This is a genomic window from Afifella marina DSM 2698 (assembly GCF_900102695.1).
GTDB lineage: Bacteria > Pseudomonadota > Alphaproteobacteria > Rhizobiales > Afifellaceae > Afifella > Afifella marina.
Genome location: NZ_FMVW01000006.1, coordinates 1 through 57,671, shown reverse-complemented (window position 1 = coordinate 57,671; position 57,671 = coordinate 1). Strand labels below are relative to the sequence as shown.

Sequence of the window (57,671 nt, the reverse complement as noted above, 5' to 3'; positions counted from 1 at the left end):
TTCCTCGGCAATCTCGGTATCAGCTTGCCCACCTTGCCGCTCGTCTGTTCGGCGTTCCGTTCTCCGCCGATGCAGGGGCCGTGCAAGATCGGCGTTGCCGGACCGGACTTCTCCTTCTGTCAGCATCAAGACGGAAGCTTCATCATGACCCAGCGCGCCGCGCTGATGGCGCCTTTGACGCTCGATCATGTGCTGATCGGCATGCGGTATCTGTCGCAGCTGCGTGGGAACCGCGGCATCGTGCGGATGAAGGTCGAGCGCGAAACGATCGACGATCTGAAACTTCCGCGCCGTTGGGGGCCTGCAGACGAAAGCCCCTTCGAAAAACGTCGCGTGATGGACCCGCCGACGATCTCCACTTTTAATCGAGAGGCGGTTGCCAATCTCGGTGCGGCCTGGCCGCTTTTTAAAGGTGTCGAGATAAAATCTGCCTGGGCCGGCACGATGGACATCACCCCGGACACCCATCCGGTGATCGGGCCTGTCGCCAGCATTCCGGGGTTGACTTTGGCGACCGGGTTCTCAGGCCACGGCTTCGGTACATCGCCCGCTGCAGGTCAGCTCGCGGCCGAGCTGGTGACCGGAGAGACGCCGATCGTTGATCCGGCTCCCTATCGCTTCGAACGGTTCTGAGCCCGGCGGGGAGGCGGAGACGTTTTTTGGATAGGCCTCGGAAATGCGGCCTTGGAAAGCCTAATGTTCGGCGTCTTCCGACGTCTTGCAGATCGTCGAGCGGATCAAAAAGCGGCGTTCGCGACCATTGTCCAAAGAGAACATGCCGCCCCGTCCCGCGACCACATCAAGGATGAGATCGGTATGCTGCCAGCGCTCGTATTGCGGACCGCTGATATAGAAGGGCATGCCGTCGATCTCGCCGAGTTTCACGTCGTTGTCGCCGATCAGAAACCCGTTCGTCGGGTAGCACATCGGCGAGGAGCCATCGCAACAGCCGCCCGATTGATGAAACAGGACCGGCCCGTGATCGGCAATGATCTCCCGCAGGAGCTTGCGTGCGGCTGGCGTTGCCGAGACTGAGCCCATCGCTTTCACCTTGCGGATTTCAAAGGGCAGGGCGGGAAGGTGGGGCAGCATTGCCGCCCCACCGAGCTAATATGTCAGGCGGCGATCTCGATGACCGCGCGGCCGTCGATCTGACCCTTGTGCATCTTCTCGAAGACGCTGTTGACGTCTTCCAGCTTCACCGGATTGACGATCGACTTGACCTTGCCGTGGCCGGCAAAATCGAGCGCTTCTTGAAGGTCGAGACGGGTTCCGACAATCGAGCCGCGAACCGTGATTCCTGCCAGGACCATGTCGAAGACGGAGATCGGGAAAGAGCCCGGAGGCAGACCGTTCATCGCGATCGTGCCACCGCGGCGGACCATGTTCTCAGCCTGCTCGAAAGCTTTCAAATTGACGGCCGTGACGAGAACGCCGTGCGCGCCCCCGTCCGTCTCTTTCTTGATCTTTGCTGCGGCGTCCTCCTTGGCCGCATTGGTTGTCAGCGTGGCGCCGAGATTTCGTGCGAGATCGAGCTTGTGATCGTCGATATCGACGGCGGCGACGTTGAAGCCCATCGCCTTGGCGTATTGGACGGCAAGGTGGCCGAGGCCTCCGATACCGGAAATGACGACCCAATTGCCCGGCCGGGCATCGGTCATCTTCAGCCCTTTGTAGACGGTCACGCCGGCGCACAGGATCGGAGCGATTTCGGTGAACCCGATATCGTCCGGAAGGTGCCCGACATAATTGGGGTCGGCCACCACGTATTCGGCAAAACCGCCATTCACCGAATATCCGGTGTTCTGCTGCGATTCACACAAGGTCTCCCAGCCGCCCACGCAATGCTCGCAATGCCCGCAGGCCGTGTAGAGCCACGGGATGCCGACGCGGTCGCCTTCCTTGACGCGTGTGACGCCCGCCCCGACACCCGAGACATAACCGACGCCTTCATGGCCCGGAATGAAAGGCGGGTTCGGTTTGACCGGCCAGTCTCCTTCCGCGGCATGAAGGTCGGTGTGGCAGATGCCCGATGCCTGGATCGCCACCTGGATCTGTCCTGGCCCCGGTTCGGGAACCGGCACCTCATCCACACTCAGCGGTTTGCCGAATTCGCGCACGACTGCGGCCTTCATGGTCTTCGCCATTGTCTTCCTCCCTTGGAATTTGTCTTGGAAAAGAAGCCCGGCGGCCCCCAAGTCGCCGGGCGCTCGTCGGTGGCTCGTTCAGAAAAAGCCGAGCTTCTTGGGGTTGTAGCTGACGAGCAGATTCTTCGTCTGCTGGTAGTGGTCGAGCATCATCGAATGGGTCTCGCGGCCGATCCCCGATTGCTTGTAGCCGCCGAAAGCCGCATGGGCCGGATAGGCGTGGTAGCAATTGGTCCAGACGCGTCCGGCCTGGATGTTGCGGCCGAAATGGTAGCAGCGGTTCATGTCGCGGCTCCACACGCCAGAGCCGAGGCCATAGAGCGTGTCGTTGGCGATATGCAGCGCTTCTTCCTCGTCCTTGAAGGTCGTCACCGACACGACGGGGCCGAAGATCTCCTCCTGGAAGATGCGCATCTTGTTGTTGCCGTGAAACACGGTCGGCTGGACGAAGTAGCCGCCTTCAAGCTCGCCGCCGAGATGGTTGCGCTCGCCGCCAACCAGAATTTCGGCGCCTTCCTGTTTGCCGATGTCGATATAGGAGAGGATCTTTTCGAGCTGTTCGCTCGATGCCTGCGCTCCGATCATCGTCTCCGGGGCGAGCGGATTGCCCTGCTTGATGGCCTTCACGCGCTCCAGTGCCCGCTCCATGAAGCGGTCGTAGATGGAGTGCTGGATCAGCGCCCGCGACGGACAGGTGCAGACTTCGCCCTGGTTGAGGGCGAACATCACAAACCCTTCGATGGCCTTGTCGAAGAAATCGTCGTCTTCCGCGCACACGTCGTCGAAGAAGATGTTCGGCGATTTTCCGCCAAGCTCCAGCGTCACCGGAATGAGGTTCTGGCTGGCATATTGCATGATCAGCCGGCCGGTCGTCGTTTCGCCGGTGAAGGCGATCTTTGCAATGCGGTTGGAGGAGGCGAGGGGCTTGCCGGCTTCGAGCCCGAAGCCGTTGACCACGTTCAGCACGCCTTCAGGCAGAAGGTCGCCGATGACGTCCATCAACACCATGATCGAGGCGGGCGTCTGCTCGGCCGGCTTCAACACCACGCAATTGCCCGCGGCGAGCGCCGGAGCGAGCTTCCAGACCGCCATGAGAATCGGGAAATTCCACGGGATGATCTGGCCGACGACACCCAAGGGCTCGTGGAAATGGTAGGCGATCGTTTCGTGATCGATTTCGGAGAGCGTGCCTTCCTGCGCCCGCACACAGCCGGCGAAATAGCGAAAGTGATCGATCGCAAGCGGCAGATCCGCGGCTTTCGTTTCCCGGATCGGTTTGCCATTGTCCCAGGTCTCGGCGGTGGCGAGGAGATCGAGATTCTCCTCCATCCGATCGGCGATGCGATTGAGGATGAAGGCGCGCTGAGCGACGTTGGTCTTGCCCCAGGCGTCTTTCGCCGCATGGGCGGCATCCAGCGCCGCCTCGATATCGGCCGCATCCGAGCGCGCGACCTCGCATAGCGATTTGCCGGTGATCGGCGTGACGTTGTCGAAATACCGTCCCGACTTCGGCGCTACCCATTTGCCGCCGATGTAATTGTCGTAACGCGTGGCGAAAGGCAGCCGCGTTTCGCCGAACGGCCGTTCCAGTTGATCCATTGCTGTTCTCCCTAAGCGGGCGCTCTTGGCGAGAGAAAAGCGTTTCCTCTCGGGCGCCCTGGACAGCAGGATCGATGGCGCCTGGAGGCTTGTCAGCCCCCGTCATGCGGGAGAGAGGCTGTATCTGTCGCAGGAATGCGACAGGGAGCCGCGGGATCTTGTGTCGCCGCCTCCAGCCGTTTTGCGCCGAGTTTGCGATGGAAGGTCGCGCGCGAAATGCCGAGGATGCGCGCCGCCGCGGAGACATTGCCGCCGGTGCGGGCAAGAGCGCGGGCAAGAACAGCACGTTCCGCATCCTCCAAGCTCTCCAAGCCGGGGATGCTCAGGAGATCGGAAGCCGGCACCGGCGCCTTGGCGAGATTGCCTTTGATCCCCAATGCCATGCGCGCGCTGTAGGATGCACCAACGGCGAGGTCGTCGGCATTCACGGCGACGAGCGCCGCCGGATTGTGCTCCAGTCCCGAGACGGCAAGGATCCGCGTATGCGCAAAGGTGCGGCGGAAGGCTTCCGCTTCGATCCGCCGTGCCGCTTCGCGCACGCTGAGCGCAATCAGCCCGGCGAAGGTCTCGGTGAGATCTGTGCGGCAGGAGGAGACGTCGAGAACACCGGCGAGTTCGCCGTTATGGTCATGGATCGGTGCCGCCATGCAGCCGAGCGCTCCGTTGCGGGCAAAGAAGTGCTGGTCGCGGTGCACGGTGACTGGGCGGCGCTCGATGACGCAGGTGCCGATGCCGTTAGTGCCTTCCGTTGCCTCGCTCCACAGCGCACCCGGCCATAATCCCCAATCCTCGAAGGTCGCATCGTCGCCGGCCTCGCCACGACGCTCAACCGGCACGCCGTCGCTGTCGGCAAGGAGCACGCAACACCCTGCCGCGCCGACGGCGCTGAAGAGCTGATCAAGACTGGCTTCGGCAGCACGAATCCATGGCTCCATCCTCTCGCGCACCAGGGCGAATTCGCTCGGTGTCAGCCGATGAGGCGGATGCCTGTTGGCCGGGTCGAGCCCATAGAGACGCGCCGAGCGGCTCCAGGACGCGACCATCGGCGATTGCGCGGCAGCCCCGGCCGCGATCGCAGAGTGAACCACATCGACGTGGGCACAAGTCTCGGACATCCCAAGTTTCCTCCCATGGGGTTTCGATGCGCCTGGGCCAGTTTTTGTATTCGGCTTGTTTAGGCACATCGTCCGATTCTAGGTTCTTGCGTTCTCCTTGTGTATTTAGAGATACGACTAGGGCAATCGCCTGACTGCGCCTGTTATGATTGTTGTGGCGTATCGTATTTTGTAAGACGAGAGTATTCGATGAATGTGGCCGCAAACGCAAGAGAGGGCAAAATGCGTATGGGGAGCGTTCGCTGCCATCCAAGAACGACGTGCCGACTTGTCGCTTCGATCTGCCCCGTCTCGTCTGCGGCCCCGGCACGCTTCTGCCTAGCCTGACGCCGCATAGCAGCATGCCGCGTTTACGCGAGGGCGCGTGTTCCAAGATAGCGCTCCACGGCGGCGATGCCCGAGGCTGAGAGGGTTTCCTCGGTCGGCCCAACGGTGACGAAACGCCCCTTGTCGAGGAAGGCGACCTTGTCGGCGAAGCCCAGGGCATCCTCCGGATGATGTGTCACCATCAGCACCGTCATCGTCCCCGCCTGACGCCGCAGATCGCGCAACAAGGCCAGCATGTCGCGACGCAGCGCGGGACCGAGCGCGGCAAACGGCTCGTCCAGCAGCAGCAGAGGACGCTGGCGCACAAAGGCGCGCGCCAGCGCGACCCGCTGGCGTTCGCCGCCGGACATCTCCCCCGGCTTTCGGTCTTCGAAGCCCACGAGGCCGACAGCCTGCAGCGCCTCTGCCGCGCGCTGCCGCTCGGCCGGGCTCAGCCGCAATCTCGGGGATATCCCGAGCCCCACATTCTGCACGGCGCTCAAGTGGGCAAAGAGATTGTTCTCCTGAAACACGAAACTGAGCGGGCGTTGCGAGGGTGGCACGCCCCTCATGTCGGCGCCGGAGATCGTCACCCGGCCGCGCTCGGGTGTCAGAAAACCGGCGATGATGTCGAGAAGTGTCGATTTGCCGGCACCGCTCGGGCCGATGATCGCCAGCCATTCGCCAGGCGCCACGGTGAGGTCGAAGCGCATCGGCGCGCTGTCATAGGTGTATTCAAGGCCGTCCAAGACGAGAGCGGGCTTGGCGATCATCGGCCTTCCTCCGGGCGAAATCCCCGCTCGGCGAATGCCATCAGCGCGAGGCACAAAGCCCCGAGCAGCAGCGCCAGTCCGGCTGCGTCGGCTGTGCGATAGCTGCCCATGCGCTGCAGCAGCAGATAGGGCAGGGTGACGAAATCCTGACTGCCAAAAAGCGCCATCGCGCCGAGATCGCCGAGGGAGAGGGCGAGCGCAAAGGCAAAGGAGAGAGCCAGGGGCGCTTTCAGCGCGGGCCATTCGACATGGCGCAGCCGCGCCAGCCCGAAGAGGCCGAGGCTCTCGGCAAGGCGATCGTGTCGCTCGGCCGAGGTGGCAAGCGCCGGTGCGAGAATTCGCACGATGAACGGCATCGCCATCACGGCATTGGTGGCGATGACGACGAAGGGCGCCGCCGCGAAAACGTCGGTCACCCGTCTCAGCAGAAGAAACCAGCCGGCGCCGATGACGATCGGCGGCACCACGAGCACGAGGCTGCCCGACAGCTCGAAGAGCCCGCGCCAGGCTGCGTGCCGCCTCGAAGAAGCCGATCTCGCCAATGCCTGTCGTGCCAGGAGGAGAGGCGTGGCGAGCAAGAGAGCGAGTGTCGCTGCCGCCAGCGCCACGACGCCGCTGGTCATCGCGGCCCGCTGGACGTTTGGATCGGCCAGCAATGCGACCAGATCGGAGCGCAGGCCGGCAACGATCGTGGCGATGAACGGAGAGAGGACGAAGGCGATCCCCACGGCCAGAACCGCAAGATCGAGCACCCGAACGAACCCCTGGGCAGGATCGTAGCGCCGCGCCCGCCGCCCGAGTGTGAAGCCGCCGGGCGTTGTCTCGCCAAGCCGCAGCGTGACGGCGAGCGCCAGGGCGGTTAGCCCGATCTGTATCAGTGCCAGGAAAACCGCGAGACCCGGATCAAAATCGTAGCGCAGCGCCTGATAGATCGCGACTTCCAGGGTGGTGGCGCCCGGTCCACCGCCGAGCGTGAGGACCAGCGTGAAGCTGGTGACGCAGAGCATGAAGATGAGGCTCGTGGCGCCGGGCAGCGCGGTGCGGATTGCCGGCCATTCGAGGAGGCGGAAGGTGGTCAGCGGCGTGAGAGAAAGCTGCCCGGCGAGCTTCCAGCTTTCCGCCGGCACGCCGTCGAGTGCGGCGACCATCAGTCGGGCGGCGAGCGGGAGGTTGAAGAAGGTGTGGGCGATCAGGATTCCGGACAGCCCATAGACGTTGAGGCGACCAAAGCCGAGGGTGGCGACCAGATCCGAGACGACGCCGTTGCGGCCCCACACCGCGATGATTGCCAAGGCGCCGACCAGAACCGGCAGGGCTTGCGGCAGCAGAAACAGACGCAAGACGAGCCCGCGGCCAGGAAACCGCGCCCTGTGCAGGGCGACTGCAAGCGGCAGGGCGCCGATCACGGCAAGTAGGGTGGAAAGTGCAGCCTGTTCCAGCGTGAACAGCACCACGCCGCGCAAATAGCGGTCCGATGCCAAGGCAAAAAGGTTCGGCGTCCGATCGGCCTGGGCGAGCAAGGCGAAACCTGCGCCGCCCAAGAACACGGCGAGCGCGGCAACGGCCGCCAACCCCGCCGCGACACGCCAGCGTCGATCGGTCGAACCTGTCATTTGGCGCGCTGAGAGCCTCAGCGGCCGAGCGCCTGCAGCCATTCCTGCGTCCAGGCGCGTCGGCTGTCGGCCACGGTTTGGGGATCGAAGGAAAGGGTCTTGTCCGGGGTCACCAGCTCCTTAAAGGCGTCGGGCAGCGGCGAGGCGGTCGCTGCGGCCGGCAGCATCCAATTGGTGGTCGGCAGCACGTCCTGCGCCGCGGGCGAAATCAGATAAGCGAGGAAGTCGCGGGCGAGATCGGGGTGATCGGAGCTTGCGATACGGCCGGCGACCTCGATCTGGATGTAATGACCCTCATCGAAGGCTGCCGCGCGGTAGCGGTCGCTCTCCTCCTCGATCACATGATAGGCGGGCGAGGTGGTATAGCTCAGAACCATTGGGACCTCGCCGCTCGTCAAGAGCCCATAGGCTTCGCTCCAGCCGGGCGTCACCGTCAGGATACGCTTGGAGAGCTCCCGCCATTTTGCCTCGGCGCTGTCGCCATAGACTTTCTTCATCCACAGAAGCAGCCCGAGACCCGGTGTCGAGCTGCGAGGATCTTCGATGGCGATCTTCTCTTCCGGATTGCCGCTGACCAGCTCCTCCAGGCTTTGCGGAGGCGCACCGATCGCCTGGCTGTCGTAGACGACGGCGAACCAGCCATAATCGTAGGGTATGAACACCGGATCGGAAAAGCCGCCGGGGACGTCGACCGCAGATGTGTCGGCGCCATGCGGTGCGAAAAGCCCGGTCGCCTTGGCCTCAGCGATCAGGTTGGTGTCGAGCCCGACCACCACATCCGCCGATGTCGAAGCACCTTCGAGCTTCAAACGGTTGAGGATCGCAACGCCGTCCTCCAACCCGACCCATTTCACCGTGCAGCCGCAAATCTTCTCAAAACCTGCCTTGATCTGCGGCCCCGGTCCATAATCGGCTACGAAGCTCTCATAGGTGTAGACCGTCAGCGAGGGCTTATCCTCCTCAGCCGCGGCGGGTGCGGCTGCGCCAAAGACAATCGCGGCGACGGCCGAGACTACGAAAATGGAAGGGGATTGCAGCGAGCCCAAGGGCGCCTCCTTGTCGTTTGAAAGCGGGAAGGGGCGCATTCGCGGCAACGAAAGCTCTCCATCCCTCCGCCGGTACGAGCCGGATCAGGTTCAGCGGGTTGGCGGATAAGCCTCTCAGCCCTTTTGGGCACCCCGTGTGAGCATCTTCAGACGTAGTGGATATGCGCCGGCCCGACAAGCATCGCTGCGGCCCGTCCGCGGGCTATTTCACAATGAACTCGAGGGACAAAGCGGATCCGATCATCCAGCCGCTGGATGCGGCGACCGACTGCCTTGGCGTAGCAAGCGGGAGGTGTGCGCCGTCGGTCGATCTCTGCGGACGTGACCGGGAGATGGTTTCCAGTCGCCACGTTAAGAGAGACGCATAACCGCTTGATTTTCCGTTGAAAAAGGCTGGTAGCGGAGGAGGGACTTTGTTCAGTATTGTCAACATACTTTGCAATGCTGAATCAAAGTATTTATTTGTACGCGTCTCTCGTATCCGGTTGTATATGAGATATGTCTGTACGTGTCAACCATGAGTACTTAGTAGGGATGTCTGGTAGACTTACGAAGACCGTCGACGCGCCGGGCCCTGCCGGTGAAGGGGAGGTGTGTCAGACTGCGCCGTTCGTACCAAGCCGCGCCGCCGATGGTCGCCTAGAGCGTTTCACGTTTTGACGGAAACGTAGCCGGCGTTTTGGAGGTAGTTGGTGCACTCTTCTGGCTTGATGGATTGCACGAGGGCACCGATGTGGCGCCATGTGTCTTCGATTGAACGCTTCTGGGCTGCCCGCATCCAATGCTTGATTTTGGCGAAGGCCTGCTCGATCGAATTGAGGTCTGGCGAGTAGGGCGGCAGGAAGCGCAAACTGGCGCCAGCGGCTTTGATGATCGTCTGGCGCACGGCAACGGATTTGTGGCTGCCCAGATTGTCCATGACGACGATGTCGCCAGGCCGGAGGGTGGAAAGGAGCACCTGCTCGACATAGGCACCGAACGAGGTGCCGTTGATCGGCCCGGCGAAGACGCATGGTACGGTGAGCCCGTCGCAGCGCAAGGCGCCGATGAAGGTCAGCGTGCGCCAGTGCCCGTGCGGAGCAAAGCCGCGCACACGTTGGCCTCTCGGACCCCAGCCTTAGAGGGGTGCCATGTTCGTCTTGATCCCGTTCGCCGGGTGATCGATCCACTGGATCGATCACTTTTCCGTCTCACCGTCGATGAAAACCAGGCGCGCAGGATCGAGACGATGTTGCCCGGCCCGCCATCGTCGCCATCGGCGGGCGACGTGGGCCCGGCCCTGCTCAACGGCGAGCAGCGTTTTTTTGAAGCGCAGCCCCTCGCGCCGCAGGAACAGCCACACCGCATTGTGCGAGACACGAACGCCGCGACCGGCCAGCTCGTTCTTCAGGCCATGCAACGTCAGATGCGGGCTCTCCGCCAGCCGCTCCACGATGAAGCTCCGATACGGCTCCAAGACACGTTTGCGATGCCCGCCAAGCTCGTCGGGCTCCAGAGAGCCCGTAGCTTGGTAGCGCTGCGACCACTTCACGACCATGAGACGGAGACACCAAAGCGCTCAGCAACCGAGCGACACGTCTGGCCAGCCAAAACAGCGCCCACGACACGTTCACTAAGATCCTTGGAAAAAGGTCAGGTCATGCGATGCTGGCCTCCGCCTGACCTGCATCTTGAATCATAAACTGCCCCGAACGGGAATCCCTCAAGATTCCTTCAAACGCTGAAACGCTCTAAGCGACGGACGTCTGGCAGACGGCGAAATCCACAGCCACGTCCCCGTCTACGCTCAGCCGCATATCCACCGGATCTGAGCACTGCGGGAGCTCGTCCCGGGCCGCAATCGCCGGGGCTTGAGCTGTTTCTGTGCAGCCCCTCATCGTGCTTTTAAGGTTGGTCAGTCTCTTTGCTTTGTGAAAATGAAACGCAGCGCACGGGCGAGGCTCGCTGCCAGGACGCTTGCATGGTCCTCGTCGGGATAAGTCTCGAAGAGGGCTGGAAAGATCGCGGCCGAGTTCGTTAGGCGATCGCCGAGTTCGCGAAAATTGCTCACCATGCGGCGCTCGTGACGGATCGAGGTATAACGCGGCGATGCGAGAGCAGTGCGCTGCCACGGGGCGAGTTCCTCTTCCCATTCTCCAATCGCGGCGTAAAGGGAGCCGGCCGCCCCGATCGCGGGAAGTGCCGCCATCAGATGTGCGCGGTTCCACCAGATCGATGGGCTGATGGCGATGGAGCCGAAATAGCGCCTGGGTTCGTGGGTCAATCTGTCGAGCACGAAGAAGCCGGCAAGAGAATGCCCGAAAAGCACCGATTTCACCGGATCGATCGGAACGACGCTGGCGACATAGGACGCGACGGTCGTTTGAAGAAATTGTGCAAAGACAGACGCCCCACCAAATCTCGCTTCGTGCGGACGTAGGAACGGATCATGGGCTGGAGGGCCTTCGGTGAGATCGAAGTAGCGGTAGAGATCACGCTCCTGCTCGGGAAAGCCGATCCCAGCCACGACAAGAGGAGGAACGCCAGTGGCTGCGGGCCTGCGCGAAAGTCGCCGAATCGTCTCTGCAACGAGCAAGAAATCTGTATCGGCATCAAGGAGAAAGAGGGTCGGATAGCCCGTCACGGGTGATGGCGCGTCCGGGCGATAGAGGAAGATATTGTAGGCTTGGCCTTCGTTGGAGACGAGGCGGCAACGGCTGCAACCGTCTGCCCGAACCGGGGTGGCGGAAACCTGCGGCGGATCCCAGGCGTGTTGTTCTCGTTTCATGACGTCAGCGTCGCGCCGCCGTCGACATAGAGATTGGCAAGCGCGATATGACCTGCCTCTTCGGAAAGAAGGAACAGGACAGCGTGGGCGATGTCCTCAGGCGTTGCAAGCTTCTGCAAAGGGATGCCTGTCCGATAGGTATCGAGTGCGCCGGCGATGACTTTCTCCTCGCTGTTGCCTCCGACCCAAAGGCTTGTTTGCATGGGGGTTCGCGTAGAGCCCGGTGCGATGACGTTGCAGCGGATGCCGAAGGGAGCGAGTTCCAGCCCGAGGCACCGCGTGAACATGGTCGCCGCTGCTTTCGATGCGGCATACGCCGCCATGTTCTGGCGTGGTATGCCAGCGGCGTTGGAGCTTACGGTCACGATCGTGCCAGACCTTTGCGGTTTCATGATCCGTGCGAGTGCGCGGCCGAGGTGGAAGACGCCGGACGTGTTGACAGCAAAGATGCGCGCCCATTCCTGGTCATTCGTTTCGGCGACCGGCGCGAAGCCCAGAACACCCGCAACGCTCACGCCGAAATCGATCCCGTCATGGGTCTCGGCGACCTCGTTCACCAGAGCGTCGACGGCATCGCTCCGCGTGACATCGAGCTGCCGCGCACAAAGGCCTTCGGGCGCGTTTCCAACAAGTGGGGCGATGTCTATATCGGTGGCGATGACATGTGCGCCGCTCGCAATCAGAAGACGGGTGACCGCAAGGCCAATCCCTCCAGCAGCACCGGTGACAATGGCGGTCCGCCCGGCTATCCCGCTCAGGTTCATGGTCGGTTTTCCTTTGCCGGCACGAAGATATCGAGCCATTGGCTCATGACGGGCACGATCTCGGTGAGCGCCTCTGTTCCCGTCATGTGCGCATGGATAGCCGCTACGTCATGGACGGTGACGTTCAGGGCGTAGGGCCGCCATGTTTGGGGATCTAGCGAGCGCTGGCCCGGCGTTTGCGTGGCGCGGAAATGCAGGATCTGTCCGCGGAAGAGCTCGTGGCGGTGTTCACGCACCAAGCGGTTATTGAGACCGACCACCCGCACCATGCCGTCGAGGGCCTCGGCGGGAAGCTGCCCGAGCGGGCTACCGCTTTCCGTGAGAAAGGCCGTCACCGCCTCGCGCGTCAGCGGCAGATCGGGAAGCGCATCCGGGTCATGGCCCCCGATGGCGAGAAGCGCCTTCAGCTCCGCACCCGGCCCGGGGTCGGGTTCGTCGCGCCAGCAATCGGCGGGATAGGAATCGAGCATGACGACGAAATCGACAGACATGCCTATTGCCTGGAGGCGAACCGCCACCGTTTGCGCGAGGATGCCTCCGACCGACCAGCCGCCGAGTGCGACCGGACACCCGCCCGTCAGAAAAGCGATGTGTTCGGCGTAACGCTGCGCCATAGCCTCGAGCGAACGCGGTGCGGGCATGTCGGGGGAGAGGGCCTCCGCCTGGAGCCCCCAGACCTGATGGCACGGTGCAAGTGCGCGGGCGAGGCTGCCATAACACCATGAGATTCCGCCGGCCGGGTGGATGAGAAAGACGAACGGACAGTCTTCCGCTGCGTCGGACAGCTTCAAAAGCGGCTGGAGGCCGCCATGATCCTCGTCGCCTGCGTCGAGAGTGGCGGCAAGACGTGCCACTGTTGGATGCTCGAAGAGTGTTCCGAGACCGGGGTCGCGGCCAGCTATCTCACGTAGATGCAGCATGAGCTCGACCGCGAGGAGCGAATGGCCGCCGAGATCGAAGAAATTGTCATGTGCAGATACTTCACTCTCAAGGCTGAGAACACGCCTGAAAAGCATGGCAACAAGCCGTTCCGTTTCCGTCTCTGGCGGGCGCCCGCGCCCGCCTTTACGTGGCGGGGCCGGGAGCGCCTTGCGATCGAGCTTGCCGGCCGTGGAAAGAGGCAACTCCTTCACGATGAGGATCGCAGAAGGCAGCATATAATCGGGCACCTGCTCCCGAAGAAAATCGGACAGCTGCTCAGGCCCTACCGCGTCGCGAAGGGTGGCATAAGCGATGATGCGCGGATCGTTCGGCTCGTCCTCCCTCAGAACGGCGACAGAGTGCAGAACGGCCGGATGGGCAGTAAGAGCCGTCTCGATCTCACCGAGCTCGATGCGCAGGCCGCGCAGCTTCACCTGATGGTCGCTGCGACCGAGATAGACGATTGCTCCGTCTTCGCGAAGTCGCGCCAAGTCGCCCGTCACATACATGCGCTCACCCGGATGGAATGGATCAGGAATGAAGCGTTTGTTCGTCAAATCCGGTCGGCCGAGATATTCCCGGGCAAGCTGGCGTCCGGCAATGTGGAGATGCCCTTCAACGCCCGGCGGCACCGGGCGAAGATGGCGGTCGAGTACATAGAGGCGCGTGTTCCAGACGGGCCTGCCTATGGGGACCGGGGCGGAGCTGTCGTTTGCGACTGCCGGCCAATAACTGACGTCGACGGCGGCTTCTGTCGGTCCGTAAAGGTTGTGGAGTTCCGCAACGATGTGCTGGTGAAAGCAGTCGCGGAGATCGGCGGTGAGTTCCTCACCGCTGACGAAGACGCGGCGCAGTTTGAGGCCGGAAGATTTCGGTTCGGCAAGGAACGACATGAGCATCGACGGCACAAAGTGCATGGTGGTCACACCGTTGGATCGCACGAGGTCGATAAGTGCGACTGGATCCTTGTGGGTTTCCGGCGGAGCAACGGCCAACGTCCCTCCGTTGAGGATGGACAGGAAGAATTCCCAGACTGAGACATCGAAGGTCATGGGTGTCTTCTGGAGAACGACGTCGTCTGCTGCCATGCCGTAAGCGTTGGCCATCCATTCGAGACGGTTGATGATCGCGCCGTGCTCTACGGCGACGCCCTTCGGTTCTCCGGTCGAACCGGAGGTGTAAATGACATACGCCAGGTCCCCCGGCGCGACTTCGGGCAGAGAGCGACCGGTCCGCCGTCTGGGCCAGGAGGAGGGCGGCATGGTCGTCACAGACCCGAGATCGCTTCTTCCGTCTGTAAGGAGGGCGACAGGGCAGGCCGAAGCCATGATCCTCTCAAGCCGCGCGCGGGGCTGTGTGGCATCGAGCGGCAGATAGGCGGCGCCCGCGCGCAGGATCGCGAAAAGAGCGATGACGAGCTCGATTGACCGTGGCAAGGCGACCGCGACGAGGCGATCGCGTCCGGCCCCGGCGTCGATCAGCCGTTCTGCCAGGGCTCCGCTCCTCTCGTCCAGTTCCCGATAGGTGAGGGAGGTCGCGCCGAAGCGTAGCGCCTCCTTGTCGGCAAAGCGGGTAAAAGCCGTCTCGATCGCTCCCGTCAGTGTTCCGGTCGCGACCGGGTGAGCGGTATCGTTGAGAGTCGAGACGAGCCATTCGTGCTCCGACGGCAGGACAGTCGCCACCCCCTTCAATCTCTGGCCAAGGCGCGACGCGCGGAGGCCCTCGCGGATGAAGTTGGCAAGGCGTGCCGCGTGCGTCTCGCATTCGCCGGGTCCCCAAAGGTTAGGGTTCGTGTCGATCTGGAGTGCGAGACGGTTTCTCGGATCGCCGCGGAACGAAATGGTGATGTCGTCCACCGGTCCTGTTCCAAGTGGGGTGAGCGCAGTCTTTACTCCCTGGAGCCGCGGGTTGGCGTCGAAGGGCAGAATGTTGACGAGTGGACCGTAGAGCCGATGCTGTGCTCCTGAGAGGCCGAGATCGCGCCGGATCCATTCCTGGCGGTAGCGGCCGTGCCGGCGTGCCTGCACCATGCGAATGGTTGCGTCCTGCAGCCATTCGACGAGAGAGACGTCCTCTTGGACCGGCAGGCGGAGAGGCAGGATATTCATGAGCATTGTCGGTACTCGAGCGGCTCGTGAACCGAAGCGACCCATAAAGGCGAGACCGAGAAGGGCTTCGTCGCTGGTCGTATGACGCGCGTAATACGCGCCCGAAAATGCCGTCAGAACGTCCGGCCAGGGGAGGCGATGTGCCTGCTCGAGCGCTATGAGATCTGCGCAGACAGTCTCGTCCAGAAGGATTTCGGCGTGGTCGTAGCGTCTCGCCGTCCGGGCTGCGCCGGATTTCATCCCCGTGACGCTGTCCAGCTCCGCAAGCGTTTCTTTCCAGAAGCTGCTGTCGGTGTCCCGCTGGGTCGAGCCGCGATAAGCGCGCTCCGTATCGAGCGCGCGAGCCAGAGAGGAGAGCGGCCGCCCGTCGGGAATGCCAGAGATGGCGCTGTTGTAAAGCTCAGCGACGCGCGCTGTCGCAAGCTGGGTTGCAAAGCCATCAGTGACGATGTGGTGCAAGCGCTGGTACCAAAGAAAGCTCTCGGTGCCGAGCTTGTACAGACGTTGGCACACCGGCGCATCATGCGCGAGATCGAGCGGGCGATCCATGTCTGCGGCGATGCCGGTATGCGCGGCGCGGCGCGGCTCAGGATCGTTCGAACAATCGATGATCTCGAGATGGAGACCGTTCCCTTTCAGGGCTTGGTGCTCGTGGTCGAGAACGCGCACTCTGAGTGCATCTGCTTCTTCGCCGAGGCCGGTGATGGCTCGAGCGAAGGCGGCTACGTCCAATGGCCCGTCTATCTCCACGATCTGGCCGGTATTGAAGATCGGGTTTTCGGGATCGAGCGCTTGAGCGAACCAGAGCGCGCTGGCGGCCTCCGTCAAAGGCACGATCTGGGAGGAGCCGCCGATCTCCTCTGGGTCCGCGGAACGGGCGATCGACCGATTCATGCGGCGGCCTCCCTTTGCCGATGAAGATGGCGTTCGGAGACCGCCCACCATCCCGAAAGCGTCACCTCTTCGGCGAGCTCGGAAAAATCGAGCGTTACGCCACGTTCCTGCCAGAGGAGGACGAGGTTCAGAGCGCGCATCGAGTCGAGCCCGAGATCCATGAGGTTGTCGTCGTCGCCCACTTCCTCGGGCTGCGTGTGAATCGCGGCCGCGATGTCGGCGCGCATCATCTCTCGCGTGAAAAAGACGCTCATGCTGCGATCCTTTGCGTGAGTGTGCCTTCGAGGCCCTCCACGGTTGCGAGCATCCCGCAGGTGCTGGCGATATAGTCGAGTGCCTGCATGTGATGGGGGCGGGAGAAATCGGCGAGGCCGTCGGCCACGAAGAACGGCTGGATGTCGCGCTGGAAGGCCTCGGCGGCTGTCAGCATGCAACCGATATGGGCATAGACGCCGCAGATGATGAGTTGGTCACGGCCGCGGGCCCTCATCAAAGCTTCCAGCGTCGAGCGCTGGAAGGCGCTGTAGCGATGCTTGTGAAGCACAATTTCGCTCGGACCCGGGGCGATTGCATCGTGAATTGCTTCGTGTTCGGCGCTCCGATCCATCCCAGGCCCCCAGAGGTCCGCCTGCAGACCGCGGTCGCGGCGATCCTGGCCTCCCTGTTGGGCCGTATAGAATACGGGAAGGCCGGCATGACGGCAGATGCTACGAAGACGCGCGATATTGTCTATGAGCGGTTTGAACGGCGCCGCGCGATGGTCGAAGGGACGTAAAAAATACGCCTGCATGTCATGGATGAGAAGGGCGGCGCGCGCCGCTTCGACTTTCCAGCCAAGCCTGGAGCCAGGCAGCTCGTCTCGTCCAGGCAGCTCGTAGGATGCGATCGTCGGCAGTCCCATCGTCATCATTCCCCTTGCGATGTTTGCAGGTACTGATCGCGGAGCCGTCGTCTCAGCTCCGCGCGGCTCACCTTGCCGACCGCCGTGGTGCTGAAATCTTCCAACAGCACGATCTGATCCGGCACCTTGAAATCGGCGAGGCCTCGCTGGCGCACGAAGGCCTTGAGCTCGATCACGCGCGGCGGTTCTCCTTCGGGAATGATGAAGGCACAGCTGCGCTCGCCGAGATGCGGATCGGGCAGGGAGACGACGGCGGCGTCGAAGACGTGCGGATGGGCGAGGAGATGGTCCTCGATCTCCTCGGCGGAGACCTTTTCACCAGACCGGTTGATGTGGTCGACGGCGCGGCCTTCGACGACGAGGTAGCCATCGGCGGTTTGCCGGACGATGTCTCCGGTGCGATAGAAACCATCCGCTGTGAAGGAGATCGGATTCGCTTCCGGTTCATTGTGGTAACCGCGGATCGTATAAGGTCCTCGCGTCAGAAGGTGGCCCGAGCTGCCTTCCGGTACGGGCTCGCCCGACTCGTTCACGATGCGGATTTCGTCGTCGGGGGAGATTGGTCGCCCCTGCGTTGCCACCACCAGCTCTTCCGGATCGTCGAGGCGCGTGTAGTTGACGAGCCCCTCAGCCATGCCGAAAACCTGTTGCAGCTTGCAGCCGAGCGCCGGTCCGAGCCGACGTGCCGCCTCTGGTGTCAGCTTGGCACCGCCGACCTGAACGACTTCGAGGCTCGAGAGATCGCGCTCACTCGATCTGGCTGCACGCATCCAGGCGAGTGCGAGCGGCGGCACAAGGCCAGTGATGGTGACACGCTCTTCTTCAATGAGTTGAAATGCCGTTTCCGGTGCGGGCGAGGAGGCCATCACCACGAGGCTTCCGGCATAGAGTGCGCCGAACGTGCCTGGCGAGCTCATGGGGAAGTTGTGGGCCGCCGGAAGGGCGCAGAGATAGACGCTTTCCGGTGTGAGACCGCAGATCTCGGCGCTGGCGCGAAAACTATAGATATAATCGTCGTGAGTTCGTGGAATGAGTTTCGACAAGCCCGTGCTTCCTCCTGAGATTTGGAGGAAAGCAACGTCGGATGGGCTCGCGGTATGGGTCGGATGCTCCGGCCCCGGCGTCTCGTCGAGAGAGAAGAATTCCTGACTATCGCCCAGGATCATGATCCGGCGAAGCTGCGTGGCGGCGGCAACGTTGCGGGCAAGTTCCCGGTAGTCGAACTTCCCGAAACGGTCGATCGTAAGGTATCCCGCGGCCTCCGACCTCCGCACGAAATGTGCGATCTCTGCTTCGCGGTGCGCCGGCAGAGCGAAGACGGGGACGATGCCGGCGCGGAAGAGACCGAACACAATCGATAGGAAAGAGGGGACGTTGGGAAGCTGCACGACGATGCGCTCACCCGGCCGGAAGCCGAGCGCGTGTACGCTCGCTGCGATGGCTTGGGTGCGTGCAAAAAGCTCAGCGTAGGTCCAGCGTATTTTGACGCCGTCGCGGCTGCCGACGACAGCTGGGCAATCGGGGTGGAGGTTCGCTTTCTCGGTGAGAAGGTCTGACATTGTCTCGCCGCGCCAGTAGCCCTTGCGGCGATAGCGGTCTGCCAGTTCTTCTGGCCAGACCTGACGGAGAGGCAGCATCAACCGATCCTCCGCTCCACGTCTTCGCCCTCAAGGCCGAAGGCGTGGAGCATGGCGGAAAACTTCGCAGCAGTTTCGGCAATCTCCCCTTCGGCGGTTGAGCCCGGAACGATGCCTGCACCTGCGTAGAGGCGGGCCTCCTCTCCCCGGATCTCAGCGCAGCGGATGGAAACGAACCAGCGACCGTCCCCAGAGGAGTCGCACCAGCCGACCGCGCCAGCGTAGAAGTCACGGTCGTAGGGCTCGAGAGCGCCGATCGCGGCATGGGCCGCTTGTCGCGGCAGACCGCAGACGGCTGGCGTCGGATGAAGCAGTGCGGCAAGCTCGGCGCAGCTTGTCGCCGGGTCGCGCAGACGGCCAACGAGGCGCGTGCCGAGATGCCAGAGACTTGCCGTGGCGCGTAAGGTTGTGCCGCCCGGTGCCGATAGCTCGCTGCAATAGGGCGACAGCACGTCCATGATAGCTTGCACGACGAGGGAGTGCTCGTGTTGATCCTTGGCGGAGGAGAGAAGATGTTCACCGGCCGCGCGGTCTTCTGCAGGATCTTGTGACCTGGGCGCAGAGCCTGCGAGCGGATGCGAGACGATGCGGTGTCCACGTTTGTCGAGCAGAAGTTCCGGCGTTGCGCCGATTAGAATGCGCTTGCCGTCTTTGTCGGGAAGAGCCGTTATGAAGACGGAGGCACTCGCATCGCTTGCCAGCCGGCGCAGCAATTCGCCGGCCGAGAAGGAGCGGCCAGCGCGGACCTTGAGGCAACGGGACAGGACAAGCTTGTGAAGGCCCGACGATGTATCGTCCAGTGCCCGGATGGCGGCATTCACGGCCTCGCCAAAAGCATCTGCCGTCGGTTCCGGAGTGACGGAGATGACGGGAACGCGCATGAGGGGCGCGGAGGCCGTGGCTAGGCCTGGAATGCCTCCAACCTCATGATCTCCCTGGACACGCAGCATGCGAGCCGGCTGGACGAGATGGGCCGAATGAGCCGGATCGAAAGGAATTGCGCCGACGAGGATGCCCGGCCTGTCCCCGTGCTCGGCGAAATGGCGATCCACGCGCGCTGAAAAGCCATCGAGGGGGCCGGCGGCCAGCTGGTGTTTGGTGCCGTAGGCGAGCATGGTCTCATCCGCCATCTTGAGGATGAAGCTCGGCTGTTTTTCCGCCGCGGACTCGCTCGCCGGAACGATGTTCGCCAAAGCCGCAATCATGTCCATCAAGATCTCCTCTTCAATGACGCTCGCTCGTCCCGCCGCGGGCGCGACACGCGCAAAGCTTCGGTATTCTCAGTCTGTCCAGTAGTGGCCCTCGAGCTTGATCGCGCTCATCCGGTTGAGGGCGTCCCGGCTGGCTTCCACGTCGAGATCGGAAAAAATCTCCGGATGGATCCAGCGTGCCATCAGCTCGAGCGCGAGGATGTCGAGAACAGGGTCGAACAGCTGCTTGGCCATGCCGTGGACGCGACCGTTGCGCACGGCAGGAAGCTCGGAGAAGCCGGGTCGTGCGAGGAGGCGCCGCATCGCATCCTCCGTCCTGTCCTCGGAGATGCCGCTGCCGATGACGAGACCGCCGCGGCTCGCCATGTAGGCGCCCCCCGTGGCGATATAGACATCGGGCTCGGAGACGACGACATGCTCAAGCAATATCTGGCCGAAGGGCCGCTCGCCCAGCACGTCTCCGATGTTTTTTGCGTGGAGGAGCGTGATGAAGCGGCCAAGATTGCCTTCGCCGGGGGAATTGCAGCAAGGCTCCTGATATGAGGCGTGGGTCTCAATGTAGACCTTTGGCTTGCTGAGGCCGTCGCTTTCGGCAATTCGGTCGCGGATCATATCCAGGTGCCGGGTGCGGAAGGCGGTGACGGAATTGGCCGCCGGCTCGCGACCGATGGCCTGTCCGATGATCTTGAGGCTTCGATCCGTGTTGCCGAGGGGATCAGTCAGGAAATCGACGAAGGCCACCGGAATGCCTGCTGCATGAAGCTGATCGATCTGGCGCTGCGAGGCTCTTGAGAAAACCGAGAGGAGAACAAGGTCGGGTTCGGCTGCGATCATTGGCTCGACGGCCATGTCCTCGTTGTTGCCACTGACCTTGGGAAGCTTCGCGATGCTCGGAAAACGTGCCCTGAGCTGTGCGTATTGCGCCTGTCCGAGACGGTTCACGTCGTGCGGCCAGCCGGCGAGCAGTTCGACTGGATCAGATGTCAGAAAAGAGAGGGCGATAATCATGCGTGCATCGTCGACGACGACATGGCGCGCTGGCCTTTCCAGCGTGACCTCGCGTCCCTTGATGTCGGTGAAGACGATCTCGGCATGCGCGGGAGTCTGGAGGGCCGTAATGACAAGTAGAGCCAAGCCAAAGGCTCGAAAGAGTAATGGACGGCCTTTCATGTACGCCGCCTGACGAAAGTGGTGCCGTCGCCGAACGGGATGAGCGACATGTCGACCCGGGCGTCGTCACGGATCTTCAGGTTGAGGCAGCGGAGTGCCAGAGTGTCGGTGGCGTTGTCCTCCGGATCGGCGACGGAGCGCCCCCAGAACATGTTGTCGAAGACGATGAGTCCACCCGGCCGCACGAGACGCAGACAGAGCTCATAGTAGGTGTCGTAATTCGCCTTATCGGCATCGATAGTGGCGAAATCGAAGGAGGCCTCGCCGCCTTCCGCGAGAAGGAGCCTGAGGGTCTCCGTCGCATCCCCAAGCTTCAAGGTGATGCGTTGGGCGAGTCCGGCCTCTTCCCAATATCGACGGGCTATGGCAGTCCACGCTGGGCTGTTGTCGCAAGCGACGAGCTCGCCGTCTTCGGGCAGGACGGCCGCCACGCTGAGCGCGCTGTAGCCGGTAAAGGTTCCGACCTCCAGGACGCGCCTTGCGCTGATCGTCCTGGCAAGCAGTGCTAGAAGCTGGCCGGCCGCTGGGGTGGTTGCCATATGGCCGTTTGGCAGGGCGAGTGTTTCTGCGCGAAGCCGCTTCTGGATCTCGGTCTGACGCGTGCCGACCTCGACGACATAGGCGCGGATCTGATCCTGAGTGATATGCTGCATCGGGGTCTCTGTTGGCTGAAAAGAGGAAGGAGCGGATAAGCCCAACCCTCCATCCGAAAGTTCACCAGGTGTATTTGAGCCGCGCATAGGCCGTGCGCCGGGTCCCGTAGAAACAGGAGATGGAGCTGCTGCACGAGGAGACGTATTCCTCGTCGAGAAGGTTCGTGACGCTGAGGCTGAGCGACACGTCGTAAGGCGTGCGGGCGGACAAATCGTAGTCGGCCGCGACATCGACCAGCGTCACCGGGTCGACGGTGAAGCTGTTGTCGTCGGCACCGTAGGTCTCGCCCTGGTAGCGGACACCGGCCCCGAGACCGACTCCTTCCAGAGCGCCCTTCTGGAAGGTGTAATGTGCCCAGGCGGACGCAGCGTGTTCGGGGACGAGGGCAGGGGTGTTGCCGACGTCGGCCGCGACGGCACTCTCGGTGATCTCCGCGTCGATATATGTGTAGGCGCCGGTCAGATCCCAGCCGTTGTCGAGGCTGAGCTTGGCCTCCAATTCCACGCCTTTGGAATGCACTTCGCCGGTCTGCAGATAGTAGCCCGGATTGGCCCGATCGCTGGAGACGGCGTTCTCCTGGCGCAGATCGTAGACGGATGCCATGAGGAAGCTGTCAAAGCCTTCCGGCTGGTACTTGATGCCGACCTCGTACTGTTCGCCTTCGACAGGATCCAAGACCGTCACATTGCCACCGTTGATGCCAAGCCCTGACGGCGGTTCAAAGGATGTCGAGTAGCTTGCGAAGGGCGCAAGCCCGTTGTCGAAGAGGTAGGTCGCGCCGAGGCGTCCGGTGAAGGCCGTGTTCTGCTGATAGCTTGAGGAAACACTGCCGTTTGCGATGGTCACCGTGTCGGTGTCGATCGAATAATCGTCGTAACGACCGCCGAGGGCGATGTTCAGGCGTCCGATCTCGATCAGATCCTGCAGGTAATATCCGAGCTGCTCGGTTTCCTGGTCGGTGTCGGTGGTATAGGCCGGGATCGCGATGTCGATCCCGTATTCCGGGCTGAGGTAGTCGATCGTAGGTGCCGCGCCCGTACCCATCAGCCGACTCGCGCTGACATACTGGTAATCGACGCCGCCGAGCAGGCTGTTCTGGAAGGGGCCGACGGCAAATTCAGCTGCAAGCTGGTTGTCGATGGCGAAGGTGTCGACCTCTTCGTCCAGATGTGCGGCGAGCCGGGTGATCGTGGTGTCGGCGATGCTGCGCCCGGTCATGCCGAGATGCTCGCTGTCGATATGCGTATAGCGGAGGTTCTGGCGAAAGGTGAACACCTCGCCGAGCTCCTGGCTGAACTCGTACCCGGCGCGTGCGACCGTGCGCTCGTAGGTATCGAAATTCGGATCCCCGACGTTGAAATCGTCCGGAATGTCAGGGTAGCCGTTGTTGGGCACAGCCGTACCAAGGGACGGCAGGTAGCTCGGATAGGCGCTCTTCGGATCCTGCGTGTAATTGAAGAGGAGCGTCAGATCCGTGCCGGGCGTCGGGCGGAAGGTCAGAGACGGCGAGACGGAGATGCGCTCTGATTCCACGTCGTCCCAACGGGTCTCGTTGTAGCGGCCGGAAGCGACGAAGCGATAGAGCAGGGTGCCGTCGTCGGTGATCGGCCCGCCGAGATCGATCCCGGCCTTGCCGTACCAGTCTGAACCCGCCGTCAGCGTCACCTCGTGGATCGGCTCCTCCGTCGGCTTCTTCGAGACGAGATTGACGAAGCCGCCGGGAGACATCTGTCCGTACAGCACCGAAGCAGGCCCCTTGAGCACTTCGATCCGTTCAAGATCGTAGACATCAACGGTCGGCTGCGAGAACGAAATGCCGCGCAGGAGACGAAGCCCGTCGAGATACTGGACGAAGTTCTGGTAGGCGCCGAAGCCGCGCACCGGCACGATGTCGTAACGGTCGTTGGGGCGCAGATCCGCCTGCACGCCCGCCGTGTAGCGCAGCGCCTCGTTGATGGTTTGCGCACCCTTCTGCTCGAATTCCTCGCGATTGACGACGGAGATCGCCTGCGGCGTCTCGATCAGGAGCTTGTCCGTCTTCGTCGCCGTTTCGGCCCGCATCGGAACGAAGCCCTTATCCGTCTCGACCGTTCCGCCCTCGACGACAATCTCTTGCAGCGGGATCGCGTCCTGCGCCAGCGCAGCATCGGCCGCCATCAGGCCGAGCGTGCCCGCCGACGCCATCAGAAAATGTCGAAATCCTGCCCCAGGAACCATTCCATACTCCAACAATCTACCGCCTCCCCATGGCGGGATCCCCCTGATGATCGACTAAAATATGATTGTGACGATCATGATTTCTTATATAACCGGGGAGGTTTCCCGCAGCTACGCGCGAGCCTTTTGCGGGAGCACCAAAATCCTTTGCCTCAGCGCAAAGAGTGTGGCGGAAGATCCGGAGCGGAATGCGTGGATGGCCTGACAGCGCAGGAATTCGATCGTTTCGCGCGGGACGGAAGGCGGGCTTTTCGTCTCCACACGCCGAATGTGCGGGGCAGCGACGTGGTGGTGCGCGGCGAGTTCATGAACATGGAGCTGCGGCGGGGCCTGCATGTGCATCATTCCGATGTCGTCAATCTGCGCGACCTCGACACGGAAGTGGAGCTGCCGGCGCATTTCAGCATCAAGCTCCTCCTGCGAGGCTCCACCTTCGCGGCCGTGGGGCGCCACGTCCTGCCGATGCCGGAGGGAGATGGGGGTACGCAGCCGGTCGCGATCGCGCTCGCGCAGACGGAGCCTGCGACGTTCCGCCGACAGGGGCGACAGGGGCAGCGGCTGCACCGTCTCAATATCGCAATTACGCCGGAATGGTTTGAATCAAGCGATTTCTTTGCGCATTGCAACGCCCGCGAGGTTGCGCATTTCTGCAACCGCCATCTGGCGCTCGCCGCCTGGACCCCCGGCCGTTCGATCCTTTCGCGCGCGGAGGAGATCGCAGACTCCAAGGGGCTGCAGCCTTGGCTGCGCCGGCTGCATATCGAAAGTTCGGTGCTCGGCATCATCGCGGCGACCTTCGATTTTCTGACTGGGAGAAGCGGCGAGGACGAGGCGGCTTCCTTAAGCCGGACGGAACGCCTGCGTCTGGCGCGGGCGGAGGAGATCCTGCGCGGCAGTGTCGGCTCCCTGCCTAGCGTCGATGTCCTGGCGCGGGCGGCCGGCGTCAGCGAGAACACGCTTCAGCGCCTCTTCCACACGGCTTATGGGACGACCGTCTTCAACTATGTGCGCACGATGCGGCTCGACAAAGCGCGCCGCATTCTGGAAGAGGACGGCATCAGCATCGACGAGGCGGCCTATCTCGCCGGCTATACGAGTGCTGCGAACTTTTCCACGGCCTTTAAGAGGCAGTACGGGATGTCACCCGGCTGTTGCCGATGCCGCCTGGGACGCAGCGTTGTGGTGCGGCGCCGATGACGGCGACAAGCGAGGCTCGGGCGGCTGATGTGTCCTCGGCGTCGGAGGGAATGATGCAGCGCCACTATCGCGCACTCGTCGCCCGTCGCCTGATGGTGCTCTTCGGCCTGTCGGCGGTGCTCCTTGTCTGTCTTGTCTGCGACATCGCGCTTGGTCCGGCGAGCTATTCCTTCGGCGAGGTCGTCTCCGCACTCGTTCGCCCGGATGCCGTCTCCGCCCAGCTCAAGGTCATCGTCTGGGACATCCGCCTGCCGGTCGCCATGATGGCGGTGGTCGCGGGGGCGGCGCTCTCCGTTGCCGGGGCGCAGATGCAGACGATCCTCGCCAATCCGCTCGCGAGCCCCTTCACGCTCGGCATCTCCGCCGCGGCGGGCTTCGGCGCCTCGCTGGCGCTCGTCGTCGGCGTGGCGCTTGTTCCAGTGGCTGGCGATTGGATGGTCCCGGGCAATGCCTTCGTCATGGCGATCCTGGCAGCACTCTTCATCCACTTTGCCTCGACCATGCGGGGGGTGACGGTTGAGACGATGATCCTTCTCGGCATCGCTCTTGTCTTCACCTTCAACGCACTGATGGCGCTTCTGCAATATACCGCCAGCGAGCAAGCCCTTGCCGCCGTCGTTTTCTGGACGATGGGCAGCCTGACGAAATCCACCTGGTCGAGCGTCGGCATCACGGCCGCGGTCCTGGTCGTGACGCTACCTCTCTTTATGCGTCATTCCTGGGCACTCACCGCGTTGCGGCTGGGCGACGACAAGGCGGCGAGCTTCGGCGTCAATGTGCGCCGCCTGCGGCTGGAGACCATGCTGACGGTGAGCCTGCTTGCCGCCGTTCCCGTCGCCTTCGTCGGCACCATCGGCTTCGTCGGTCTCGTCGGCCCGCATATCGCACGCATGCTGATGGGAGAGGACCAGCGCTTCTTTCTCCCTGGTGCGATGCTGTGCGGCGCCGTCATTCTCTCGCTTGCTTCCATTATCTCCAAATTGGTCGTGCCGGGCGCCGTTCTGCCGATCGGGATCATCACGGCGCTTGTCGGCGTGCCGTTCTTCTTCTCTTTGATTTTCACGAGCCGAGGCCGCTCATGGTGAGCCTGTCGCTGGACGAGGTAGGTGCCGCCTACGGGCGACGGCGGGTTCTGTCTGGCGTTTCCGTCGGTCCCTTGCGCGGAGGCGAGGTCACAGCCGTGATCGGCCCGAATGCGGCCGGAAAATCAACGCTCTTCAAGCGCATCCTCGGCCATGTCGCGGGGGATGGTCATGTGCGTCTCGAAGCTGTGCGGCCGCCCCGCGACGCGATTGTCTACATGCCGCAGGACTTCAGCGCGAAGGCGGCTCTCAGCGTCTACGAGAGCATCATCCTGGCGGCGAAACAGAACGATTCCGGTTGGCATGTCTCCGATGCGAAGCTCATGCGCGTGGAGAATATCATGGCTTCCCTGCGCATTTCCGAGCTTGCCTTCCGCGGTCTTGGCGAGCTTTCCGGAGGCCAGCGTCAGCTTGTCTCCATCGCCCAGGCGCTGGTGCGTGACCCGGAGGTGCTGTTGATGGACGAGCCGACCTCGGCGCTCGATTTGTCGCGCCAGGTGGAGGTGCTCGCCCACATGCACCACCTTGCCAAGAGCAAGGAACTTTTGGTGTTGATCGCGCTCCATGATCTCAACCATGTCCTGCGTTATTGCGACCAGGTGATCGTCATCGCCGACGGCACGATGGTGGCGGCTGGTCCGGTAGAGAAGGTCGTCACGGAAGAACTTTTGAGCAGAGTTTACGGCGTGCGTGCGCGTCTTGAAATATGCAGCGAGAAACGGCCATTCTTGATTATTGACGGCCTTTCCGGTCCGTCTCCTTCGGCCTGATCATGCGAACACGTAATCCTGGCGCTCGTGTTGCATGACGGGCGAGGACGGGAGCGGTCAGAGATCTCCGTGAGACAGGACCGTGTGAATCGGTCTCTTGGTTCAGAATCACGCTGTAAGATCAATCACTTAGGGGTGATTGGATGGGGAGCCTGTAAGCCATTGAAATCAAACGAAGTCCCGTCCGATGCGCATACAGTCTTGTACGACAGGATCCAAGTCGGTCAGATCGGGCCGAACGAGAAGACCTGCATCCCGCCCGACCGCGACACCTTCCTCAAGGCGACACAGGGGAGAACGGCGCGAAAAGTGAGTTCAACCAGGCTAGCGCGCTCATGGATTGCCCGGTAGCAGACCGCTTATCTCGTCTTTGGCCGAGCCGGTGCCCGGTTGCCAGACGAGTGGAAGCTAAAGGCAACGCGCGCATAGATCTGCTTCCACCAACCCGCAGCCCGGCAGTGGAAGTTATGCTTGTATCCTCACTTTAGGCACCGAGGGGGCTATTGGCTGCGGTTGGCCTCGACCGAACACGCCCGAAATCAGTCAAGGAGCTTGTGAGCATCAACGGCAGAGTAGAGATTCGGGCGTGGACGCGTCGCCGTTACCGGCTCTTGAGCAAAATTGGAGCCAAGACAGAAGAATGGCCGATTTGATACAAGGAAAACAAAAAAGCGCCCGCCGGAGAGAGCGCCTTATCTGGTGCATATCTCAGCTTGTTAACGGCTGGACTGCGATTTCTGAACACCATGATATTTGCAGTTTTCGTGAGAGTGATCAATCATTGTGCTCTCGTAATGGGGCAACGGCATGGCGGATCTTATCACTACACTCGGCCTCGATATCGGCACGAACTCGCTCGGCTGGGCGATCATCGAAACGCTTGGGGAGCCGGGCCAATATCCAGAAGGCCGGATTGTCGGTTGTGGCGTGCGCATCTTCTCGCAGTCCGACATGGCCGGTCGCGACCCGCAGTCGAAGGCATCGCTTGCGGTGGCGCGGCGGGAGGCCCGCGGAGCGCGGCGCAGACGCGACCGCTATCTCAAGCGACGGCGGCGCTTGCTCGACGTCCTGACCGAACATGGCCTGATGCCGGGCGACCCCGAGAGCCAGGAGGCGCTTATTTGCGACACGCAAGATGGCGAAGACGGCGATCTGTCTTCGTCGGTCTACGCGCTGCGGGTGGGTCGGGAAGAGGCAGAGTGATACCGAGGGAATCCGCAGACGGCTTGCGGAAGGCTGGGCTTGCTGCGCAGCTTCCCTTCGACCTCAACTGGGACCCGGCGTGTGCGGCGGACCTGCAAACCGTTCTAGGTGGCGAGATTAAAGCGTCTCAGCGGAGACGTTTTCACCATACGGCTTGTCTATCAACTGGCGTCGGGAACACGATATTTAGGCGCTTGCGAGCTTGCGATTATCGCGTTCGGCACCAAACTGCTGCATCGCAGGAAAACCTGGAAGATCAACGAAGAAAATAGTTCCTCCGCCTTCCGTGCTGCGGAAGTCGATCTCGCCGTTGAGGTGTTCGATGATCGCCTTGGTGATTGAAAGGCCGAGACCGGTACCGCCAACCTTTTGATTATCGGAGAAGTTGGCTCGTTCGAATTTTGTGAAGATGCGGGTGTGGAATTCCTGCGGGATGCCCGGCCCTTCGTCGCTCACATAGATACGGGCGCGTCCGGCGCGTTGTGCAATGCGTATGCGAACGGTGCCTGCTGGCGGGGAGAATTTCACTGCATTGGAAATCAGATTGAGAAAGGCCTGGCTGAGACGGTCCGGGTCAGCCAGGCAGACGAGACCGGGGGCTGTCTCTTCGATCTTGATGGAGATTTCATGCTCCGCCGCGTAAGCGCTCAGCGAGTCTACAGCGGCTTCTAAGAGGGGGCGAATCGAGAGCGGTCGGATGTCGAAATGCATCCTTCCAGATTCGATCCGCTCAATATCAAGGATGTCGTTGATGAGACGCACCAGTCTTGCGCTGTTGGCATAGGCGATCGAAACGAGGCTGTTGCCTTTTGCGCTGAGTTGACCGGCCCCTCCTGCAGCGACGAGCCCAAGCGCGCCGTGGATTGCGGTCAAAGGGGTGCGCAATTCGTGGCTTACCGTCGAGATGAAGTCATTTTTCATCCGCTCGGAGCGTTTCTGGTCGCTGATATCGTAGGCAAAGCCGTCCCAGACGATCTCGTCATGCCTGCAGCCCCGCGGTTCCGCTACGGCGCGCAGCCAGAGGATTCGGCCTTTGGGATGCATGCATTGCGCCTCGAAAGCCCATGGTTCCAGGGTTTCCGCGGAATCCTCTAATACAAGGCGCAATTTTTCTCCGTCTTTCCGGGAAATCAGTCGCGCGAGTTTCGCTGGGTCCTCGACGAAATCCTCCGGGTCCATATCAAGGATGCGTCTCGCGCCGTCGGAGATATAGGGCAGATCCAGCTGTCCATCTTCGCTCCGTGCGATCTGAAATAAGACCCCCGGTGCATTGTTGGCCGTCGCCTGTAAGCGGGCTTGCGCTTCGTTGTTCGCAGCCATTGCCCAGCGCCGCTGGTGTTCCCGAATGACGAGCTGGCCCATCAGGAGGACCGCTGCAAAGTTTACCGGGACGAAGAGGGAAGCCGACTTGAGAAAGATCTCCCAGGGCACGGCGGTCATCACGCCGATGACCAGGGCGGGCACGACGGCTGCGCTGAGCGAATGATAGAGGATATAGCGCTGCGACGCCTCGCGCCCGAGGTAATTCGTCCAGACGTACCAGAGAAGGCTGGAGCAGATCGCGGCCGAAGCGATGCCGGCGGCTCCGGGAACGGCCCCCACGCCGCCGAAATGAAGGCGGAGCGCGATCATCGGAATGGCGGTAATGAGAGCGCATACCGGCCCGCCCAATGCTGCGGAGAGCGCCACCACCGCATTTCTCGGATCGGTGCGCACGCCATTCATCAGCTCGACCGGGTTGAGCATGACGAGGATGCCGGTCGCCGCAAAGACGAGGCCGAACGCGATGCTCCGACGCCAGAACGTTCCTTCCAGGCGTTCTCCAAGGAGAGCGAGAAAGATGATGGCGAGGATGATGGCGGAGGCTGCCTCGACCATCGTGACTACCGCATTCATGTGTTCCTCTGCGCCTGGGCACCGGCCTCATCATGACCGAGTCCGAGTTGGACCATGTTCGACCTTGATGCCTGTATCCGCCGAGCGCTCTGCGGTCGGGGGTCAGGGGGAGCCGAATGTGCGCAAAAGTTGCATGCAGGGCTTTCTTCAAGCTTTCCTGGATGCTGTTTCCAGCCGGTCGCGCTCCAATTCGCGAGCGTGAATGCCAAGGAGAAGCAAAGCCGGCCAAAGGAGATAGGCCTCGATCTCGATGTTTTCCCCGAAGCTCAGGATGATAAAAACGAGTACGATGCCGAGAGGAAGCCGTCCTCGGCGGCCTTTGACGGAATCGACGGCGACAATCCAGAACTGCCAGACCAGCGGGACGAGGAGAGCCCACACTCCGACAAGACCTTTCACGAACAGCAGTCCATACCAGGTGTGATGACTTCCGATCGGCATGTACTCGACGATATGGGGACCCGGTTGAACCGTGCCGTGGCCGAACCACACCGCCTCGTTTTGCCAGCGCTCATAGGCGATACGTTGCAGGGTCTCGCGGACGCGGGTGCTGTCGGCTCTGGCGCCCTTGAAGGCCGAAACCGCATCCTGCATGGCCTGTAGAAGATATGTGCCGAGCGCCGCCATCGATGCGGCGACGCCGGCAGCGAGTTGCCAGGCGACGCTTTTGGCCAGAAGTGGCATCATGCGCGGGCCGACAGCGCATACGAAGAGGGCGACAAGGCTCATGCGCGACTTGGAAAAGAAGACCATCGCCAGCCCGGCGAGAATGCCCATCGCCATCCAGAAGCGGCTGCGGTCTTCGAGCGCGAAGAGAACCATCACGACGCCGAGAAGGCCGGCAAAGGGCGACCACGGGGCGTAGAACTGCCAGCGCGGCGTCCAGCTCGACGGATCAAGCGTGTAGAAATATACGGAGAAATATTCTGGACCCGGGCCGCCAACGGCCTTCAGAGGCGAAACGAAGATCTTTTCGGGCAAGCCGATCGAGGGTGCGACGAGGAGGATCGGTAGGAGTGCCACCGTGCATGCGCCGACGATGCACTGGCTGCGGATGACAACGTCTCGGCGGATCTTCAAAATGGCCCCGGCGAAGGGAACGAGTGCGACCATCGCCCAGCCTTTTGCCCATCCGATCGAGGACTTGATCGTCTGGCCCATGCCGAGGCCCCAGTCGAAATGGCCGACCCACAAGGCGACCAGCATGACCAGCATGCCGCCGATCCAGCCCCAGATAATCGGCGGCACCGAGCCGGTGGGCCTGAGGTCCGGCCTGAGGCCGGGACCGAGGTAAAGCGACAGGAAGCCGAGACCGGCCAGGGACCAGGAGATCACTGGTCCCACCACGTAGAGCGCGCCGAAGGCGTAGAAGAACCAGGTCAGAGAGATCGTCCAGAAGACGAGATTCTCCGGCAGGTTACGCTGTGGCATCGGCGTTTTCATCGCCAGCTTCCTCGTTTTCCAGGAGACGGTCGATCAGAGGACGACGCATCCAGGCGAGGGCGAGACCCATCAGGAGGAAAAGGGAGCCTGCGCCCGCCGCGCCCAATGCGATTTTCTTGTTGGGCGAAGACGGCTCCCATTCGATCGAAGGCTGCTCGATCACCTGCACCATCGGATACGAGGCAAAGACGTCGTTGCGTGTGGTGTTCATGCGCGCCAGGGCGGATGCGAAGACAGCCTCGGCAACCTTGTAGTCGCGGTTGAGACTGTCGAGGCGCGACGCCGTCTCGACGAGATCCCGCACACGCTCTTTCCCGGCTTCGTGTTCTTGCTTGAGAGCGGCAACTCGCGCGGCCAGGCCATCCCGCTTGGCGACGAGGTCGACAAGCTGGGAAAGGAGCGCCGACCGCTCGCCTTGCGAAGAGGGATCGATCTGCTCCCAGATGGCGACGACGGGCAGCCCGGTGACGACCTGTGCGCGATCATCCATGCGCGCCTTGGCGCCTTTGTAATTGTTGCGCGCCTCGACGACCTGGGGATGGCTCTGTCCGAAACGGCCGCTGAGGCTGGAGAGTTTTGCCGAAGCTTCTGCGGCGTTTTCCGAAAGGGCGGCGAACTCGATGTCCCCGTGCAGACGCAGCATGGACGAGGCGTTGTCGGCATCGACGTTGAGCATCGTCGAAAGGGCCACGACGGCCTCCTCCGATTCCCGCAGCTCCGACGTCGTGGAGACGACCTGCTGGCCCATCTGCTCGATCATCGTCACGAGTTCGAGATGCTGGTCCGCGCTCGCCAGCCCGGTCTTTGCCTGCAGCGCGCTGATTTTAAGACGAATGGCCTCAACGGCCTTCTGGTGCTCGCGGACAGTGTCGATCGTGGAGATCTCACGGCTCTCCATTTCGTCACTGCGCAACTGGTCCAGTTCGCCGAGAAAGGCCGCGAGAATGGCCTCGGTCTTGTCTGCGGCTTCCTCCGGCGAGGAACCTGTCATCGACAGGCGGATCAGGCTCGTCTGATCGAGGAGCTTGATGCGCGGACGTCCGAGTTCCTGCACTTCGAGCTGCAGCGAACCCGCTGCGCGTTCAAGCACGCGTCGGGATTCGATCAGGCTCTTGTAGGTCACGGTCGGGCTGATGGAGGAGCTGGAATAAGGCGAACTCGCCGAGGTCGAGGCCTGGCCGATGTCGGAAAGGTTGACCGAGCTGGAAGAGCCGGCTCCCGGCATGATCATCGCTGCCTCGGACTGAAAGCGCAGAGGTGCGGTGGAGATGTAGAGGATGACCGGAGCCCAGATCGCGGCGAGGCCGGCGAAGATGACCAGCGCGTAGCGGGGCAGGCGCTGGAAGTCGCCGACGCGACCGCCGCGCAGCAGGCGCACGGGCGACAGTGCGGTGATGCGCGTGCGGGTCAGGCGCGGCATGAAGCGGGAAATGCCGCCCGCCGCAGCGCCAAGGCGCGCGAACAGGTGCCGGCCACCGGTGCGTGCGTCGTCGCCCGCTGCCTCCTCTGCATGAGGGCTGTATAGGCCTTCCAGTCGATTGGTATGAACATTCATCACTGCACTCCTCGTCGTGACAAATGCTTAGCGGAAGGCGTTGCTCTTCGCGTGCGTGCAATGGTGCACTTAGGGTCTATTTCGCCGCGCGACCTATCCTTTGGAATAGCCCAATCTATCCGAAGGTCTTAAATCCCGGAAATTCCTTGTCCTGCGGTATCAGAACATCCCTGCATCCTTGGCGATCATGGCAGCATGCGTGCGGTTGCGTGCCTGAAGCTTGCGGCAGAGCGTTTTGACGTGAAGTTTCACCGTGACCTCCTGCAAATCGAGCTCGCGCGCGATTTCCTTATTGGAGGCTCCACGGACGAGGCCGCCCAGGACCTCCGTCTCCCGCTTGCTCAATTTGGCGGCCAGAGGATTTTCATTTTCTCCGCTCGGGGCTCGCATGAAATCGAGCGGGGCATATTGCTCGCCCGCCACCATGAAGCGAACCGCGTGGATCAGCGACTTGGCGGCGATCGTCTTCGGCAGGAAGCCGGCGGCACCGGCTGCCAGCGCTTCTTCCGCCACGCTGCGGTTGGCCGTGCCGGAAATGATGCCGACGGGGTTGCCCTTATTATGTTCCTTGGCGCGGGCGAGGCCTTCCAGACCGTCCATGCCGGGCATGTTGTAATCAAGGATGACGAGATCGAAGGGCCCCTGCGCATCGATCCGCTCGATCGCTTCGGCAAAGTCGCTGGCTGTGACGACGCGCACATCCGGCTCGCGTTCCAGGAATGCGCAGATCGTGTCTCGGACGAGTTCATGATCGTCAGCGATCAGAATATCCATCAACATCACCTTTCAGGCGAAACCGCACATTCCCTAGCGGGCACTTCCGTCTTTTCTCCGGCTTTGCGATCTCCGCCGCTTTGCAGAAGGTCCGGGCGGTCTCACCAGTTTCAACCACTGGTGGACGTAGCGCATAGCATCCAATGAACGGTTAATCGAGGGCGTCGCCCGCGGGCACCCGCCCGATCACGGCGTGATCGGAGAGGAACCGCCTATCCTAAAGGGTAGGACTTGTCTCGATCGAGACTATACATGCGCTTCTGTGTAGTTTTGATATTCTACGGATGCTGTAACTGTTCCCTTGCTCGAGTTATTTTCTCGTTGAGATGAGTATTGTTTGGCCAACGGATTTCTGGAGGCCAAAATGACTTCTCTCAACAAGATCTCTCTCTTCTCGCTCGATATCGTCAACGCAAAGACGGAAGACGCGCTTGCAGCGCTTCTGAAGGGCGGCGCCCGTCGCACTGCCGCGTTCCTCAACGCCCATTGCATGAATGTCGCCGCCAAGACGCCGATCTACCAGTGGGCGCTGAAGAAGGCGGATTACCTGCTGCCCGACGGCTCGGGTTTGCAGCTTGCTGCGAAACTGCAGGGCAAGCGCTTCGTCGAGAACCTGAATGGCACCGACCTGTTCGTCCCGCTGTGCCGCAAGGCTGCCGCTCTCGGCCTGTCCATCTATTTTCTCGGAAGTGCGGAAGGCGTTGCGCGGAAAGCTTCAGAGGCGGCCCGTAAGATCGCGCCGGCCCTGAAGGTTGCCGGCACTCGTCATGGTTACTTCTACTCGGAAGAAGAGGATCGCATCATCGACGAGATCAATGCTTCGGGTGCCGATATCGTGCTCGTCGCTCTGGGTGTGCCGCGTCAGGATGTGTGGATCGCCCGTAACCGCCATCGCATCAACGCACGGCTGGTGATGGGTGTCGGCGCGCAGTTCGATTTCTGGGCGGGCCGTGTGTCGCGGGCCCCTCGCATGCTGCGCAGCGCCGGGCTGGAATGGATCTGGCGGTTGGCAATCGAGCCGCGCCGCATGTTCCGCCGCTACATCGTCGGTAACCCGGAGTTTATGATGCGGGCGTGGCAGGACGCCCGGGCCAAGAAAGTGGTGCCGACGGCCGACGAGCGGGCCAAGCGTGCCCTCGACCTTTTCGGATCCGGCATGGGTCTGCTCTTCTTCGCGCCGCTGATGCTGATGATCGCAACGGCCATCAAGCTTGAGTCCCGCGGCCCGGTCTTCTTCCGGCAGACGCGCATCGGGCAGGGCGGTCAGGCTTTCACCGTGTTGAAGTTCCGCTCCATGTACCGCGACGCCGAAGCCCGTCGGGCGGCGCTTCTCGAGCAAAGCGATCGCGCAGGCATCTGCTTCAAGTCGAAGAACGATCCGCGCGTCACCAAGATCGGTCGTCTCCTGCGGCGCTTCTCGCTCGACGAGCTGCCCCAGCTCTTCAACATCTGGAACGGCGATATGAGCATCGTCGGCCCGCGTCCGGCTCTGCCGCAGGAAGTGGAAGCCTATCCGCCTCAGGCTCTCGAGCGGCTGATGGGCAAGCCCGGCCTGACGGGGCTCTGGCAGGTGTCGGGTCGTGCGGAGATCGGCTTCAATAAGATGATCCACATGGACAGTGCCTATGTCCGCTCCCGCTCGGTTTTCCTCGACATCGCCCTCATCGCACTGACTTTCCGCGCCGTCTTCACCGGACGGGGCGCCTACTGAGACCACAACGAAGGGAGGATTATAACAAAGCGAAGACTTCTAAGACTGCGATTCCCCATCACAGTTCCGACCGGCCGCGGTTGCTCAGGCACCGCGGCCATTTTTTTGCGTTTCAGGTCGCCCGCCCCATCTGCACGAGCTGCCGATCACGTGCCCTCGAATGGCCAGCCCCTTTGGGGTGAACCCGACCATCCTCCGGATGGATCAGCGCGCGCATCCGCCGAGACCGCCTGCCTTTGCTTCCGTTTACGTAAAGCTGGCGAGATCCGTGAAGCGTTGGTTTGCCACTTATCCGATCGTCCCTTCGCGATGTTTGCCTGGTTTGGTGCTGGGTCGATCTGGCCCGCGACGTCGTCGTTCGGCCTTTTCAGACAGGCCGGATCGAAAGCCGGAGCCGCAGATTTCTCGCTCCGATCGCAACCTCGTGCGAGCCGATACTACCCCCGGTTTCAAGGATGCAAGCGTCCCGCAAGCTTTGTGAGGCTTCCTTATGCCGAATTGACTTGCGCGGAAGATCGATCGTGAGGCGACTGCGAAAGTCGAGAAGAGTTTAACAGGAGATTGGGCGCGTTTCGGAACTCCGAAAAGGACAATGAAGTCCACCCGCGCATGTTCTCCTGAGTTTTCTCGGTTCACCGAGATAGAGGCAACCCGAAAGGCCGAGGCGTAATGGAAACGCGGGCTCAGAACATGCAGGATCTCATGAGATTGCCAGTCTTCCTTCTGATTCTCGGCGCGGATGCGTGGGCCTTGATGCTGGCCGTCATTCCGGGCGTGAATCTTGGCCATCATGGCGATGTTGCGCTGCATGCCTTCGGGACCTTCGTCAACGCAGCGGGCTTCGCCTTCGTCTTCGGCAATCCGTTCGGAGCGGCCATCGCGACGCTCGCTTTTTCCGGCTGGATCGAGCTTTTGCAGATGTGCATTCCATGGCGGACCGCCTCGATGACGGATTTCTATGCGAACGTCATCGGCGCGCTCGGCGGAGCGACCGTCGCCGCGCTCTTCCAGTTCGGCAAGATGCGGGTGCGCTCGCTGTAGGCTTCACTCCCGAAGAACAGTTTCCGGCAGAAAAGTTCGCTCAGAAAGGCGCTCGCCGATCGAGGCCGAGGATTGTGTTGTGAGCGATCGTCTTCGGCTGGTCGCCGGCCGCCTCTGACAAGAGGCCCGATAGGAACGAAAAAACCCGCGGAAGCCGGAGCTTCCGCGGGTCTTTTTGTCGGGTGCGGCGGGTGCAGGCCTGGTCAGGCCGCGCCGGCTTCCTTGTCCTCTTTGCTCAAAACCCGTCCGACGAGACTGCCCCAGGCCTTCGCGAAACGCTCACCTGCCTCGGCCGCGTGGGTGCGGGTCTTTGCGTTCGGCTCGCGCAACTCCTCGACGTGGAGCCGTTCGATCGCGGCCGCCCATCCGGTCACGGAATTCTCGCCAATATCGCGAGCTCCGGCCGCAATGTGGCCGACGAGGCCGTCATGACGCGGGCAGAGCACGGGCCGGTCGGCCGCCATCGCCTCGATAGCGACGAGACCATAAGGCTCCCAGCGCGAGGGGAGGGCGATGGCATCGCACGCCGCCATGGCTTCGGGGACGTCGGACGTGTAGCCCTTGAAGACGATCTTCGGGTTGTTCTTGGCGCGCGCCTTCAAGTCGTTGAGGTCCGGCCCGTCGCCGTAGAGATGCAGCTCCACGTCGGTGCGCTCGAGCACCTGGAAGGCGTCGATGAGAATGTCGAAGCCTTTTTGCAGGTCGAAGCGGCCGATCGCGCCGATGACGATATCCGGTCCTTCGCGATGTCCTTCGACCGCGAGGAAGGGCGCAAGCTCGACGCAGGGCTCAATGACCTTGAGGCCGCCTTCCGGACAGAAGCCGCGGCGCAGCATCCAGGCGCCTTGCGTCTCGCTGACGGCGACAACTTCGTCGAAAAGCGCATAGGCGGTGCGCAGGAGCGCCGTGAAGCGGTCGCGCTTTTCGACATGCAGCGCAACGAAACGCTCCGAGTAGCTGTGTTCGACATGGATGATCGGCGTCGTCGGATAGGCGGCCCGTAGCGCCGTCAGCATGGGCAGGTTCGCCCAGTTGACCGACAGATGGGAGACGATCAGGTCGGCTCCGAGCGGCGGTGCGGTAAGCTGGCCGCGCCGGACCCGCACGATCCGATGATCTGCGATTTTCGCAAGATCCGGCGACGCCTCCATGTATTCGAGCATCCGGTTGATGCCGCCGAAAGATGCGTCGTCGATGAGATGGGCGATGGCGTGGATCATGGAGTTGCTCCCCCGGTTGTGAATTCAGCCTGCCTTGGACGAAAGAAGGCGCGCCTCGACGCGGTTGTAGATGCCGCGCCCGAAAAGGCTCAGAAGCTCTGCGGCGCTCCACGTCACCATGGTCTTGATCGGCTCTTCCCGCAGAGGGCGGCGAGATGCCCAGATCGAGCGGCGCATGAACCTGGCGGCACGCTTTCCGTCTCGGGAGGAGACAGCGCGACGGGCGAGGTAGCGCAGCTGGTAGGCGGTCGCCGCAGCGCCATGGCGGCGCACGAGCATCGGCGAGATGGCGGCGATTTTGTCCTTCATCCGGCACCAGGTGTCGTACTGCGCTTCGACATTGGCGGAGAGGGCGCCGGTGTGGATGCGGTAGAGTGTGAGATCGCCCGGAATGCCTTCGATCAGCCAGTCGGAGGAGAGGATGAAGCGCAGCCACCCTTCGATGTCGTCCGACTGACGGAAATTCTCATCGAACCACCAGTCGCGCTCTTCTTCACCGGCGGGACGGAAGGCGATGGCATCGAGAGCCGCGCGGCGCATGACCGGTGTGCTGCCATTGCCAATGGGGTTGCGCTTGAAGACGTCGGCGGCGGTGATGCCGCGGAGCTTCGGCTTTTGGCTGATGCCGAGGCGGCGGCCATGCTGGTCGATCATGGCGGAAGCGGAGAAGCTGATGCCGACATCTGGGTTCGTTTCCAGATGGGCGACGTGCAGCTCGAGTTTCTCCGGCAGCCACAGATCGTCGGCATCGCAGAAGCCGATGTAGCGGCCGCGCGCATGGTAGATGCCGGTGTTGTGGGCGCCGGCAAGGCCCCGGTTCTTCTGGCTGATGAGCCGGATGCGTTCGTCGGTAAAGCCGTTGACGATCTCGGTGGTCGCGTCGGTCGAACCGTCGTCCACGACGATCAGCTCAAGATCGGAAAAGGTCTGATTGAGGATCGAGCGCAGGGTCTCGGCAATCGTCGCCTCGCAATTGTAAGCGGGGACGACGACGCTGGCGATGGGTGTCGGGGTCATGTTCATGGTCGTTGCTCCTCGGAAGGCGGTGTCGTGATCTACTGAAAGCAGGCCGGCCGTCCGGCCGATTGCGGGAAGAAGGGAAGCGCGCAGGCGGCGGCGAGCGTGAGGAAGCCGCGCCGGGGATTGTCGAAGAAGGAGACGGGGCTCGTCCAAATGCCGCGCAGCGCGAAGCGCATGGGGGTGAAGCGCGATCCTTCGGAACGCAGGGCTCGGCGGGCGAGGTAGCGCAGATGCTGCGCTTCGGCAGCGCGGAGGTCCTTTTCCGCAAGCCCGATGTGCATCCTGCGAAGCGTTGCAAGACGCGACTGCCAGGCGGAGGCCATGGCCTCGATGTTGGAAGACAGGCTGCCCGGCGTGTTGCGGTAATAGACGAGCGTCTGGTCGACGCCTTCGATGACGCCGGACATGGCGACGAAGCGCACCAGCCATTCCAGGTCCTCGCCATAAACGATGGTTTCGTCGAAGCCGCCGGTCGCCGCAAAGGCCTTGCGCTCCACCACCAGGTTGGAGGTCGTGCAGAAGGGGTTTTCGGCGAGCACATCCCTCAGGAAGAGCTGATCCCGCCGCACCTTTGTGCGGGACTGAGCGTCTTCCGGCACGTTTGTGAAGAAGGCGACGTCGGCATAGAGCGCCTGAACGGCCACATCGTCGGCGAACCGCGCCGCCATGATTTCGAGCTTGTCGGCAGCCCACAGATCGTCGGCGTCGAGGAAGGCAAGGTAACGGCCCTTGGCGAGCTCGAGGGCACCGAGATTGCGGGCGCGGCTCGGGCCGCCGTTCTCAACCGTGCGGTAGGCGATGCGCCGATCGCGGGCGGCAAAGTCGGCCAGGATCTCGGCCGAGCCGTCGGTGGAGCCGTCGTCGATGACGATCACTTCCCAATCGGCAAGCGTCTGATCAAGGACCGAGCGGAGCGTCGCGGCGATGGTCTTTTCAGCGTTCCAGCAGGGGATGATCACGGAAAACAACGGAGTGGTCATGTCAGCACCTCTGAGCAGAAAGGGTTGGGACGAAGCCGATGCTGGCGCGCAGGGCCGCCAGGATTGCCGGGACAGATGCGACGACCTGTGAGGCCGTCATCGCCGCGAGCACGGTCCAGGCGACCGCGGTGAGGCCGAAAGAAGCGGCGACGGCGGTGGAGACGAGGACGGTTGCGCCGATCGCCAGCGAGTAGGTGAACTCGGTGCCGGCACGGCCGCCGGTCCGCAGCCATTGGGCCGAGGCCGACCACAGAACGGTCGGGATCGCCGCCAGGCAGAGGATTGCAACGAGTGGCGCCATATCCGCCCATTCGGCGCCGAAGAGAACCGGCACGTAATAGGGGGCGAGGAGTGACTGGGCGATCGCGACCGGAACGATGATGGCCATGGACAGTGCGAAGGCGTGGCCGAGGGCGCGGTCGCGGTTCTCGCTGCGGCAGATATAGGGGAAGAGGACGGTCGACAGCGCCGTGCTGAACGAGGTGGTGATGCCGAGGCCGGCATTGACGGCGAAGAAGTAGATGCCAAGCGCATCGGCGCCGAGAAGGCCGCCGACGATCAGCTTGTCGCCCTGCATGCGCACGGCCTTCAGGAACTCAATGCCGATGACGGCGCTGCCGAAGCGAACGAACGGCCGCAGCGGAGCCGCCGCCACATCGGCAGGACGCCAGGGGCGCAGGCGGCGCATGGCGATCAGCCAGATCGGTGCGGTCAACAGGCGCGGCAGCACGATCGCCAGCGGATGCGGCCAGACGAGTACGAGAAGAACGGTGAGGATATTGCCGGCGACGACTTGGCCTCCAGCGATGGCGGCGGTCTGCTTTAGCTTGCCCTCGCGCATGGCGAGCGCGCACTGGGTCAGGCCGCCCGGCATGAAAAGATACTCGCCGGCAATGACGGCGATGAGCGCGAAGCCAAGCCAGTCGCCAGAGACGCCGCTGACGGCGCCCGCGAGAGCGAGTTGCAGGCCGAAGAGGCCGAGGCACCAGACCCAGAAGATCCGGTGGGCGGTGCGGCAGGTCGATTCCAGCTCGTTTTGGTCGGCCGCGATGATGCGTTGGCCGACGCCATTCTCCGTCAGGCTTTTAAGAATGTCGGAGGTGGCGATCGCTCCGGCCGCCAGTCCAATGCTGAGTGGGTCCATGTAGCGGGCGAGAACAACGACGACACCGAGGCGCGAAAGCTTCGACACCACTTCGGACGCACCATATGCTGCCAGGCCACCCGTTAGTGACGAGCCTTTGATCCGTCCCATCAATGCTTTGATCGCGAGTGCCATGATGCTTGAGTGCCTTTGTTCCGCTCGTCAAGAACGGCTGTTGTCCTGGCGCTGCTTGTACGCGAGGCGCAGCGTTTCGTATCGCGTGCGCTAGCGTAGGAGCGCGCTCAGACGATGAGGCGACCTATCCTTTTGAGTAGCTCGCGGAGCCACTGAATGGGTTCAAAAGATTCACCAAAAATGGAAGATTGACCACCATTATGCAGCCAGTCGTTGAAATATGGGATAACCGTTGATGAACTGTCCGGCAAAGAGAAGGCGCCTGCATCCCTTGGTTCGGGCGCTTGCCGCCTTGGGCTGGGCGTTCGTCATTGCCGGCTGCGATCAGATGCATTCCATCAGCAACCGCGAGGCTGTGGCAGAGGGGTTGAGCTATCAGGCGCAGTATCGCGCCACTCCTAACTCCCGGCAGTTGCCACGCTCGGCGTCCGCTTATCTCAATCAGAAGAAATGTGCGCTCGGGAGCGTGTCTCCTGTCAGCCATTCGGTTTCGACAATTCTGCGCGATGACGAGAGGCTGTCTCCTGGTGACCTCGTCGATGTGCATGTCGCCGAAGACGAGACCTTCACCGGTTCATATGAAGTGTCGCAGGACGGCACGCTAAAGCTACCTTATCTGAAGCCGATCCCCGCGATTGGCCGGAGCGTGGAGAGCGTCGAGGCGAACCTTGCGCGCGCCTTGGTGACGGAAGATTTCTACGAGGAAGCGCCCCGGGTTTCGGTTCGGCTAGCGGACGTCGCATCGGCGCGGGTCTATGTCGCCGGCGCCGTCTTTGACCCGATGGCCGTCACCATCGGTGGCGTAAGCGGCGATGCGGTGGACAGTGCCCGCCAGACGGCGCTCGGAGCGGTGGCCCGGGGCCGACGCCTCTCCAGCGCGCTGCAGGCGGCCGGAGGAGTGCGGCCGGATGCCGATCTTTCCAACGTTAGGGTTCTCCGGGCCGGAAAGACCATTTCTGTCGATGTGCGCGGCGCAGTAGCGGGCTTTGCGTATAACGACCTGCTGCTGCTTGAAGGCGATCAGGTCTATGTGCCGAGCCGAGGCTGTTTTCAGGAAGAGCTCATGGTGCCGTCCTCCATCACAGCGCCTGGCGTGACAGTATTCATGTCGAACCTCTCGCAGCCGGCAAACGCCAATGCTCCGTCGGCGATCAGCAAGGATGCGCGGGAATTGCGCTACGGCACACGCTTCATCCAGGCAGTTGCGGGCATGAACTGCATTGGCGGCGCGAGATGGACGAACGCCCACCGCACGGCGATTCTGTTCAGCCGCAATCCGATGACTGGCGAATCGATTGTCATCGAGCGCAGCCTGGAGGATATGCTGCAGCGTGCCGATCGCGACGAATACGACCCCTACATCATGCCGGGCGACGCGCTCGCATGCTATGACAGCACCCTGACCAACGCGATCGAGCTCGCGAAAGGTTTCGGCACTGTCTCGACCTCTGCAGCACTTTTGCTCAATTGATTCCGATACGAGGGACGGTGGTGATTGGCGGTGTGCCCGCTGAAGCGCCCTTGCCAGATCAGGCAGCGGTGCGGTGAGGTTTGAGCGCCGCTGCTGTCTGCCGACCAAGGGCTTCAGCTTCGTCAATGAGGTCTGATAGAGGCTCCGCGTTCTTCTGAAAGCCCACTTCTTCGATTTCGAGCAGCACCTCGCGCAGCTTGAGGGCACCAAAGAGCGCCGCTGAGCCCGCTAGCTGGTGAGCGACCTGGCGAATTTGCATGAAGGTTTCGTCCTGGCGCGCGCCCTCCAGGCTCGATCTGATAACGGCAAGCTCGTGGCAGAACTTGTCCATGTGATGTGCCAGCTTCTGCTGAGGCAGGACATCTTTCAGATCCTGCACGACGGTTTCGTCGAGCAGTTCCGGTTCCTCCGACATCCCGTCCGAATCCGTATTTAGGATCGCCTTCGCCCGTTCTCGGCTCGACAGCTCCCTCGCGACCGGCCGTTCCTTCAGGAGGGGGGCGAGGGCGGCGTTGAGCTGTTGCAGGCGGAGCGGTTTGATGAGCGTGTCCTGCATCCCGGCCTTGCGGAGTTTCCCCTGTTCTTCGGGAAAGACATGCGCGGTCAGGCCGATGATCGGCGTGTCGCTGGATGGCCCGTCCCCCGAGCGAATGCGGCGCGTCGCACCAAGGCCATCGAGCACTGGCATGCTGATATCCATCAATATGACGTCGAAGGCCTCTTCGTTGGCCACGGCGACACCGACTTCGCCGTTCTCCGCTTCCCGGACCCGGCAGCCGGCCTTGACGAGCATCTCGCGCGCCACGAAGCGGTTGGTGGGATTGTCTTCCACCACGAGGACATTGAGACCAGCTTTGCCGTCGAAGTCATACTCCCTCACATCTTCCACCGGGCTCGCCTCGAGCTCTTCGCTGCTTGCCGGCAACATCGGAAGGTGAACCCAGAAACGGCTGCCCTGGCCCAGTGTGCTTTCAACGCCGATCTCGCCACCCATTGCTCCGGCCATGCGTCGGCAGATCGCCAGGCCGAGACCCGTTCCGCCAGTCGTTCGCTTGAACGAGGGGTCGAGAGTTACGAAGTCTTCGAAGATCCGATCGATGTTGGCGGGGGCTATGCCGCTGCCGGTGTCGGACACTGTCAATTCGACAAGAACCTGTCCGTCGGCCTGGGAGATTTCGCGGGCTTCGAGCGTGATGATGCCGTTCTTGGTGAATTTGACGGCATTTGATACGAGGTTGATGAGGATCTGGCGGATGCGGCGGCGATCGGCCTTCACGCCGAGCGTTTCGAAGGCGAGGCTCACCACGAGATGATTGCCGCGCGTTTCCGCGGCCAGTGCATGCAGATCGACGATCTCGTGCAAGAGGTGGCCAAGCTCGAAGGCAACCGGTCTCAGCTCGAAGCTGCCGGCTTCCAGGCTGGAAAGGTCGAGGACGTCGTCGATCTGGTCGCGTAAAAGCTCACCCGATGCGATCGCAGTTTCCACGAACTGGCTCTGCTTGTCGGTAAGGTCGGTGCCGTGGATGAGATCGAGTACACCGAGGATGCCGTTGAGCGGCGTGCGCATTTCATGGCTCATCACGGCAAGGAATTGCGATTTTGCTTCAGCCGCTGCCAGAGCGCGGTCGCGGGCGTACAAAAGCTCCTGGCGGGTGCGGTGCCGATCGGAGATGTCGCGCATATAGGCGATAAAGGTCGGGTTTTTGCTCTCGCTCGCGATGCCCAGAGACAGCTCGGCCGGAAACTTGTCGCCATTGGCGCGGATCGCCTGGAGCTCGATGCGGTCCTGTCCGAGTGGTTTCTTGGCGGACGAGCGCAAATGGCGTTTGATGAAGGTGTCACCGGTGCCATAAGGCTCGCCCGGTGCGATCAGGCTCGAAATGTTGCGGCCAAGTGCGGCGTGTCGTGAATAGCCGAACGCACGCTCCGCCGCAGGATTGAAGTCGAGAATGGTCCCCGAGGCGTCGGCGACGATGATGGCGTCGAGAGAGGCGTTGATGGTGTTGGCGTAACGCTGGCTGCTGCGCGAGAGCTCGCCTGCGCGCGACATCGAGATGCCGTATTGGCGCCAGAGCACCAGGAGCGTTCCCGCAAGGGCAATGATGAGAAGCCCTGCGACGACAGCTGTCTGAAGGAGGAGGAGCGTAAAGGCGTGGCGGCGCTCGTCAGACAGGCGGGCGAACAGATCGACACTCTTAAGGGAGAGTGTGCGTACGGTGGAACGCAGTTGCGCCAGGGGGGCGACCAGTTCGGCGCGACGTTCGCGGAGAATTTCATCCGGCCCGTCTATGACGGGAACGAGGTCGTCCAGCGTCGCTTGTATACGGAGAAGAGCGGCATCGGCGTTTTCCGCCGTGCGCAGCTCGGAGAACATGTTGCTGGTCTCGATCGTCGAGACGCGGCTGTAGAAAACGTCGAAACGCTTTCGGAGTTCATCGATGTCGCCGGCCCCGCTGCCACCCTCGATGGACCGCAGGAGCCTTAGCAGTTCGACTTCAAGCTGCGCGACCGTCCATTGCACGTTGTCGCGTGGAGCGTTGCGTAACTCTTTTAGTTCCTGCGATACCTGCAAACCCAGAAAGACGAGAAGCGCAGCGGCCGCAATCAGGACGGTCGCTGCGAGTCCGTTTCGAAGTGCTCCGCCATGCCTGGCGGGTTTTCCATTGCTTTTATTCATGGGTCACATTGGGCAACTCAGTTGATCACCTCAATGCGGTCAAGCTGCCATATGCTGCGTGAATATATTGTTTCGGATTGAAAGCGCGAATTCTGATCAAATGGGTAGATGATCCACAAGGGGCCCTTGCCACGGCGCGACATCGGCCTGCCGTTCATTTCATAGGCGACCATGGGGCCGGACGACGTGGCATCCGACACCGGCAGCTGAACCGCGTAATCGTTGATAGCCGTTGCGCGAAGTGTTCCACCCTGCGCCTCGACCGCGTCTAGAAGGTCTTCAAGGCTCACGCCGGTGAAGCTGTTCACGCCTTCTGTCCAGATCGTGCTGGTTTTGAATGTCGTCGCAGGCATCTCTTTCAGCATGTCGAGGTCGAAGTGCGCCTCATCGCCGACATTGGTCGCGTTGATTTTGCCAGAGATCCGTAGAATGACGTCTCCTGTGGGCGTAGCCCCCAGCCGGGCAGCCCTGGCGGGGTCCGGCTCCAGGCCAACCGACCATACGGTCGCAAATCCGGCGAGGATCGCAAGGCCGGCCATGAACAGTTTCAGCTTCGTCATAATGGTGCCGATCGACATGTCCTGTTCCTCGTCGAATTTGCTTGGTTGTCTTTTTTTATCGAAGCCTCGCTTATTTCACCACAAAGCAAGAGATCAGGTCCGCCTATGCGTAAGGATAGGTGACCGGATGTGACGCTTCTGATCAAACAGGAATACGCCAACTGAATATGTTCCATTGAAGCACTGCGATAGCTTGCAGAGGCGTCGCTCAGGAAGTGTGCAGACTTCGGCCAATTTCAAAGGGGACCTTCGTGCAAGACGATCCGTTGCTGCCTCTCAAGAAGCGTTTCGCCGAGCGTTGTGGGAGTGATCTCGCGCGCCTCAGGCAGCTCAGTCCGCATGCCATCGAGGATATTCCGCAGATTATTTCGCTCGTTCATGGTTTAGCAGGGGCCGGCGGTACCTTTGGTTTTCCTGCCGTCAGCGATCGGGCATCAGCGCTCGAAGATCTGCTGGGCCTGGAAGTCGCCGAGCGACAGGACGTCTCCGGCGCCTATGACGACCTGTGTGAAGAACTTGCAAAGACGAGGCATCCTGCCGATTGATGCAGACCCAGTCCGTCGGACGGCTTCAACTCGGCTTCCAGTGAGCGTCTCAAGGGGAGCGTGACTGAAAGCCGATGCGGGTCATTTCACCCCAGCTGTTGTCGGATCGTAGATACTGCCACAATCCCTTCAGCCGCCAGTAATTATTGATCTGACGATAGCCGAAATTCTCAATTATCGCTGCCATCGCCAGGATGAAGAGGCTCCGGGGTGTCGGAAAGCGTTTCAGCTCGATTTCTTCCAACACCAGCGATCCGACGCTGATGAAAATCCCAAAGACGAAAACGAGGGCCGTATAGGCGAGGAGGTATTCGAGCGACAAACCCCCGAGGAAATAGAATGTCGGCATGAGAATATAGCCGAGCACTTCGACCACAGGGCCCAAGACGTCGACGATAAACATCTGGCCGAAACCCAGAAATCCGATCCGACCATAGCGCGGATTGAAGGCCATGTGGCGATAGCGGAAGAAGCACTCCAGCGCACCGCGCTGCCAGCGCGCACGTTGCCGCCCGAGCACCGACAAGGTTTCGGGAGCTTCTGTCCAGCATACGGGCTCGGGAACGAAAGTGATGCGGTACTTCCGTTTCTTCTCGATCATGCTGCGGTGCAGCTTGATGACGAGATCGAGATCTTCCCCCATCGAGCCCGGCGTATAGCCGCCGACGTCGATCACCTCGCGGCGTCGAAAGACTCCAAAGGCGCCGGAGACCAGCATCAGCGTGTTGATACGGCTCCAGGCAACGCGTGCCATCAGGAAGGCGCGGATATACTCTACGACCTGGAAGAGCGGCAGAAGACGTTTAGGCAGACGCACGTCAGTGATCCGCCCGGCATCGACCAGGGAGTTGTTGGCGATGCGGATCGTCCCGCCGACGCCGATCGTGCGGTTCGGGTCGTCGATGAAGGGCTGTGCCACCCGCATCAGCGCATCAGGTTCGACGATGGAATCGCCATCAACGACACAAAACAGAGGTGCGCGACAGAGATTGATGCCGGCATTCTGGGCATCTGCCTTCCCGCCATTCTCCTTGTCGATGACGAAAAGCCTGTCGCTGTTGCGTGAGCTGTAAATGTTGCGGATGGGTGCGTGGGGGAGGGCGTCGTCGTGGGGGCGCTCGAACTCCCTCATGTCGAAGGTCTCAAGCAGACGTGACAGGGTTTCGTCCTTGGAGCCATCGTTGACGACGATGACCTCGTAGCTTGGATATTCGATCGAGAGCAGTGAATAGACGGTCGAGACGATGTTTAGCTGCTCATTGTAGGCGGGCACGATGAGGGCGATCGGCGGGGCCACATCGCTGTATCGATGCCAGAGGAGCGAAGAGCGCGCGACGGGTGGCCGCTGGTAAAAGGTCGCGCCGGCGACGACGAGCTGGAACAGATAGACGGCGGACTGGGCGAGCCCCGATGCGATGACGAACCAGGCGATGACGCGCGTCGCCTGGAGGAGGACATCGGCGAGGACGAAGTCGCTCATGCCTGGCTTCCCTCTTGGAGCACCATGGAGGCGGTGCGCTGGCCACGGGAGGCCGTTCCCGTGGCGAAGGCGAGAAGCCTGTCGCGCCCAGCCGCGCCGAGATTCTTCAGCCCCTTCGCTGCGGCATAGCGAACGGACCATTCCGCATCGCTGAGGAGCGCAGCCAGAGGCTCGATCATCTCCTGCGACGGGAAGGCAGCCGCCACTTCGGCCGCTTCGTAGCGCACCTGCCAGTCACCATTCTTTGTCGCTGCGAGCACTGTGGGCAGGACCGAAGGGTGGCCGAAGCGGCCAAGTCCGCGGACCGCCGCGGCGGCGACTTCCGGTTTCGCGTCGGCGGCGAGGCGCGAGAAGAAGGGCATGAATTGCGGATCGCCGATATGGGAGAGCGCCTCGATCGCCGCGGCGCGGGAGAAGGAGGAGGCGTCCTCGCGTGCCGCGAATTCGACGAGCTCCGGGGCTTTTTCCAGGGGGAAGGTGCGCAGCAATTCAACGAGACGGCGGGAGCGCTGGCCGCGTTCGCCGATTTTCGCCATCAGCTCGGCAAGCGACGGCGTTCTGTCCAGACGATTGAGGGAGATCGCTGCGGCGAGACGCACCTCTCGTGTGCGGTCGTCGAGCGCCCGGTTGAGCGCTGCGATCGTCGCCTCGCCGGGAAAGGCCGCCAGGGTTTCGGCGGCAAAGATACGCTCTGCCTCGTTCGCGCGGCGCAGGCGGCGGCAGATGTAATCGGGCACGCCCGTCTCGGCGAACACCTTTTCGATGCGGGCGCGCTCGTCGCCGCGCAGCATTGCCAGGAACTCAAAGCCCGCATCGAGGATGATGCGCTTCGGAGTTTCCGCTATGACCTGCCTTAGCGAGGCTTCGTCTTCGTCCTCGGAAAAGCGGATCAAGGCGCCGACGAAGCGCTTGCGTTGTGCGGCACGACGCGCGGCAAGACGCATATCGGCGATACGCAGAACGATCAGGCCCAGCAAGATTAAAATCGATGCGAGTGCAAGCGCGATGGAGAGGTTCCAGATTCCGTAAAGCATCGCCTAGAACCGGGTTGAGAAGTTAAGGGCGAAGCTGTTGCGCTCGAAGGCATCACGCCGCTCGTGCGCGATGGCGGCGTTGATCGTTACCCAATCCACCGGATCGAAGGAGACGCCGCCGAAGAACGTGCGGGTCTCAAACAGACTGCCTTCCGAAATTTCAGGGGCGTCGGCATAGCCGGCGAAGAGCCGAAACCTGTCTGTGGCAGCAAGATCGGTGCGCAGGATGTAGCCGTTCGAGACGGTGCTGTCGTCGTCGCGGGCATGCACCCACGTGACCTTGAAGGTGAGACGTTCGTCGACGATAGCTGCCTTGATCGCGGGGAAGAGGGAGGTGACTTCGCTGTCTGCGGAGAATTCGTGCCGCGTCTGCATTTCCAGAAAGAGTGGACCGCCAGTCGGACCGTCTTCGGCGATGCGCCAGGCCATGCCGGCGCCGAGCGCGACACGGGCCAGAAAATCGGCGCGCGGCGTTGCTGCGATCGAGGCGTTGGCGGCGAAGGCGTCGGAAAAGGCGTAATCGATGCGCGCGCCGATCTGTAGGTCGGTCGAATTGTTGCGGGTGGCGAGCCGGGTCTCTCCTGTCACCGTCGCGGCGGGGGAGAGGCGGTAGGAGAGCACCGCGACGCTGTCGGTCCAGTGCGGCCGGTTCTCGGTGAGGGCGCTGTATTCACTTCCCGCCGTGAAGCGCCAGCGCTTCGGTGGCTCGCGCTCAAGTCGGCCCGCCGTTACAGGATCGTCGGGTGCGATCTCGTGCGCCCGCTCATAGGCGGCCCGTGCCTCGTCGAAGCGCCATTGCCGAAATCGTGTATCGCCGAGGCCGACCATAACCTCGGCGTTGTCGTTGGTGCGCCGGGCGAGCGCCTCGTAGCGCGCATCCGCCGACGTGAGATCGCCTTCCGCGATGTCGATGCGGGCGAGGAGAAGCTCCGTCTCGATGCTCTCCGGCTCGCGCGCTTTTGCCTCCTCGGCAAGGCGCCGTGCTTCGGCGGTGTCGTCAGCGCGCAGGGCAAGCCGAGCGAGACCGAGCCTGGCATCTGTATAGGAGGGCGCGAGTCTGAGCGCGCGTCCGAAGAACTCACGCGCCTCCGTCAGCTTGTCCTGGTTCGCGGTCACGAGCCCGAGCGCCACCAGGATGTCGGCATCCTCGGGCGCGAGCGACAGGGCCTTGCGATAGCGTGTTTCGGCGGCAGCTGAACGGCCATCGAGCCGAAGCCGCGTGGCTTCGGCGATTAGACCGGCGAGGCGTTTGCGCTTTGCCTGTGCGATCTCTTCGGGGGTCGGTTTTGCGGGAGCGGGTTCGGGAGGCGCGGGTACCGTAGGCACAGCCTCTGGGGGCGATGCGGCGCTGGTCTTTTGCGCCTCGCGGGCGCGTGCGACGTTGTCGGCGAGCGCCTGCGCGTCGGCATTTTCCGGCTGCGCCGCCAGAACCTGGTTTGTGAGGTTTTCCGCTTCGTCGAGGTTGCCGTTTCGGAAGGCGAGCTGGGCGAGACCGTAGCGTGCGTCCTCGTAATTCGGCGACAGGACGAGCACGCGTTCGAACGTCGCCTGCGCATCCTCGTTCTTTCCCTGGGCGAGTTGAACGAATCCGAGCTGCACCAGCGCGTCGACATTTTTGGGCTGTTCGCTCAAGGCCTCCTGGAGCATGCGTTCCGCGTCGTCGAAGCGGCCTTCGAGCCGGTAACGGACGCCTTCCTCGTAAAGCGTTTCAGGGGCTTGCGCCCTGGCCGGTGCCACGCTGCAAAAGGCCAGCAGGAGGCCAAGCAGCACGGCATGGGGCGGGGCGATGACCGGCATCAGGCCCTCGGGGGCTGCCTGGCGATCAGCTTCGACAAACGCGCCATCAATTCGTCCGGAATGAATGGCTTCACGAGATAGTCTTCTGCGCCACGCTCCAGCGCCGAGACGATGTCGCGCTCGTTCTTGCGCGCAGTGAGCATCACGACGGGGATGTCCTTCAGCTCGGGATCCTGCTTGATGCGGTTGAGGACATCGAAGCCATCGAGCTTGGGCATCATTGCGTCGAGTACGACGATCGATGGCCGTTCGGAGGACACTTTCGCGAAGGCTTCTTCGCCATCGGTGGCGGTTGTGACGGCATAACCCTTGGCGCGAAGACGGAATTCCATGAGCTCGATGAGGAGCGGGTCGTCGTCGCAGATGAGGATGAGTGGCGGGGAGCTCATTGCTCGGGAATCCTTGCCTGTTCCGGTCCCTCGCGTTGCGCTTGTTGCAAGTCGTGGATCGCGAGGCCGGCAAAGGCCGGCCAGGCAGAAAAAAGATGCTTCAGATGCGCACGTGCGGACGTAAGTTTGTTTGTGTCGTTGAGGAAGCTGATGCGCGCCATGTCCACCCGTACCTCGTGGCTGAAACGGTAGACGGGGGCATCCGACCTCTCCGGTACGGGTTCAGTACGGAGCTCTGCCGAAGCTTCTTTCCCGCCAGACGCGAGTCGTAGCGTCCCCTCTTTCGCTCTCTGGTAGACCTGGTGGACCTCCTGCTCAAGGGGGCCGTTTTCGACGGCAATTCGGATCGGCACGCCGGAGCGGCCACCCCAGGCCAGCCAAGGCTCGCTGATCGCGACGATTTCATTGATGTCGGTGCGATAGGCCATGACCGTGACAGCGGCGAGCGAAGCCGCGGCACGATCGAGAGCCTTCAGTCCGTCTTTCGACTCCAGCATCCAGAACGGCAGAACCACACCAACCGGGCCATCCCAGGCCTGCGACAGGGCGCGTATCGTCTCCGTCCACGCGGCCCAGGCCGCAGGGAGATCGCGCCCAAGAGCGGGCAGGAGGTAGGGCTCGATGTCATATTGCAGGGCGGTCAGGGGTATCTTCTGCTCGATCTTGCGGAGCGCTTGAAGGCGCGAGAGCGCATTCTGTCTGCCGGAAGGAAGGACCATCTCCGGATCGCCTTCGACGGCGATGACCGCGATGCCTGCCGCGGTCAGGGTGTCGTGCAGCCGCTCCAACGCCGCCATCTGCGACTGAGATTCGATGGGAAGCGGCAGTTGAAGATAGAGCTCGCTCAGTTGCTCGTTGCGCGCGAAAGCAAGCAGCGCATCCGGATCCTGGAGAAAGGGGTCGATGTCCCAGATCCATGTGCCGAGGTGACTTGCGGCAACCGAAGTGGCCGTCTCGGCTTGTGGCACAAGGGCGAATTCCTGAAGCGTCGCGGTCGCTGCGCTTTCAGGGCAGCTGATCACGACATCGGGCTGATTGGGCTCCCCTGCGGATTGCTGCAAGGGAATGGGCAGTCGAGTCTTGCCGGTGTGCAACTTCGCCTGCGGTATTGCCGGCGCATCCTCTCCCTTGGGCACAAGCGACAATCCGAAGCCCTTCCCGCCGGAAGTCTTGGCGACGGCGGCAAGGCGGAGGCCGCGCGGCAGGCGGGAATTTGGAGCAGACAGGACGAAGCCCGCTGGGCTTTGTCCTGCCTTGCAGTGCAGCTCTAGCTGAACTCCGCTCTTCCGCGACGCGGCGCGTTCCTCCTCGCCGAAAGGGCGAATATTCACTTGTCGAAGGAGGTTTTTTTCAAGTGCGAGCATGCGCGGCGGGGCCGACGATGCGGGCTTCGGAGTTTCGACGAGACGCGCCAGCCGCGGCTCGAAGCCGTTTTCCTCTTCGACCCCTTCGATGACGACGCGGGCAGGCGCTTCGGCGAACGGCGTGACGTCTCCGCGCCAGAGGATCGACGCGTCCGGGCCGTCTCCAGACAGTCCTTCATCGGCCACGGCGATGCCTGCTGTCATGCATGCGAAGGAAAATCCGCAAACTACCGCCCTCAGCCCTAGCGCCCTCTCAGCTTTCCAGAGCCTAGGCATCCACATTCTGCAGGTATTGTTGGACAAGGCCCGCAAGACTCATCGGGTCGAAGGGTTTGGCGATGACGCCTATGGCTCCGAGACTGATGAAATGCTCGACCTCGGATGTCTGCGTACGGGCGGTGATGAACACGACCGAGATGCCGCTCGTGTCGGCTTTTTCCTTTAGGGCTGCCAACGTCTGCGGCCCGTCCATTCCCGGCATCATCGCATCAAGCAAAATGAGATCGGGCTGCCACGCGCGTGCAGCCTCGATCGCTTCCTGGCCGCAGGAACACGTGCGCACGTCCAACTGGGAGTCGAGTTCCAGGGACATGCTCGCGATTTCCCGGATGTCGGGCTCGTCGTCAACGTAGAGTATCCGCGCCGTTTTCAGCATATGCCTCTATCTGTTCAGGTCGCTCACGCTTCACAGCTAAGTCTCAATAGCCGCGGTCCTCTTTAGGGCGCAGCAGATGTCCAGGATCGCCACGAATTCAAAAGGAAAGTCATCCGCACGCTCTCTTCGGATTCAATTTAATATCTCGTAAAAACGTCCGATCCGAATCGAACAGTGTTACTTTATCTCATTTTGGATTTCAGTCATGTATTTTCAAAGAGGGTTCGAGCGGGTGGCCATGGAAGGTGTCCTGCTGACGCGGCCCGGAAGCTCTTCTTTTCTTCTGGGCAATAGGGCCGGTGCGTTCCGTACGATCGATCAACAGTACCGAGCCCAGGCGGCCGGGATTGTGATCGCGTGCTTTCGATGATCGGGAGCCAAGAGGCGGATGCCAGCTCATCGTTAGGGATGATGAAGTCCCGTCTTGCCGACGCATTCCTTATTATCGCTCTTGAGTTGTATGTCTGCCGCGCGCAAGCTGCGCATGCTAAATCTGCGACTTATGTCTCGAACCGACTTTTACCGCGCGGCTGTTACGGCCGTCCTTTACGGGCTTTTTGGCTGGCTCGGCCTGCGTCTGGCCGTACCGCCAGGCTATGCGACGTTGATCTGGCCGGCATCGGGAATCGCGGTTTCTGCTCTTTTATTTTATGGTCACCGGCTATGGCCCGGCGTGTTTCTGGGGGCATTTGCGGTTAATGCCGTCATCGGAAACGCTTTCGGTGCCCAGGGGCCCGACTGGTCAGCTCTGGGGGTTGCTGCTTGCATCGCCACGGGCTCGACGGTGCAGTCGCTTCTCGCTGTCCAACTTCTTCGGCGGCGCTTCGGGATGCCGCTCGCCTTGGATGGGATGCGAGATTTCATTCCGTTTATCCTGCGCGCGGCACTTTTGCCGTGTCTCATTGGTGCGAGCGTCGGCGTAGCGAGCCTTATGGGGGCCGGTATCACTGAGGGATCGGCGGCCCTTTCCAATTGGATCACATGGTGGATCGGGGATGTTGCGGGCATCCTGCTCGTCCTACCCCTGGCTATGATCAGCCCTTTGCGCCCGTGGAGTGCCCGATACCGCGGACGCCCGCTCGCCCGGGTCAGCAGGCTGGGCCTTGTGGCGCTGCTGGTTCCCCTCGGATTGACGTTCTACGCATGGAAGTTCACCAACGAAGCCGCGTTCGAACAAGGGCTGACCTCGTTCAAGGCGCTGGCGGGAGATAGCGAACAAGCACTTCTGCACCGGCTCGACGCTTACAAGCAGGCGCTGGACGCTGGAGCGGGCCTCTTCAGCGGCTCCAGCTACGTTTCGCAGACGGAATGGAGGGCTTTCGTCAGCGAGTTCGGTCTCGAGGCGAATCTACCCGGGATCAACGGCGTCGGGTTTATCGAGCCGGTCATGCCTGACGAGCTGCAGACGTTTTTAATCGAGCACACAACGCCCGGCGAAACCAATCTGACGATCAAGCCCGAGCCTTCCACGGATCGCGAGATGTTCGTGATCACCTTTATCCAGCCGCTTGCGACGAACGCGAGGGCGTTCGGGCTCGATATTGCGTTTGAGCAGAACCGCCGCACCGCAGCTGTCCATGCGCGCGACACCGGGCGTGCGACGATCACGGGTCGGATCTTCCTTGTGCAAGACGAAACGAAAAGCGCCGGTTTCTTGTTGCTTCGCCCCCTTTATGAGGCCTCCGCCCCTCTTGAGACTATGGCGCAGAGGCGGGATGCGTTCCGTGGCTGGGTTTATGCGCCTTTTATCGCGCCGCGTTTCATGGACAGTCTGACGGCCAGCCAGGGCACGCGGTTGAACCTCAGTGTCTATGATGGCGGCACGGCCGATCCGGACCAGTTGATCTATTCAAGCTCCGAAGGAGACGCACACAATCCCGCGTTCCAGGTCAGCAAAGTGCTGTCCGTGATGGAGAAGACATGGACCGTCGTCTGGGAGAGCACGCCCGCCTTTGAAGCGACGGCGGCATCGAAAGAGCCGGCGATCGTCCTGGCAGCGGGACTTGCCCTGTCCTTCCTCTTCGGCGTGCTCTTGATGTCTTATGCGCGCCGCGAGGAGGCGATCCAGGAGACGGTCGAATTGAAGACGCGGGAGATTGCCGCGCGCGAGCAGCAGAACCGTTCGATCGTCGATACGGCTCTTGCCGGCGTGGTCGTGCTCGACAAAGGCGGCATCATTCGTTCCGTCAATCCGGCAACGGAGCTGATCTTCGGCTATCGGGCGGACGAATTGGACGGGCAGACGATAGCCACTCTGTTTCCCGGGTCGAAAGAGGACGCCGCAAGTGCGCAGAAGCAGGGAGAAGTCAGCCGGCTTGTCGAGACGCGGAACCGCAATGGCGAGGAGCTTTTCCTGACGCTGCAAAAGAACGAGTGGCGCACAGAGGCAGGCGACCTGCGCCATACACTGATCATCAGCGATGTGACACTGCAGCAAAAGGTGGCGCGCGAACTGGCAATCAGCGAGCAGCGCCTGCAGCAGGCGATTGAGGCGGCGGCCATCGGTGTCTTTGATATCGATCTCAAAACCGGCCGCTCCGTCGTCTCGGGCAGATGGCGGGCGATGCTGGGCTTCGGCGAGGACGAAGATATCGACCCGCAGGAGGAATGGAGACGGCGGGTGCATCCCGACGATCGCGCCGCGGTGGAGAAGGCCGACGAGGCGTGTATCGAGGGCCGGGCTGCCCGCTCCCTGACGGAATACCGTGTTCATCACAAAGACGGCCGTTGGATCTGGTTGCGCTCGGAGGCGATCGGCATCGAACGCGACAAGAACGGTCGAGCGATGCGCATGATCGGCACGCAAACGGACATCACGCACCTCAAAGAGACGGAGCTCGCGCTGCGCGAGAGCGAGGAACGATTCCGCCTGGCACTTGAGAATGCACCTGTCGGCATGGCGCTGATCAGTGACGACGGGCGATGGATGCAGGTCAACGAAACGCTGTGCACGCTTCTGCAATACGAGCCGGAGGAGTTCGAGCATCTCGATTTCGCCAGCGTGATCCATCCCGACGACAGACCGGCGTCCGGACAGCTGCGCAAGATGCTCGACGGTGTCGCTGCCACCCAGCAGGCCGAGCGTCGCTTCGTCGCCAAGAACGGGCGCTCGATCTGGTGTCTCTTCGGTCTGTCGCGCGTGGAGGACCACCAGACCCGGCATGGCTACTTCGTCGCCCAGTTCCAGGATATCGATGCCCGAAAGGAGGCGGAGCGAGCGAAGAGCGAATTCATCGCGACCGTCAGCCACGAACTTCGCACGCCGCTGACCTCCATTCGCGGCTCTCTCGGGCTGGTTCTTGGCTCGGCAGAGGCGCAGCTCGGTCCAAAGATCTCGCATCTTCTCACGATCGCACTAAAGAACTGCGAACGCCTGGTTGAACTCGTCAACGACATCCTCGACCTGGAGAAGATCGCCTCAGGCGCGATGCAGTTCGATCGACGCGTGGAAGATCTGAACGAACTCGTCAGGCAGTCGGTCGAAGCGAACCAGGCATATTTCGAGAAATTTGATGTGACGCCCGTCGTGCACGCGGACGGCCTTTATGCCGTCGAGGTCGATGCGAGGAGGCTGCAGCAGGTTTTCTCTAATCTCCTGTCGAATGCCGCAAAGTTTTCCCCGCCAGGCGGGGCCGTGGAGGTTTCCATCGCCAAGAGCGGCGAGATAGTGCGCATTTCCGTCGCCGATGAAGGAGCGGGTGTGCCTCCGGAATTCGAGGGCAAGATCTTCAACCGTTTCAGCCAGGCTGATTCCTCCGCCACAAGGCAGCAGGGCGGCACCGGCCTCGGCCTGCACATCTCGCGACAGATCATCGAGCAGATGAACGGCTCGATCTCCTATCGCAATCGGCCGGATTCCGGTGCCGAATTTACAGTTGCTTTGCCGCTATCGACGGGGGCAGCAGAAAAGGCGACGGACCGGACGACGGTTGACGCGAACGACGAGGCTGGAGCTGAGGCACCGCAGAGCGTCTCGAACTTGCCGCGTGCGCTGCATGTCGAGGAAGATGCCGACTTTTTCGCGATCCTCTCCGCTCTTTTGAAAGAGAGCCTGGAGCTCTCGCGCGCGTCCACCGTTGCAGAGGCGCGCCAGCAATTGGCTGAACAGCGCTTTGACCTTCTTATCGTAGAGGAAACCCTGCCGGATGGATCTGGGTTGGACTTGCTTGATGAGGTCTCGAGACGCTGCCCCGACCTTCCGGTCGTAATGGTTGGTTCTCGCGACATGCCGGAGGTAGATGAACGCTCTGTACGCGTCATCGTTAAATCGCGACTCAAGGAAGAGGAGCTTGCACAGATCGTCAGTGAAGCTGCAAATCGTCGTCGAACTATGCTCAGGACCTATTAATTGGGCGCATATCCAGCGGCCTTCAGATAGTTCCAGCATTCGTCGGCTTGGTAGAGACCGCAGACATCTCCGATTGCCTTCCAAAGGGCATCGAAGGCTCGTGCGCCTGCTTTTCTTAAAAGTGACTTGAGCTTTGAGAAGGCCATCTCGATTGGGTTGAGATCGGGGCTGTAGGGCGGCAGGAAGAGGAACCAGGCACCTTTCTCTCTCAGGATCGCCGCTGCCCTGGCACTCTTGTGAACTGCCAGATTGTCGAGGATGACAACGTCACCCTTGTTCAGCGTCGGAGCGAGTTGGGTTTCGATGTAGGTGTCGAAGGCGGCGCGGTTCATCGGGC

44 protein-coding genes, 1 pseudogene and 1 riboswitch (1 of these 46 running past the window's edge) are annotated in these 57,671 nt (G+C 62.0%); of the genes and pseudogenes, 10 read left to right on the top strand and 35 right to left on the bottom strand.

Annotated elements, in window-relative coordinates; translation table 11 throughout:
* On the top strand, positions 1 to 633 hold the end of the coding sequence (locus BLP76_RS13085) for an NAD(P)/FAD-dependent oxidoreductase (protein ID WP_092813923.1). 660 nt of this gene lie to the left of the window's left edge; the window shows 633 of its 1,293 coding nt (coding positions 661-1,293); its start codon lies off the left edge, out of view; its stop codon occupies positions 631 to 633.
* A 60-nt stretch (positions 634 to 693) separates the two neighbouring features.
* On the opposite strand, the gene BLP76_RS13080 is transcribed toward BLP76_RS13085, so the two are convergent.
* The 18 genes and pseudogenes from BLP76_RS13080 to BLP76_RS12995 all read right to left on the bottom strand — a co-directional run bounded on the left by BLP76_RS13080 (position 694) and on the right by BLP76_RS12995 (position 23,843).
* A complete protein-coding gene (locus tag BLP76_RS13080; RefSeq protein ID WP_244514576.1) occupies positions 694 to 1,092 on the bottom strand; it encodes a DUF779 domain-containing protein in 399 nt (132 codons plus the stop codon).
* Positions 1,093 to 1,115: 23 nt separating this feature from the next.
* Positions 1,116 to 2,147: an alcohol dehydrogenase AdhP gene (adhP, locus tag BLP76_RS13075; RefSeq protein ID WP_092813920.1), complete on the bottom strand. Its 1,032-nt coding sequence runs from the start codon at positions 2,145 to 2,147 to the stop codon at positions 1,116 to 1,118.
* Positions 2,148 to 2,225: 78 nt separating this feature from the next.
* Positions 2,226 to 3,746 (bottom strand): aldehyde dehydrogenase, encoded by a 1,521-nt coding sequence (gene adh, locus BLP76_RS13070; protein WP_092813917.1) that lies wholly within the window; start codon positions 3,744 to 3,746, stop codon positions 2,226 to 2,228.
* 92 nt (positions 3,747 to 3,838) lie between these two features.
* A complete protein-coding gene (locus BLP76_RS13065; RefSeq protein WP_092813914.1) occupies positions 3,839 to 4,861 on the bottom strand; it encodes a GAF domain-containing protein in 1,023 nt (340 codons plus the stop codon).
* A gap of 350 nt (positions 4,862 to 5,211) precedes the next feature.
* A complete protein-coding gene (gene thiQ, locus BLP76_RS13060) occupies positions 5,212 to 5,940 on the bottom strand; it encodes a thiamine ABC transporter ATP-binding protein (RefSeq protein WP_092813911.1) in 729 nt (242 codons plus the stop codon).
* The gene (gene thiP / locus BLP76_RS13055; RefSeq protein WP_092813909.1) at positions 5,937 to 7,553 is read right to left on the bottom strand and encodes a thiamine/thiamine pyrophosphate ABC transporter permease; all 1,617 of its coding nucleotides are present in this window, start codon (positions 7,551 to 7,553) and stop codon (positions 5,937 to 5,939) included. Before thiP ends, thiQ begins: the two co-directional genes overlap by 4 nt.
* Before the next feature lie 17 nt (positions 7,554 to 7,570).
* A complete protein-coding gene (thiB, locus tag BLP76_RS13050) occupies positions 7,571 to 8,638 on the bottom strand; it encodes a thiamine ABC transporter substrate binding subunit (protein ID WP_092813906.1) in 1,068 nt (355 codons plus the stop codon).
* A 5-nt stretch (positions 8,639 to 8,643) separates the two neighbouring features.
* Positions 8,644 to 8,744: riboswitch (TPP riboswitch) on the bottom strand.
* Positions 8,745 to 9,248: 504 nt separating this feature from the next.
* Positions 9,249 to 10,201 (bottom strand): annotated as a pseudogene (locus tag BLP76_RS13045) (IS630 family transposase).
* 292 nt (positions 10,202 to 10,493) lie between these two features.
* On the bottom strand, positions 10,494 to 11,366 hold the full coding sequence (locus tag BLP76_RS13040; RefSeq protein ID WP_092813903.1) for an alpha/beta hydrolase: 873 nt from the start codon (positions 11,364 to 11,366) through the stop codon (positions 10,494 to 10,496).
* Positions 11,363 to 12,130: a 2,3-dihydro-2,3-dihydroxybenzoate dehydrogenase gene (locus BLP76_RS13035; RefSeq protein ID WP_092813900.1), complete on the bottom strand. Its 768-nt coding sequence runs from the start codon at positions 12,128 to 12,130 to the stop codon at positions 11,363 to 11,365. Before BLP76_RS13035 ends, BLP76_RS13040 begins: the two co-directional genes overlap by 4 nt.
* Positions 12,127 to 16,053, bottom strand: coding sequence for a non-ribosomal peptide synthetase (locus BLP76_RS13030; RefSeq protein ID WP_092813897.1), 3,927 nt, complete (start codon positions 16,051 to 16,053; stop codon positions 12,127 to 12,129). The genes BLP76_RS13035 and BLP76_RS13030 overlap by 4 nt, the downstream gene beginning before the upstream one ends.
* Positions 16,050 to 16,307, bottom strand: coding sequence for a phosphopantetheine-binding protein (locus BLP76_RS13025; RefSeq protein WP_092813894.1), 258 nt, complete (start codon positions 16,305 to 16,307; stop codon positions 16,050 to 16,052). The genes BLP76_RS13030 and BLP76_RS13025 overlap by 4 nt, the downstream gene beginning before the upstream one ends.
* Positions 16,304 to 16,954 (bottom strand): isochorismatase family protein, encoded by a 651-nt coding sequence (locus tag BLP76_RS13020; RefSeq protein WP_092814342.1) that lies wholly within the window; start codon positions 16,952 to 16,954, stop codon positions 16,304 to 16,306. The genes BLP76_RS13025 and BLP76_RS13020 overlap by 4 nt, the downstream gene beginning before the upstream one ends.
* Positions 16,955 to 16,959: 5 nt before the next feature.
* Positions 16,960 to 18,591: a (2,3-dihydroxybenzoyl)adenylate synthase gene (locus BLP76_RS13015; RefSeq protein WP_092813890.1), complete on the bottom strand. Its 1,632-nt coding sequence runs from the start codon at positions 18,589 to 18,591 to the stop codon at positions 16,960 to 16,962.
* Positions 18,591 to 19,802, bottom strand: a complete 1,212-nt coding sequence (locus tag BLP76_RS13010) for an isochorismate synthase (RefSeq protein ID WP_200170560.1) — start codon at positions 19,800 to 19,802, stop codon at positions 18,591 to 18,593. The genes BLP76_RS13015 and BLP76_RS13010 overlap by 1 nt, the downstream gene beginning before the upstream one ends.
* Before the next feature lie 69 nt (positions 19,803 to 19,871).
* A complete protein-coding gene (locus BLP76_RS13005) occupies positions 19,872 to 20,936 on the bottom strand; it encodes an ABC transporter substrate-binding protein (RefSeq protein ID WP_170130461.1) in 1,065 nt (354 codons plus the stop codon).
* Between the two features lie 32 nt (positions 20,937 to 20,968).
* Positions 20,969 to 21,625 (bottom strand): O-methyltransferase, encoded by a 657-nt coding sequence (locus tag BLP76_RS13000; RefSeq protein ID WP_092813884.1) that lies wholly within the window; start codon positions 21,623 to 21,625, stop codon positions 20,969 to 20,971.
* A 61-nt stretch (positions 21,626 to 21,686) separates the two neighbouring features.
* Positions 21,687 to 23,843, bottom strand: a complete 2,157-nt coding sequence (locus tag BLP76_RS12995) for a TonB-dependent siderophore receptor (protein WP_092813881.1) — start codon at positions 23,841 to 23,843, stop codon at positions 21,687 to 21,689.
* A 192-nt stretch (positions 23,844 to 24,035) separates the two neighbouring features.
* Between BLP76_RS12995 and BLP76_RS12990 the strand changes: the two genes are divergently transcribed.
* From BLP76_RS12990 to BLP76_RS12975, 4 genes are all read left to right on the top strand, one after another.
* On the top strand, positions 24,036 to 25,040 hold the full coding sequence (locus BLP76_RS12990) for a helix-turn-helix transcriptional regulator (protein ID WP_170130463.1): 1,005 nt from the start codon (positions 24,036 to 24,038) through the stop codon (positions 25,038 to 25,040).
* Between the two features lie 50 nt (positions 25,041 to 25,090).
* A complete protein-coding gene (locus BLP76_RS12985; RefSeq protein WP_244514575.1) occupies positions 25,091 to 26,125 on the top strand; it encodes a FecCD family ABC transporter permease in 1,035 nt (344 codons plus the stop codon).
* Complete coding sequence (locus BLP76_RS12980) at positions 26,119 to 26,892, top strand: ABC transporter ATP-binding protein (RefSeq protein WP_092813871.1); 774 nt, start codon at positions 26,119 to 26,121, stop codon at positions 26,890 to 26,892. Before BLP76_RS12985 ends, BLP76_RS12980 begins: the two co-directional genes overlap by 7 nt.
* Before the next feature lie 807 nt (positions 26,893 to 27,699).
* Positions 27,700 to 28,095, top strand: coding sequence for a hypothetical protein (locus BLP76_RS12975; protein WP_092813868.1), 396 nt, complete (start codon positions 27,700 to 27,702; stop codon positions 28,093 to 28,095).
* Between the two features lie 186 nt (positions 28,096 to 28,281).
* Here the strand turns inward: BLP76_RS12975 and BLP76_RS12970 are convergent, their stop codons facing one another.
* From BLP76_RS12970 to BLP76_RS12955, 4 genes are all read right to left on the bottom strand, one after another.
* Positions 28,282 to 29,973, bottom strand: a complete 1,692-nt coding sequence (locus BLP76_RS12970) for an ATP-binding protein (RefSeq protein WP_170130464.1) — start codon at positions 29,971 to 29,973, stop codon at positions 28,282 to 28,284.
* Between the two features lie 165 nt (positions 29,974 to 30,138).
* Positions 30,139 to 31,422: a capsular biosynthesis protein gene (locus BLP76_RS12965; protein ID WP_092814336.1), complete on the bottom strand. Its 1,284-nt coding sequence runs from the start codon at positions 31,420 to 31,422 to the stop codon at positions 30,139 to 30,141.
* Positions 31,409 to 32,989, bottom strand: coding sequence for a GumC family protein (locus BLP76_RS12960; RefSeq protein ID WP_092813862.1), 1,581 nt, complete (start codon positions 32,987 to 32,989; stop codon positions 31,409 to 31,411). Before BLP76_RS12960 ends, BLP76_RS12965 begins: the two co-directional genes overlap by 14 nt.
* Before the next feature lie 159 nt (positions 32,990 to 33,148).
* The gene (locus BLP76_RS12955) at positions 33,149 to 33,763 is read right to left on the bottom strand and encodes a response regulator transcription factor (RefSeq protein ID WP_171904404.1); all 615 of its coding nucleotides are present in this window, start codon (positions 33,761 to 33,763) and stop codon (positions 33,149 to 33,151) included.
* Positions 33,764 to 34,127: 364 nt separating this feature from the next.
* Here BLP76_RS12955 and BLP76_RS12950 point away from each other — a divergent pair, with 364 nt between their 5' ends.
* The gene (locus tag BLP76_RS12950) at positions 34,128 to 35,474 is read left to right on the top strand and encodes a WecB/TagA/CpsF family glycosyltransferase (protein WP_092814333.1); all 1,347 of its coding nucleotides are present in this window, start codon (positions 34,128 to 34,130) and stop codon (positions 35,472 to 35,474) included.
* Between the two features lie 702 nt (positions 35,475 to 36,176).
* Positions 36,177 to 36,515, top strand: coding sequence for a VanZ family protein (locus BLP76_RS12945; protein ID WP_170130465.1), 339 nt, complete (start codon positions 36,177 to 36,179; stop codon positions 36,513 to 36,515).
* 203 nt (positions 36,516 to 36,718) lie between these two features.
* On the opposite strand, the gene BLP76_RS12940 is transcribed toward BLP76_RS12945, so the two are convergent.
* Genes BLP76_RS12940 through BLP76_RS12925 form a run of 4 tightly spaced genes read right to left on the bottom strand, consistent with a single transcriptional unit; the run spans position 36,719 to position 41,014 of the window.
* Complete coding sequence (locus BLP76_RS12940; protein ID WP_092813853.1) at positions 36,719 to 37,735, bottom strand: glycosyltransferase family 4 protein; 1,017 nt, start codon at positions 37,733 to 37,735, stop codon at positions 36,719 to 36,721.
* Positions 37,736 to 37,759: 24 nt separating this feature from the next.
* On the bottom strand, positions 37,760 to 38,758 hold the full coding sequence (locus BLP76_RS12935; RefSeq protein WP_200170561.1) for a glycosyltransferase family 2 protein: 999 nt from the start codon (positions 38,756 to 38,758) through the stop codon (positions 37,760 to 37,762).
* A gap of 32 nt (positions 38,759 to 38,790) precedes the next feature.
* The gene (locus BLP76_RS12930; RefSeq protein WP_092813850.1) at positions 38,791 to 39,735 is read right to left on the bottom strand and encodes a glycosyltransferase family 2 protein; all 945 of its coding nucleotides are present in this window, start codon (positions 39,733 to 39,735) and stop codon (positions 38,791 to 38,793) included.
* A gap of 1 nt (position 39,736) precedes the next feature.
* Complete coding sequence (locus BLP76_RS12925; RefSeq protein WP_200170562.1) at positions 39,737 to 41,014, bottom strand: oligosaccharide flippase family protein; 1,278 nt, start codon at positions 41,012 to 41,014, stop codon at positions 39,737 to 39,739.
* A gap of 235 nt (positions 41,015 to 41,249) precedes the next feature.
* Between BLP76_RS12925 and BLP76_RS12920 the strand changes: the two genes are divergently transcribed.
* A complete protein-coding gene (locus BLP76_RS12920; RefSeq protein ID WP_200170563.1) occupies positions 41,250 to 42,485 on the top strand; it encodes a polysaccharide biosynthesis/export family protein in 1,236 nt (411 codons plus the stop codon).
* A gap of 58 nt (positions 42,486 to 42,543) precedes the next feature.
* Here BLP76_RS12920 and BLP76_RS12915 read toward each other — a convergent pair whose 3' ends face one another.
* Positions 42,544 to 45,162: a hybrid sensor histidine kinase/response regulator gene (locus tag BLP76_RS12915; RefSeq protein ID WP_092813847.1), complete on the bottom strand. Its 2,619-nt coding sequence runs from the start codon at positions 45,160 to 45,162 to the stop codon at positions 42,544 to 42,546.
* A 17-nt stretch (positions 45,163 to 45,179) separates the two neighbouring features.
* Positions 45,180 to 45,740: a putative pterin-binding protein gene (locus BLP76_RS12910; RefSeq protein WP_200170564.1), complete on the bottom strand. Its 561-nt coding sequence runs from the start codon at positions 45,738 to 45,740 to the stop codon at positions 45,180 to 45,182.
* Between the two features lie 233 nt (positions 45,741 to 45,973).
* Here BLP76_RS12910 and BLP76_RS12905 point away from each other — a divergent pair, with 233 nt between their 5' ends.
* The gene (locus BLP76_RS12905; protein ID WP_170130466.1) at positions 45,974 to 46,267 is read left to right on the top strand and encodes an Hpt domain-containing protein; all 294 of its coding nucleotides are present in this window, start codon (positions 45,974 to 45,976) and stop codon (positions 46,265 to 46,267) included.
* A 49-nt stretch (positions 46,268 to 46,316) separates the two neighbouring features.
* Here the strand turns inward: BLP76_RS12905 and BLP76_RS12900 are convergent, their stop codons facing one another.
* From BLP76_RS12900 to BLP76_RS12875, 6 genes are read right to left on the bottom strand one after another with little or no spacing between them, the layout of a single operon-like run.
* Complete coding sequence (locus tag BLP76_RS12900) at positions 46,317 to 47,747, bottom strand: glycosyltransferase family 2 protein (protein ID WP_092813840.1); 1,431 nt, start codon at positions 47,745 to 47,747, stop codon at positions 46,317 to 46,319.
* Positions 47,744 to 48,781 carry a HEAT repeat domain-containing protein gene (locus BLP76_RS12895; protein ID WP_092813837.1) on the bottom strand — a complete coding sequence of 346 codons (1,038 nt, stop codon included), beginning with the start codon at positions 48,779 to 48,781 and terminating at the stop codon, positions 47,744 to 47,746. Before BLP76_RS12895 ends, BLP76_RS12900 begins: the two co-directional genes overlap by 4 nt.
* A 3-nt stretch (positions 48,782 to 48,784) precedes the next feature.
* Complete coding sequence (locus BLP76_RS12890) at positions 48,785 to 50,578, bottom strand: tetratricopeptide repeat protein (RefSeq protein WP_092813834.1); 1,794 nt, start codon at positions 50,576 to 50,578, stop codon at positions 48,785 to 48,787.
* Positions 50,578 to 50,967, bottom strand: a complete 390-nt coding sequence (locus BLP76_RS12885) for a response regulator transcription factor (protein ID WP_092813831.1) — start codon at positions 50,965 to 50,967, stop codon at positions 50,578 to 50,580. The genes BLP76_RS12890 and BLP76_RS12885 overlap by 1 nt, the downstream gene beginning before the upstream one ends.
* Positions 50,964 to 52,634, bottom strand: a complete 1,671-nt coding sequence (locus BLP76_RS12880; RefSeq protein WP_139163751.1) for a hypothetical protein — start codon at positions 52,632 to 52,634, stop codon at positions 50,964 to 50,966. The genes BLP76_RS12885 and BLP76_RS12880 overlap by 4 nt, the downstream gene beginning before the upstream one ends.
* Positions 52,600 to 52,986: a response regulator gene (locus BLP76_RS12875; RefSeq protein ID WP_092813825.1), complete on the bottom strand. Its 387-nt coding sequence runs from the start codon at positions 52,984 to 52,986 to the stop codon at positions 52,600 to 52,602. Before BLP76_RS12875 ends, BLP76_RS12880 begins: the two co-directional genes overlap by 35 nt.
* Positions 52,987 to 53,446: 460 nt before the next feature.
* On the opposite strand from BLP76_RS12875, the gene BLP76_RS12870 reads away from it, so the two are divergent.
* Positions 53,447 to 57,334 carry a PAS domain S-box protein gene (locus tag BLP76_RS12870; RefSeq protein WP_092813822.1) on the top strand — a complete coding sequence of 1,296 codons (3,888 nt, stop codon included), beginning with the start codon at positions 53,447 to 53,449 and terminating at the stop codon, positions 57,332 to 57,334.
* On the opposite strand, the gene BLP76_RS12865 is transcribed toward BLP76_RS12870, so the two are convergent.
* Positions 57,331 to 57,671: transposase (locus tag BLP76_RS12865; protein ID WP_139163750.1), on the bottom strand; the 341-nt coding region annotated here is incomplete at its 5' end. The genes BLP76_RS12870 and BLP76_RS12865 overlap by 4 nt on opposite strands.

Bases quoted from the DNA above. Each gene is read 5' to 3' on its own strand.
- BLP76_RS13080 (WP_244514576.1), bottom strand. From the start codon at position 1,092: ATGCTGCCCCACCTTCCCGCCCTGCCCTTTGAAATCCGCAAGGTGAAA.
- adhP (WP_092813920.1), bottom strand. From the start codon at position 2,147: ATGGCGAAGACCATGAAGGCCGCAGTCGTGCGCGAATTCGGCAAACCG.
- adh (WP_092813917.1), bottom strand. From the start codon at position 3,746: ATGGATCAACTGGAACGGCCGTTCGGCGAAACGCGGCTGCCTTTCGCC.
- BLP76_RS13065 (WP_092813914.1), bottom strand. From the start codon at position 4,861: ATGTCCGAGACTTGTGCCCACGTCGATGTGGTTCACTCTGCGATCGCG.
- thiQ (WP_092813911.1), bottom strand. From the start codon at position 5,940: ATGATCGCCAAGCCCGCTCTCGTCTTGGACGGCCTTGAATACACCTAT.
- thiP (WP_092813909.1), bottom strand. From the start codon at position 7,553: ATGACAGGTTCGACCGATCGACGCTGGCGTGTCGCGGCGGGGTTGGCG.
- thiB (WP_092813906.1), bottom strand. From the start codon at position 8,638: ATGCGCCCCTTCCCGCTTTCAAACGACAAGGAGGCGCCCTTGGGCTCG.
- BLP76_RS13040 (WP_092813903.1), bottom strand. From the start codon at position 11,366: ATGAAACGAGAACAACACGCCTGGGATCCGCCGCAGGTTTCCGCCACC.
- BLP76_RS13035 (WP_092813900.1), bottom strand. From the start codon at position 12,130: ATGAACCTGAGCGGGATAGCCGGGCGGACCGCCATTGTCACCGGTGCT.
- BLP76_RS13030 (WP_092813897.1), bottom strand. From the start codon at position 16,053: ATGAATCGGTCGATCGCCCGTTCCGCGGACCCAGAGGAGATCGGCGGC.
- BLP76_RS13025 (WP_092813894.1), bottom strand. From the start codon at position 16,307: ATGAGCGTCTTTTTCACGCGAGAGATGATGCGCGCCGACATCGCGGCC.
- BLP76_RS13020 (WP_092814342.1), bottom strand. From the start codon at position 16,954: ATGGGACTGCCGACGATCGCATCCTACGAGCTGCCTGGACGAGACGAG.
- BLP76_RS13015 (WP_092813890.1), bottom strand. From the start codon at position 18,591: ATGCTGCCTCTCCGTCAGGTCTGGCCAGAAGAACTGGCAGACCGCTAT.
- BLP76_RS13010 (WP_200170560.1), bottom strand. From the start codon at position 19,802: ATGGACATGATTGCGGCTTTGGCGAACATCGTTCCGGCGAGCGAGTCC.
- BLP76_RS13000 (WP_092813884.1), bottom strand. From the start codon at position 21,625: ATGCAGCATATCACTCAGGATCAGATCCGCGCCTATGTCGTCGAGGTC.
- BLP76_RS12995 (WP_092813881.1), bottom strand. From the start codon at position 23,843: ATGGTTCCTGGGGCAGGATTTCGACATTTTCTGATGGCGTCGGCGGGC.
- BLP76_RS12985 (WP_244514575.1), top strand. From the start codon at position 25,091: ATGATGCAGCGCCACTATCGCGCACTCGTCGCCCGTCGCCTGATGGTG.
- BLP76_RS12980 (WP_092813871.1), top strand. From the start codon at position 26,119: ATGGTGAGCCTGTCGCTGGACGAGGTAGGTGCCGCCTACGGGCGACGG.
- BLP76_RS12975 (WP_092813868.1), top strand. From the start codon at position 27,700: ATGGCGGATCTTATCACTACACTCGGCCTCGATATCGGCACGAACTCG.
- BLP76_RS12970 (WP_170130464.1), bottom strand. From the start codon at position 29,973: ATGGTCGAGGCAGCCTCCGCCATCATCCTCGCCATCATCTTTCTCGCT.
- BLP76_RS12965 (WP_092814336.1), bottom strand. From the start codon at position 31,422: ATGCCACAGCGTAACCTGCCGGAGAATCTCGTCTTCTGGACGATCTCT.
- BLP76_RS12960 (WP_092813862.1), bottom strand. From the start codon at position 32,989: ATGAATGTTCATACCAATCGACTGGAAGGCCTATACAGCCCTCATGCA.
- BLP76_RS12955 (WP_171904404.1), bottom strand. From the start codon at position 33,763: ATGGATATTCTGATCGCTGACGATCATGAACTCGTCCGAGACACGATC.
- BLP76_RS12950 (WP_092814333.1), top strand. From the start codon at position 34,128: ATGACTTCTCTCAACAAGATCTCTCTCTTCTCGCTCGATATCGTCAAC.
- BLP76_RS12945 (WP_170130465.1), top strand. From the start codon at position 36,177: ATGAGATTGCCAGTCTTCCTTCTGATTCTCGGCGCGGATGCGTGGGCC.
- BLP76_RS12940 (WP_092813853.1), bottom strand. From the start codon at position 37,735: ATGATCCACGCCATCGCCCATCTCATCGACGACGCATCTTTCGGCGGC.
- BLP76_RS12935 (WP_200170561.1), bottom strand. From the start codon at position 38,758: ATGAACATGACCCCGACACCCATCGCCAGCGTCGTCGTCCCCGCTTAC.
- BLP76_RS12930 (WP_092813850.1), bottom strand. From the start codon at position 39,735: ATGACCACTCCGTTGTTTTCCGTGATCATCCCCTGCTGGAACGCTGAA.
- BLP76_RS12925 (WP_200170562.1), bottom strand. From the start codon at position 41,014: ATGGCACTCGCGATCAAAGCATTGATGGGACGGATCAAAGGCTCGTCA.
- BLP76_RS12920 (WP_200170563.1), top strand. From the start codon at position 41,250: ATGAACTGTCCGGCAAAGAGAAGGCGCCTGCATCCCTTGGTTCGGGCG.
- BLP76_RS12915 (WP_092813847.1), bottom strand. From the start codon at position 45,162: ATGAATAAAAGCAATGGAAAACCCGCCAGGCATGGCGGAGCACTTCGA.
- BLP76_RS12910 (WP_200170564.1), bottom strand. From the start codon at position 45,740: ATGTCGATCGGCACCATTATGACGAAGCTGAAACTGTTCATGGCCGGC.
- BLP76_RS12900 (WP_092813840.1), bottom strand. From the start codon at position 47,747: ATGAGCGACTTCGTCCTCGCCGATGTCCTCCTCCAGGCGACGCGCGTC.
- BLP76_RS12895 (WP_092813837.1), bottom strand. From the start codon at position 48,781: ATGCTTTACGGAATCTGGAACCTCTCCATCGCGCTTGCACTCGCATCG.
- BLP76_RS12890 (WP_092813834.1), bottom strand. From the start codon at position 50,578: ATGCCGGTCATCGCCCCGCCCCATGCCGTGCTGCTTGGCCTCCTGCTG.
- BLP76_RS12885 (WP_092813831.1), bottom strand. From the start codon at position 50,967: ATGAGCTCCCCGCCACTCATCCTCATCTGCGACGACGACCCGCTCCTC.
- BLP76_RS12875 (WP_092813825.1), bottom strand. From the start codon at position 52,986: ATGCTGAAAACGGCGCGGATACTCTACGTTGACGACGAGCCCGACATC.
- BLP76_RS12870 (WP_092813822.1), top strand. From the start codon at position 53,447: ATGTCTGCCGCGCGCAAGCTGCGCATGCTAAATCTGCGACTTATGTCT.